The organism is Streptococcus orisratti DSM 15617 (genome assembly GCF_000380105.1).
Classification (GTDB): domain Bacteria; phylum Bacillota; class Bacilli; order Lactobacillales; family Streptococcaceae; genus Streptococcus; species Streptococcus orisratti.
The window spans coordinates 1-57,671 of record NZ_KB904482.1; the positions used below are offsets into that span (position 1 = coordinate 1).

45 protein-coding genes, 1 other RNA gene, 2 pseudogenes and 1 riboswitch (1 of these 49 running past the window's edge) are annotated in these 57,671 nt (G+C 38.1%); of the genes and pseudogenes, 35 read left to right on the forward strand and 13 right to left on the reverse strand.

Annotated elements, in window-relative coordinates:
• The coding region (locus A3I7_RS0107965; protein WP_018376260.1) for a tyrosine-type recombinase/integrase at nt 1–818 on the forward strand (818 nt) is incomplete at its 5' end.
• Nucleotides 819–1,036: 218 nt separating this feature from the next.
• On the opposite strand, the gene A3I7_RS14110 is transcribed toward A3I7_RS0107965, so the two are convergent.
• From A3I7_RS14110 to A3I7_RS0107980, 4 genes are all read right to left on the reverse strand, one after another.
• Nucleotides 1,037–1,186: a hypothetical protein gene (locus A3I7_RS14110; RefSeq protein WP_211207762.1), complete on the reverse strand. Its 150-nt coding sequence runs from the start codon at nt 1,184–1,186 to the stop codon at nt 1,037–1,039.
• Between the two features lie 245 nt (nt 1,187–1,431).
• Nucleotides 1,432–2,061 (reverse strand): DUF3862 domain-containing protein, encoded by a 630-nt coding sequence (locus A3I7_RS0107970; RefSeq protein WP_018376261.1) that lies wholly within the window; start codon nt 2,059–2,061, stop codon nt 1,432–1,434.
• Nucleotides 2,062–2,117: 56 nt separating this feature from the next.
• A complete protein-coding gene (locus tag A3I7_RS0107975; protein ID WP_018376262.1) occupies nt 2,118–2,813 on the reverse strand; it encodes an LrgB family protein in 696 nt (231 codons plus the stop codon).
• Nucleotides 2,806–3,186, reverse strand: coding sequence for a CidA/LrgA family protein (locus A3I7_RS0107980; protein ID WP_018376263.1), 381 nt, complete (start codon nt 3,184–3,186; stop codon nt 2,806–2,808). Before A3I7_RS0107980 ends, A3I7_RS0107975 begins: the two co-directional genes overlap by 8 nt.
• 495 nt (nt 3,187–3,681) lie before the next feature.
• Here A3I7_RS0107980 and A3I7_RS0107985 point away from each other — a divergent pair, with 495 nt between their 5' ends.
• Genes A3I7_RS0107985 through A3I7_RS0107995 form a run of 3 tightly spaced genes read left to right on the forward strand, consistent with a single transcriptional unit; the run spans nt 3,682 to nt 5,515 of the window.
• Nucleotides 3,682–4,050: a GntR family transcriptional regulator gene (locus A3I7_RS0107985; RefSeq protein WP_018376264.1), complete on the forward strand. Its 369-nt coding sequence runs from the start codon at nt 3,682–3,684 to the stop codon at nt 4,048–4,050.
• Nucleotide 4,051: 1 nt separating this feature from the next.
• A complete protein-coding gene (locus tag A3I7_RS0107990; protein WP_018376265.1) occupies nt 4,052–4,750 on the forward strand; it encodes an ABC transporter ATP-binding protein in 699 nt (232 codons plus the stop codon).
• A 9-nt stretch (nt 4,751–4,759) separates the two neighbouring features.
• Nucleotides 4,760–5,515 (forward strand): hypothetical protein, encoded by a 756-nt coding sequence (locus A3I7_RS0107995; RefSeq protein WP_018376266.1) that lies wholly within the window; start codon nt 4,760–4,762, stop codon nt 5,513–5,515.
• Nucleotides 5,516–5,557: 42 nt separating this feature from the next.
• On the opposite strand, the gene A3I7_RS0108000 is transcribed toward A3I7_RS0107995, so the two are convergent.
• Nucleotides 5,558–6,169, reverse strand: a complete 612-nt coding sequence (locus tag A3I7_RS0108000) for a TVP38/TMEM64 family protein (RefSeq protein ID WP_026217187.1) — start codon at nt 6,167–6,169, stop codon at nt 5,558–5,560.
• 89 nt (nt 6,170–6,258) lie between these two features.
• On the opposite strand from A3I7_RS0108000, the gene ssrA reads away from it, so the two are divergent.
• From ssrA to A3I7_RS0108045, 10 genes are all read left to right on the forward strand, one after another.
• Nucleotides 6,259–6,607: a transfer-messenger RNA gene (gene ssrA, locus A3I7_RS13700) on the forward strand.
• Nucleotides 6,608–7,401: 794 nt separating this feature from the next.
• Nucleotides 7,402–10,503 (forward strand): DNA polymerase III subunit alpha, encoded by a 3,102-nt coding sequence (locus A3I7_RS0108005; protein ID WP_018376268.1) that lies wholly within the window; start codon nt 7,402–7,404, stop codon nt 10,501–10,503.
• 71 nt (nt 10,504–10,574) lie between these two features.
• The gene (gene pfkA / locus A3I7_RS0108010) at nt 10,575–11,588 is read left to right on the forward strand and encodes a 6-phosphofructokinase (RefSeq protein ID WP_018376269.1); all 1,014 of its coding nucleotides are present in this window, start codon (nt 10,575–10,577) and stop codon (nt 11,586–11,588) included.
• Between the two features lie 76 nt (nt 11,589–11,664).
• Nucleotides 11,665–13,167: a pyruvate kinase gene (gene pyk / locus A3I7_RS0108015; RefSeq protein ID WP_018376270.1), complete on the forward strand. Its 1,503-nt coding sequence runs from the start codon at nt 11,665–11,667 to the stop codon at nt 13,165–13,167.
• A 272-nt stretch (nt 13,168–13,439) separates the two neighbouring features.
• The gene (gene lepB / locus A3I7_RS0108020) at nt 13,440–13,997 is read left to right on the forward strand and encodes a signal peptidase I (RefSeq protein WP_018376271.1); all 558 of its coding nucleotides are present in this window, start codon (nt 13,440–13,442) and stop codon (nt 13,995–13,997) included.
• 182 nt (nt 13,998–14,179) lie between these two features.
• Entirely contained in the window at nt 14,180–15,994 is a 1,815-nt protein-coding gene (gene glmS, locus A3I7_RS0108025) for a glutamine--fructose-6-phosphate transaminase (isomerizing) (RefSeq protein ID WP_018376272.1), read from the forward strand.
• A 416-nt stretch (nt 15,995–16,410) separates the two neighbouring features.
• Nucleotides 16,411–16,743: a zinc ribbon domain-containing protein YjdM gene (locus A3I7_RS0108030; RefSeq protein ID WP_002891088.1), complete on the forward strand. Its 333-nt coding sequence runs from the start codon at nt 16,411–16,413 to the stop codon at nt 16,741–16,743.
• A gap of 390 nt (nt 16,744–17,133) precedes the next feature.
• Nucleotides 17,134–17,775, forward strand: a complete 642-nt coding sequence (locus A3I7_RS0108035; RefSeq protein WP_018376273.1) for an amino acid ABC transporter permease — start codon at nt 17,134–17,136, stop codon at nt 17,773–17,775.
• Between the two features lie 11 nt (nt 17,776–17,786).
• A complete protein-coding gene (locus A3I7_RS0108040; RefSeq protein ID WP_018376274.1) occupies nt 17,787–18,416 on the forward strand; it encodes an amino acid ABC transporter ATP-binding protein in 630 nt (209 codons plus the stop codon).
• A gap of 19 nt (nt 18,417–18,435) precedes the next feature.
• Nucleotides 18,436–19,269, forward strand: a complete 834-nt coding sequence (locus A3I7_RS0108045; protein ID WP_018376275.1) for an amino acid ABC transporter substrate-binding protein — start codon at nt 18,436–18,438, stop codon at nt 19,267–19,269.
• A 220-nt stretch (nt 19,270–19,489) separates the two neighbouring features.
• Here the strand turns inward: A3I7_RS0108045 and A3I7_RS0108050 are convergent, their stop codons facing one another.
• Nucleotides 19,490–21,139 carry an Rqc2 family fibronectin-binding protein gene (locus A3I7_RS0108050; protein ID WP_018376276.1) on the reverse strand — a complete coding sequence of 550 codons (1,650 nt, stop codon included), beginning with the start codon at nt 21,137–21,139 and terminating at the stop codon, nt 19,490–19,492.
• Between the two features lie 136 nt (nt 21,140–21,275).
• Nucleotides 21,276–21,554, reverse strand: a complete 279-nt coding sequence (locus tag A3I7_RS0108055; protein WP_018376277.1) for a hypothetical protein — start codon at nt 21,552–21,554, stop codon at nt 21,276–21,278.
• Between the two features lie 317 nt (nt 21,555–21,871).
• Here A3I7_RS0108055 and trpX point away from each other — a divergent pair, with 317 nt between their 5' ends.
• From trpX to A3I7_RS0108090, 6 genes are all read left to right on the forward strand, one after another.
• Nucleotides 21,872–22,882: a tryptophan ABC transporter substrate-binding protein gene (trpX, locus tag A3I7_RS0108060; RefSeq protein WP_018376278.1), complete on the forward strand. Its 1,011-nt coding sequence runs from the start codon at nt 21,872–21,874 to the stop codon at nt 22,880–22,882.
• A 15-nt stretch (nt 22,883–22,897) separates the two neighbouring features.
• Nucleotides 22,898–23,767 (forward strand): ABC transporter permease, encoded by an 870-nt coding sequence (locus A3I7_RS0108065; protein WP_018376279.1) that lies wholly within the window; start codon nt 22,898–22,900, stop codon nt 23,765–23,767.
• Entirely contained in the window at nt 23,764–24,522 is a 759-nt protein-coding gene (locus A3I7_RS0108070) for an ABC transporter ATP-binding protein (protein WP_018376280.1), read from the forward strand. Before A3I7_RS0108065 ends, A3I7_RS0108070 begins: the two co-directional genes overlap by 4 nt.
• Nucleotides 24,523–24,826: 304 nt before the next feature.
• Nucleotides 24,827–26,485 (forward strand): ribonuclease J, encoded by a 1,659-nt coding sequence (locus tag A3I7_RS0108080; RefSeq protein WP_018376282.1) that lies wholly within the window; start codon nt 24,827–24,829, stop codon nt 26,483–26,485.
• Nucleotides 26,486–26,765: 280 nt separating this feature from the next.
• Entirely contained in the window at nt 26,766–27,557 is a 792-nt protein-coding gene (locus A3I7_RS0108085; RefSeq protein ID WP_018376283.1) for an alpha/beta hydrolase, read from the forward strand.
• Between the two features lie 288 nt (nt 27,558–27,845).
• Nucleotides 27,846–28,040, forward strand: a complete 195-nt coding sequence (locus tag A3I7_RS0108090) for a DUF3272 family protein (protein ID WP_018376284.1) — start codon at nt 27,846–27,848, stop codon at nt 28,038–28,040.
• Here A3I7_RS0108090 and birA read toward each other — a convergent pair.
• The gene (gene birA, locus A3I7_RS0108095; RefSeq protein WP_018376285.1) at nt 28,021–28,956 is read right to left on the reverse strand and encodes a bifunctional biotin--[acetyl-CoA-carboxylase] ligase/biotin operon repressor BirA; all 936 of its coding nucleotides are present in this window, start codon (nt 28,954–28,956) and stop codon (nt 28,021–28,023) included. The genes A3I7_RS0108090 and birA overlap by 20 nt on opposite strands.
• Nucleotides 28,957–29,476: 520 nt before the next feature.
• Between birA and metK the strand changes: the two genes are divergently transcribed.
• The 3 genes from metK (at nt 29,477) to A3I7_RS12705 (ending at nt 34,914) form a co-directional block, all read left to right on the forward strand.
• Nucleotides 29,477–30,667 (forward strand): methionine adenosyltransferase, encoded by a 1,191-nt coding sequence (metK, locus tag A3I7_RS0108100; RefSeq protein WP_018376286.1) that lies wholly within the window; start codon nt 29,477–29,479, stop codon nt 30,665–30,667.
• Nucleotides 30,668–30,924: 257 nt separating this feature from the next.
• Nucleotides 30,925–31,758: an AraC family transcriptional regulator gene (locus A3I7_RS0108105; protein WP_026217188.1), complete on the forward strand. Its 834-nt coding sequence runs from the start codon at nt 30,925–30,927 to the stop codon at nt 31,756–31,758.
• 366 nt (nt 31,759–32,124) lie between these two features.
• Nucleotides 32,125–34,914 carry a starch-binding protein gene (locus tag A3I7_RS12705; RefSeq protein ID WP_018376288.1) on the forward strand — a complete coding sequence of 930 codons (2,790 nt, stop codon included), beginning with the start codon at nt 32,125–32,127 and terminating at the stop codon, nt 34,912–34,914.
• Nucleotides 34,915–35,174: 260 nt separating this feature from the next.
• Here the strand turns inward: A3I7_RS12705 and A3I7_RS0108115 are convergent, their stop codons facing one another.
• Nucleotides 35,175–36,014 carry an alpha/beta hydrolase gene (locus A3I7_RS0108115; protein WP_018376289.1) on the reverse strand — a complete coding sequence of 280 codons (840 nt, stop codon included), beginning with the start codon at nt 36,012–36,014 and terminating at the stop codon, nt 35,175–35,177.
• Nucleotides 36,015–36,157: 143 nt separating this feature from the next.
• Here A3I7_RS0108115 and A3I7_RS0108120 point away from each other — a divergent pair, with 143 nt between their 5' ends.
• From A3I7_RS0108120 to asnS, 5 genes and pseudogenes are all read left to right on the forward strand, one after another.
• On the forward strand, nt 36,158–38,620 hold the full coding sequence (locus tag A3I7_RS0108120) for a bifunctional DnaQ family exonuclease/ATP-dependent helicase (RefSeq protein ID WP_026217189.1): 2,463 nt from the start codon (nt 36,158–36,160) through the stop codon (nt 38,618–38,620).
• Nucleotides 38,621–38,650: 30 nt separating this feature from the next.
• Nucleotides 38,651–39,121: a cell wall elongation regulator TseB-like domain-containing protein gene (locus A3I7_RS0108125; protein WP_018376291.1), complete on the forward strand. Its 471-nt coding sequence runs from the start codon at nt 38,651–38,653 to the stop codon at nt 39,119–39,121.
• Nucleotides 39,118–40,302, forward strand: coding sequence for a pyridoxal phosphate-dependent aminotransferase (locus A3I7_RS0108130; RefSeq protein ID WP_018376292.1), 1,185 nt, complete (start codon nt 39,118–39,120; stop codon nt 40,300–40,302). The genes A3I7_RS0108125 and A3I7_RS0108130 overlap by 4 nt, the downstream gene beginning before the upstream one ends.
• An 8-nt stretch (nt 40,303–40,310) precedes the next feature.
• A pseudogene (locus tag A3I7_RS14310) lies at nt 40,311–40,685 on the forward strand (VOC family protein).
• Between the two features lie 17 nt (nt 40,686–40,702).
• Nucleotides 40,703–42,049 (forward strand): asparagine--tRNA ligase, encoded by a 1,347-nt coding sequence (gene asnS / locus A3I7_RS0108135; RefSeq protein ID WP_018376293.1) that lies wholly within the window; start codon nt 40,703–40,705, stop codon nt 42,047–42,049.
• A gap of 61 nt (nt 42,050–42,110) precedes the next feature.
• Here asnS and A3I7_RS0108140 read toward each other — a convergent pair whose 3' ends face one another.
• From A3I7_RS0108140 to A3I7_RS13715, 4 genes are all read right to left on the reverse strand, one after another.
• On the reverse strand, nt 42,111–42,659 hold the full coding sequence (locus tag A3I7_RS0108140) for an ECF transporter S component (protein WP_018376294.1): 549 nt from the start codon (nt 42,657–42,659) through the stop codon (nt 42,111–42,113).
• A 5-nt stretch (nt 42,660–42,664) separates the two neighbouring features.
• The gene (locus tag A3I7_RS0108145; RefSeq protein ID WP_018376295.1) at nt 42,665–43,645 is read right to left on the reverse strand and encodes a nucleoside hydrolase; all 981 of its coding nucleotides are present in this window, start codon (nt 43,643–43,645) and stop codon (nt 42,665–42,667) included.
• Between the two features lie 91 nt (nt 43,646–43,736).
• A riboswitch (PreQ1 riboswitch) is annotated at nt 43,737–43,781 on the reverse strand.
• A gap of 430 nt (nt 43,782–44,211) precedes the next feature.
• Complete coding sequence (locus A3I7_RS13710; protein ID WP_083907234.1) at nt 44,212–46,797, reverse strand: acyl-CoA dehydratase activase-related protein; 2,586 nt, start codon at nt 46,795–46,797, stop codon at nt 44,212–44,214.
• Between the two features lie 10 nt (nt 46,798–46,807).
• Nucleotides 46,808–48,583, reverse strand: a complete 1,776-nt coding sequence (locus A3I7_RS13715) for an acyl-CoA dehydratase activase (protein ID WP_083907236.1) — start codon at nt 48,581–48,583, stop codon at nt 46,808–46,810.
• 186 nt (nt 48,584–48,769) lie between these two features.
• Between A3I7_RS13715 and A3I7_RS0108155 the strand changes: the two genes are divergently transcribed.
• The 7 genes and pseudogenes from A3I7_RS0108155 to pelF form a co-directional block, all read left to right on the forward strand.
• Entirely contained in the window at nt 48,770–49,378 is a 609-nt protein-coding gene (locus tag A3I7_RS0108155) for a TetR/AcrR family transcriptional regulator (RefSeq protein WP_018376296.1), read from the forward strand.
• A gap of 60 nt (nt 49,379–49,438) precedes the next feature.
• A complete protein-coding gene (locus tag A3I7_RS0108160) occupies nt 49,439–50,188 on the forward strand; it encodes a DUF1003 domain-containing protein (protein WP_018376297.1) in 750 nt (249 codons plus the stop codon).
• Nucleotides 50,189–50,243: 55 nt separating this feature from the next.
• Nucleotides 50,244–51,608, forward strand: coding sequence for a DUF4832 domain-containing protein (locus A3I7_RS0108165; protein WP_026217190.1), 1,365 nt, complete (start codon nt 50,244–50,246; stop codon nt 51,606–51,608).
• 237 nt (nt 51,609–51,845) lie between these two features.
• Nucleotides 51,846–53,894: a hypothetical protein gene (locus A3I7_RS0108170; RefSeq protein ID WP_018376299.1), complete on the forward strand. Its 2,049-nt coding sequence runs from the start codon at nt 51,846–51,848 to the stop codon at nt 53,892–53,894.
• Nucleotides 53,895–53,906: 12 nt separating this feature from the next.
• On the forward strand, nt 53,907–54,806 hold the full coding sequence (locus tag A3I7_RS0108175) for a hypothetical protein (RefSeq protein ID WP_018376300.1): 900 nt from the start codon (nt 53,907–53,909) through the stop codon (nt 54,804–54,806).
• A 6-nt stretch (nt 54,807–54,812) separates the two neighbouring features.
• Nucleotides 54,813–56,635, forward strand: a pseudogene (locus A3I7_RS13235) (DUF2194 domain-containing protein).
• A gap of 39 nt (nt 56,636–56,674) precedes the next feature.
• Nucleotides 56,675–57,671: the 5' portion of a GT4 family glycosyltransferase PelF gene (gene pelF / locus A3I7_RS0108185; protein ID WP_026217192.1), read on the forward strand. 407 nt of this gene lie beyond the right edge of the window; the window shows 997 of its 1,404 coding nt (coding positions 1–997); its start codon is at nt 56,675–56,677; the stop codon falls past the right edge of the window.

The window sequence follows — 57,671 nt, forward strand, 5'->3', positions numbered from 1 at the left end:
AACGAGCTCAAAAAGGAAGGGCAAAAGATTTTGGAGCTGTAGCTCATAAGTTAAGCGATATTTTTGACTTTGGGATAACAAACTATGGTTTGTTAAAGAATCCAGCATTGACTATCAAAATTCCTCCAAAGCCAAAGGCAAACAAGAAGCGAATTATGGTACTACATGATGAAGATNTATCACACTGGTTAAAATTTTTATCAGATTTACCAGATACACGAGCTAATCGTAGGTTCAAAGTCATTTGCAACACCCTACTTGCTTCAGCTTGCCGTATCAATGAATTGCTAGCATTGGAGATTCATGATTTAGATATAGAAACCAATGAAATTGTCGTAAATAAAACTCTAATGTGGAAAAGGGCAAATAAAAAGCTAGGTTTAAAGGGTGAGATGGTTTGTAAACCAACTCCAAAAACCGACGCTGGAAATAGGCGAATTCCTGTTCCTAATGAAATAATTGTTACTTTAGTTAATTTTCACAATGAGATGAATGCTTATTTTGAAAAACATGGCTTACCCAAATCTGATTTAATTTTCCCAACAATTTATGGAAACTATATGTGCGATAGAAATGAGCGTGCTACACTCAAGAAGCGCCTGTCCTCACTAGGATTGCCTGATTATGGTTTTCACTTATTCCGTCACACTCACGCTTCTTTGATGTTAAATGCTGGAGCAAACTGGAAAGAATTGCAAATCAGAATGGGACATAAGTCTATCACGACGACAATGGACACCTATGCTGAATTGGCACCTAAGCAAAAATTTAGAGCAGTGGATATTTATCTTGATAAAGTTTCAAAATTAACAGCTTGATTTATCTCTACATTTTTCTCTACACATTAGATACGACTCGTTCTCAAACCTTGATTTAACAGGGTTTACAACCGCTAAAATAGACATTATTAGACCTTTACTGATCTAACATGACTTTTCCCCTTTTATTTTTAGTGTACCATAGAAAAAAACTAACCTACCACAAAACGTGATAGGTTAGTTAACTTAATGACATTGGGCACAGATCCAGCCTTTTCTTAACTGTTGAGGTATTGTTGGTCACGTTCAGGGATATTTCTTGGTCGGAGCGGTAACGCTCGGCCCGAACCATCAAACCATATTTTTCCCTCAGGTCTAAGATGACCTGCATCATGGGGAGACATGGTGCAGGCTGTCCGCTTTGTCATACAATATCCTGATTGTAGGAACACTAGTTATCAACGCTAAAGATACCATTGTCTCTATTCTACAAAATATGACTAGGCCTATCAATTATAAGATCTAGCAAAATTGAAAATTACAGATGAACAATATGGGGAGACTTTACATCTATGGAAAAGAAGCCTCAATTATCCAAATTATTGTATTTGTAGGAGTTTGTCTACGTTCCAACATCTTCATACAAAGGTGTCTTTATCTAGCCCTAAAATGATTATTTGTTCAACCCAGTTTGACTTTTTTGAGTCAACGCATCGTTTTCAAAACTTAGTGTGATACTAGCTGAACGACTTTGGTCAGAATTTGATTCTGATTTAAATCCGCTAACCCACATTGCTTGTAGTTCTACCTTATCAGAAGAAGCTGCTTGAGAAAAATCATCAGGTTCTCCTAAAATCTCAATTGCTTGTTTAAAAGTCATTCCATTTTCAAGTTTGTCATACATTTTCTGATCAATAGTAGCTTTTCGCGAAAAAACAAAGTTTGAAATAGAGCGAGCAATAGAACTATTTTCAAATAATTGAACTGTTACCACAACAGAGTCAAAGTTCCATGTATAAGAATCCAATGTTACATCGCCAGCGGGAGTCTGACTTTGAGAAGTTGGCTCACCGTACATCGCTTTTAATTCTTCAAGGGTTGTACCTCCCTTAAATTCATTGGCAGCCTGAGCAAGAACAATTTTATTGAAATTAAGTCGAACATCCTCATGTTCAGTTTTTGAACTGGAAGTTAACAATTCAGTATCGGAGCTAGGTGAAGTAGCCTCCTTATTTTTGTTAGAGCAGGCGGTGAGACTAATTAGTAAGAGACTCAATGTCACGAGATAAAATCCTTTTTTCACTTGATTTTCCTTTTTAATCTTTTTTTTTATTGTATCATATTTGAAGAGTGACAGAGCTATTTTAGGATAATTTGTGCAACGATTGGGCTAACTAGGACATAAGTCATCCCCGTGATACCGATAGCTAACCCAGCCATTGCTCCCTCAACACGACCATATTTTAAAGCAGTTCCTGTTCCAATAGCATGCCCTGTTCCACCTAGGGCTAGTCCGATGGCAACAGGATCATCAATTTTTAATAGGGAGAGAAAGACTGGTCCCAAGACACTTGTTAGGATGCCAGTAATCACAACGACAACTAAGGTAATTGTTGTAATTCCTCCCATTTTATCGGTAATCCCAATTGCCATAGCTGTTGTCACCGACTTAGGGAAAAGAGAAATGGCAAGGAAATATTTCATCCCAAAGAGTTTGGCAATAAAAGCCGTAAAACTAGTGTTAATGACACAAGAGATAAGAATACCAAGTAAAATACTCCTAATATGATGTTTCATCAAATGAAAGGAGCGATAGAGAGGAATTCCGAGAGCAACTGTTGACGGTACAATTAACATATTGAGATAACTGCCACCAACATAATAATCCTTGTAAGAAATGCCAGTTGTTTTTAGAAAAATAATGATAAAAGCAGTGGCCAAGAGGAGTGGTGTTGTAATTGGATGAGGAAATCGTCGAAAAATTAGTATTCCAAATAGATAGGCTAAGATGGATAACATAATACCAAAAATAGGATTAGAAAAAAGTTCAGTCATGACGTGCTCCTTTGTCAATATAGTCTCCTTCGAAATTTTTCTTAATGATTTGAACAACGAAACCAATGACAGCAATATTGATGAAAATGGCTGCTAAAATTATCAATGAGATAGGAAGTAAGTAAGGTTTGATATCTGAAAATTTTTCCATAATACCTACCGCTGCAGGCAAGAAGAGAATGGTCATATTAGCCAATAAAAAATCACCAACTAGAGTAATATGTCTAAGACGAATGATTTTAAATTCTAAGGCTAGAAATAGCAAAGTTAGTCCAATAATACTTCCTGGCACAGGAAGGTGAAAAATGGATGAAATAGCTTCTCCAAGAAAGGAGAAGACAAGAATAATCATAAATTGAACGTATAATTTCATATAAAACTCCTTCGTTTATAAGTCTACTACTCTACTTATTTTTTTCAAGCACCTGAAACGTTTACATGAAAAACTTTCTGAAAAATTTGAAATAAACAGGCAATTTACAGAAAATATAACAGTATTCACCCAAAAAATAAAACGAATCTGTTCCTCAAAACCATCACCACGAAAATAGTAGTAGGAAGGTCGTAGTACTATCAAAAATGAAAGAGAAAGTCTGTTCATTTCACTGATTTAAACTTGCTAAAACCATATATCCTGTTCAATATGCCATTGTCACCGAATCTTAGAACCTGTATTCACAGTTCAGCACTCTCATCTCTTATATAAAAGCACTTCACTTGTAAATACAGGTTATTAGTGCATTAAGATAAGATTTACTTTTAAGTATAAAATAAATCAGCAAATGGCTTGACTTTTTGGTAACATTTTTGTATCGTTTAAATGGTACAAATGTTTTTACTTATTTAATATATCAGAAGGAGGCACCGTATGTCCTGGAAATTTGATGAAAAATCGCCGATTTATGCACAAATTGCGCAGCATGTTAAAATGCAAATTATCAGTCAAGAAATCAAAAGTGGCGAGCAACTTCCGACTGTTCGTGAGTTAGCAGAGATTGCCGGAGTTAACCCTAACACCATGCAACGTGCTTTCTCAGAACTAGAACGCGAAGGTATGGTCTATTCACAAAGAACGTCTGGTCGATTTGTAACAGATGATACAGAAATTATTGCACAAAAACGTAAAGAAGTAGCTGAATTAGAACTGAGAAATTTTGTTGACAATATGGCCAAGATTGGTTTTGACACTCAAGATATCCCCTCAATACTAGAAACTTATCTCAAGGAGGTTGACTAAGATGACCCAACTTTTGCAACTACATCATGTCACAAAATCATATAAAAAACAAGTTGTGATCGATGATTTGAGCCTTACTTTGCCAACTGGAAAGATTATAGGTTTGCTTGGTTCAAACGGTAGTGGTAAGACTACTTTGATAAAATTAATTAATGGCTTGCTACAACCGGATTCAGGGGATATTGTTATTGATGGTTACCGTCCTTCTATTGAAACAAAAAAGATTATTTCTTATCTCCCAGACACAACTTACTTTAGAGATTGGATGAAAATTAAAGATATTATTGACTATTTTGAGGATTTTTATGATGATTTCTCTCGTGAAAAAGCCAATTGTCTGTTGAAAGATTTAGATTTAGATCCTAATGCACAATTGAAAAATCTTTCTAAGGGAAATAAGGAAAAAGTTCAGCTCATCCTTGTCATGAGTCGTCAAGCAAAATTGTATATTCTAGATGAGCCGATTGGAGGAGTTGATCCTGCAGCGCGTGACTATATTTTGCGCACAATAATAAACAACTATTCTGAAGATGCATCAGTGATTATTTCAACTCATCTCATTGCAGATATTGAGTCAGTTCTTGATGAAGTCATCTTCCTTAAAGAAGGACGGATAATTTTGCAAGGAAATGCAGATGATATACGTGAAGAATATGGCGAGTCAATTGATTCGCTGTTTCGTGATAAGTACAGGGTATAGGAGGATAATATGTTTGCAAAACTCTTAAAATACGAATTCAAGTATGTGGGAAAGTGGTATTTTGCCTTAAATAGTGCAATCCTTGTTATTGCTCCCATTTTAGGATTTTTCTTAAAATCGCTGATGGAACGAACAGATAATTTGACTTCGTCTATTATTCCTTTCTCCTTATTTTTAATTTTAGGTGCTTTAATTGCAAGTTCGTGGGCGGCGACCATATTCATTATCATCAAACGCTTCTATAACAATATTTTTGGTAGAGAAGGTTACCTAACATTAACCCTACCAGCCTCGATTCACCAGATTATCTTATCTAAGTTAGTAGCATCAATAATTTGGAGTTTCTTCAATGCTCTGGTTATTATCATCGCAATTTTATTGGTTGTCATTCCTTCTGTAGGTGTTAAAGAACTGTTGATTGTCTTACCTTATATCCATGAAATATTTCCTGAAAGCAATACGTTTTTCTTCAGTTTATATGTGCTACTATCTGCTATTGCAGGAACCTTGATGATTTACCTAGCCATAGCTTTAGGACAATTATTTACTGATCGTCGTGTGTTAATGGGCTTTGTTTTCTATGTCGTCTTAGCCATTTTGCTTTCTATTCTGTCAGTGATGTTTGTTGATAATAATCTTCTCATCAATGACCAAATTTATTCTACACGATTTTATTATTACTACTTTGTGCAGTTTATCGTTGAGATTGCTATTTTTTACAGTGGCACATACTTTATTATCAAGAATAAATTAAATATTCAATAAAAAAAGCCATCAGATGTGTTAATCCATGTCTGATGGTGTTTTCTATTTTAAAAATATTTTAACTAAATCACCGCCGAAGATCCAAAGGTAACTATAACCAATGATAGATAGCGGTTTTGCAATGATGTTGATAATCATGAACTTTCGGAACGACATTTGTGTCAATCCAGTAATCATGACCATGACATCTGCTGGAGAAATAGGAGAAGCCATGCAAAAAATGAAGAATCGCTCATAACCAGGAGTTTCTAGTTTCGCTTCGTAGCGATAAAAAGTTTCTTCTGATACAAAAAGAAGAATGAACTTTCGGCCAAAGATACGAACCAATTGAAAAAGAATACCACTCCCCACTAGGATACCTATGTAGTTATAGATAAAACCCAAAACTGGACCAAAAATAAGAAAACCAGCGATGGTTGTAACTCCCCCAGGTATAACTGGAAAGACAACTTGTATAATCTGAATCAAGATAAAAACAAGTGGTCCCCAAAAACGATAGTGCTTAACAAGACTTTTCAATTCATTACTGTCATTAAGTATGCCCTGACGGTAGAGCCAGATAACAAAAACGCCTGAGGCAATGAGTGCTAATACTCCCAAAACTTTAATGACTTTTTGCCAAAATAGATAACGTTGTGACAATTTCATTTTCATGCTTCTATCATAACATATCTACTATTTTTTTGCTATTTGAAACATTATTTGCTATAATGTACAGGTGAGTGTATCACATTGTCTTGTCTGGGGTCGTTACGGATTCGACAGGCATTATGAGGCATATTTTGCGACTCGTGTGGCGACGTAAACGCTCAGTTAAATATAACTGCAAAAAATACAAACTCTTACGCTTTAGCTGCCTAAAAACCAGCGGGCGTGACTTCTGTTGACTTATCTGTGGTTAGCTAGAGGTCTTATTATTAGCAGATTACGTTTGGTTATTGCCTAGCTGACCAAAAAGAGATTGATAGGCTCGCTGTGACAAGGGTTGAGTTATGTGTCGTGTCTCAGTTAAATCAAATGCATAACCTATGGTTGTAGACAAATATGTTGGCAGGTGTTTGGACGTGGGTTCGACTCCCACCGGCTCCATTTAAGGTTTTTAAAACTTCTAAACCCTTTTAGTTAAAGGGTTTTTTGCTTATATTTGTTTTAGAACCTGTATTCACAGTTCATACTCTTCGAAAATCAAAATTATCCGTTGTCAACTTGCCTTGATGAACTCAAGTTCTATCGTCGGCTTCGTTTCCTAGGCTACTTTTGATTTTCATTGAGTATCAGCGCTTCTATCCAAGGCTAGTTTTGAGTTACTCATCCGTAGTTTTTTTCAAAATACAGTCAATATTCTCTCCAAAAACTGCCTTGATTAGCGAAAAACTATCTTTTATCTATAAGCACTTCGCTTGTTAGGTATCGGGTCTTAAAAATGGAAGTGGGAAAATGCGGAGTTTAGAGAAAGTTGATATTTTGTATTTTTTTCTAATCTTCTCAAAGTCTAGCGCTGTTAGATGACCTCTAATCAGTGGAAAATGATTTGCTTTTTCTACAATTTGGCACATTTCATAGTATAATAAAGATGTTGATATACAAAAAGAGTAGAAGATAGTACTTGTTACTTTCTTAATGTCATACAATTAAAAGCAGTCTTCACATTTAATGAAAATTAAATCAAGTTAACAGGGTCTGAATTTGGTTTTTGAAGAGTATCAGTTGAAATGCTATTACCCTTCACCTAGGCTCAAGTAAAATTTGTGAGTGAATTCTTTTATTTTTGTTAAAGGATGAAATAGCCTACTTGTGTGCGAATACAATCAAGATTGACCAGTGTACAAGGAAATGATTTTCAGATATTGAACTAAATAGATATAACTAATCGAGAAGGAGAAATTATGTTTGCCCAATTAGATACCAAAACGGTTTATTCATTTATGGATAGTCTAGTTGATTTGAAAACTTACATTGCTACGGCAAAGACTTTGGGATATAAGACCATTGGTATTATGGACAAAGATAATTTGTATGTGGCTTATCATTTTATCAAAGAAGCTCAAGCGAGTGGTTTGCAACCTGTTCTTGGTTTAGAGTTAAAAATCCTATTAGAGACGACAGAGTTATCTCTTTATTTGATTGCCTTAAATACAAACGGTTATCAAAATTTGATGAAAATCTCGACCAGACAAATGACCGAGAGAATTTCGTTGGAAGAATTACCGACCTATCTGTTAGATATTGCCGTTATCCTTCCAGAGGATTTAGAAGCTGATAATCTAAACTTGCCATTTCAATACTACATTGGTGTGTGGGAAGACTCACCTCAAAAGAATTACACAAAACCGATTCTTCCCTTACAACCTGTTCGCTATTTTAACAGTGATGATGTTGAGACGCTACACATGCTACATGCCATTCGGGATAATCTTCCCCTGAAAGATGTTCCGCCAGCACCGAATAATCAAAACCTGAAAGATTGTGCTATAGTTACCCAAGTTTTTCAGGAGAAATTTCCAGAAGCCTTGATAAATTTAGAAAAATTGGTTGCAGAAATTTCTTATGAGTTTAACACTGAATTAAAATTGCCACGTTTCAATCGTCAAAAATTGGCAGTAGATGAGTTGGCAGAGTTAACTGAACAGGGCTTGAAAAAGAAAAACCTTTGGTTACCTGCTTATCAGGAAAGGCTGAAGCATGAACTGACTGTTATTCACAAAATGGGCTTTGATGATTATTTTCTTATCGTTTGGGATTTACTGCGTTTTGGTCGTAGCCGCGGTTACTATATGGGAATGGGCCGTGGTTCTGCTGCTGGAAGTCTAGTTTCCTTTGCATTAGATATCACGGGTATTGACCCCGTCAAAAATAATCTACTTTTTGAACGTTTTCTAAACGAAGAGCGTTACAGCATGCCTGATATTGATATTGATTTGCCAGATATTTATCGTAGTGAATTTTTACACTATGTTCGCAATCGTTATGGTAGCTTGCATTCTGCGCAGATTGTGACTTTTTCTACATTTGGTGCCAAACAAGCTATTCGTGATGTTTTTAAACGTTTTGGCGCCCCCGAATATGAATTGACCAATATCACTAAAAAAATAGGTTTTCGAGATAATTTGACGAGTGTTTATGAAAACAATCTAGCTTTTCGCCAAATTATCAACAGTAAAATGGAATACCAGCGTGCCTTTGCTATCGCCAAGCGAATTGAAGGCAATCCACGACAGACCTCCATTCATGCAGCAGGCGTTGTGATGAGTGATGACAATTTGACTGATCACATTCCGCTTAAAGCAGGCGAGGATATGATGATTACACAATATGATGCCAGCGCTGTTGAAGCAAATGGTTTGCTAAAAATGGACTTTTTAGGATTACGTAATCTGACCTTTGTTCAAAAAATGCAGGAAAAACTTGCCAAAGAATACGGTCAAGTCATTGATATTAAGTCTATCAATTTAGAAGATGAGGCAACAATGGCCCTTTTTGCTTCAGGGAAAACTAAGGGAATTTTCCAGTTTGAGCAAAGCGGAGCAATCAATCTTTTAAAACGAATCAAACCTAGGAAATTCGAAGATATTGTTGCAACAACGAGTCTTAATCGTCCAGGAGCCAGTGATTACACAGAAAATTTTATTCGGCGTCGTTTTGGTCAGGAAGCGGTTGATTTGATTGACCCGGCCATCTCATCTATCCTTGAACCAACTTATGGCATCATGCTTTACCAAGAGCAGGTTATGCAAATTGCGCAGATTTATGCTGGATTTACACTTGGAAAGGCCGATTTACTTCGTCGTGCAATGTCAAAGAAAAATTTGACAGAGATGAAGAAAATGGAAGCTGAATTTTTGAGCGGTGCCCAACAACTAGGTCATCCTTTGGAGACTGCTCAAAATTTATTTGAACGCATGGCTAAATTTGCTGGTTATGGTTTTAATCGAAGTCATGCTTTTGCATACTCGGCCTTAGCTTTTCAGCTTGCTTACTTCAAAACACACTACCCAAGTGTTTTCTTTGATGTTATGTTGAATTATTCCAGTGCTGATTACATCACTGACGCTATGGACTTGGGATTTACTCTAGATGGATTTGACATCAATAACGTTCCTTACTCTGATAAAATTTCCAATGGTCGTATATCTTTGGGGTTACGGAACATTAAAGCGATTTCTCGCGACATGGCATACTGGATCATTGAAAACCGCCCATTTAGTAATGTTGAAGATTTTCTAACACGTTTGCCTGCGAATTATCAAAAGAACGAATACATCTTACCTTTGATTAGAGTAGGAGCCTTTGATAAGTTTGATGGAAACAGACACAAAATAGAGGAAAATCTCGAAAATCTTTTTGTGTTTGTTAATGAATTGGGGAGTCTTTTTGCGGATACATCCTATAATTGGATTGAACTTGATGATTATTCTTTGGCAGAAAAGTACCAGATGGAGCAGGAGATTCTTGGTGTAGGACTTAGTCCCCATCCACTTGCGGAGATTGCCAAACGTTCTAGTCAGAAATTTACAGCCTTAGCTGATTTACAAGAAAATACCCAGACAACTGTTTTAGTTGAGTTGATTGACAATCATGTAATTCGTACTAAATCGGGTCAACAAATGGCTTTTCTCAAAGTAACAGATACCCATAAAAAGACAGATGTTACCCTATTTCCAGAAACATTTGCACAATACAGGGATCAGTTGAGGGTGGGAGCGTATTACTACTTGACTGGGAAAATTCAGAAGCGTGATGGTCGTCTACAAATGGTGATGACACGGGCACAAGAAGTTAGTTCGGAACGGCTATGGCTACTATTAGAAAATCATCAAAATGACCAAGTAATCTCTGAGTTGTTGGAAGAATACCCAGGAAGCTACAACGTTGTTCTTCACTATCAAGATAGTAAGCAAACCTTGCAATTACAGAATATTTCAGTAAAAAAATCGCAAGAACTGCTTGAAAAGCTAAACCCCTATGTTATGAAAACGATTTTTCGGTGAAAAAAATAAAGCTTTTTGTTAACGAATGTGCTATAATAGGGACGTTAGATTAATAATAAGGAGTATAGGAAATGAAACGTATTGCTGTTTTGACTAGTGGCGGTGACGCTCCTGGTATGAACGCTGCTGTTCGTGCAGTTGTTCGTAAAGCAATTTCAGAAGGAATGGAAGCCTATGGTATCAACCGTGGATACGCGGGAATGGTGGAAGGTGATATCTTCCCATTGGATGCTCAAAGTGTTTCAAATACTTTGTCACACGGTGGAACATTCCTCCAATCAGCTCGTTACCCTGAGTTTGCAACACTTGAAGGGCAACTAAAAGGTATTGAACAGCTTAAAAAACACGGCATCGAAGGTGTTGTCGTTGTTGGTGGAGATGGTTCATATCATGGTGCTATGCGTTTGACTGAGCATGGTTTCCCAGCAGTTGGTGTTCCTGGAACAATTGATAATGACATCGCTGGAACTGACTATACAATTGGTTTTGATACAGCTATCAACACAGCGACAGAAGCTTTGGATAAAATTCGTGATACTTCATTTAGTCACGGTCGTACTTTTGTTGTTGAAGTCATGGGTCGTAATGCCGGAGACATCGCTCTTTGGGCGGGTATTGCAGCAGGTGCCGACCAAATTATCATCCCAGAAGAAGCCTATGATATCAACGAAGTTGTTCGTAAAGTTCGTGAAGGCTATGAAGAAAAAGGAAAACATCGCCACATTATCGTTCTTGCTGAAGGTGTGATGCATGCAGAAAAATTTGCTCAGTTGATGAAAGAAGCTGGTGATACAAGTGACCTTCGTGCAACGAACTTAGGTCATATCCTTCGTGGTGGTGCACCAACTCCACGTGATCGTGTTCTCGCATCATGGATGGGGGCACATGCGGTTACACTTCTTAAAGAAGGACGCGGCGGTCTTGCTGTCGGTGTGCACAACGAACAACTTGTAGAAAGTCCAATCCTTGGAACAGCAGAAGAAGGTGCTTTGTTCACATTGACAGAAGACGGTAAGATTATTGTTAATAATCCACACAAAGCACGTCTTGACTTGGCTCAATTGAACCGTGACATCGCTCACTAAGAAGTCTGTTTTACCTATTCATTTTAGTTATCAATGTCGTAAATCGACAAAAAAATAAAGGGAGTTTCATATTATCATGCATAAACGTGTAAAAATTGTTGCTACACTCGGACCTGCGGTAGAAATCCGCGGCGGTAAAAAATTTGGTGATGATGGTTATTGGGGTGAAAAACTCGATCATCAAGCATCAGCTGAAAAAATCGCTGAATTGATTAAAGAAGGAGCTAATGTTTTCCGTTTCAACTTCTCACACGGGGACCATGCTGAACAAGGTGAACGTATGGAAGTCGTTCGTAAAGCAGAAGAAATCGCTGGTCAAAAAGTTGGTTTCCTTCTTGATACTAAAGGACCTGAAATTCGTACAGAATTGTTCGAAGGTGATGCTAAAGAGTACTCATACAAAACTGGTGAAGTGATTCGTGTTGCTACAAAACAAGGTATCAAATCAACTCGTGAAGTTATCGCTTTGAACGTTGCAGGTGCACTTGATATCTTTGACGATGTTGAAGTTGGTAAACAAGTTCTTGTTGATGATGGTAAACTTGGACTTAAAGTTATCGAAAAAGATGCTGACAAACGTGAATTTGTCGTTGAAGTTGAAAATGATGGTATCATTGCTAAACAAAAAGGTGTAAACATTCCTTACACTAAAATTCCTTTCCCAGCACTTGCTGAACGTGATAACGCTGATATCCGTTTTGGTCTTGAACAAGGTCTTAACTTCATCGCTATCTCATTTGTACGTACTGCAAAAGACGTTAACGAAGTTCGTGCAATCTGTGAAGAAACTGGTAACGGACACGTTCGTTTGTTCGCAAAAATTGAAAACCAACAAGGTATCGACAACATCGATGAAATCATCGAAGCAGCTGATGGTATCATGATTGCTCGTGGTGACATGGGTATTGAAGTACCATTTGAAATGGTGCCAGTTTACCAAAAAATGATCATTACTAAAGTTAATGCAGCTGGTAAAGCAGTTATCACAGCAACAAACATGCTTGAAACAATGACTGATAAACCACGTGCAACTCGTTCAGAAGTATCTGACGTCTTCAACGCTGTTATCGACGGTACAGATGCAACAATGCTTTCTGGTGAGTCAGCTAACGGTAAATACCCAGTTGAATCAGTTCGTACAATGGCTACAATTGATAAAAATGCTCAAACTCTTCTTAAAGAGTATGGACGTCTTGATTCATCTAAATTCCCACGTGAAACTAAAACAGAAGTTGTTGCGTCAGCAGTTAAAGATGCTACAAATTCAATGAACATCAAACTTGTTGTTGCCCTTACAGAATCTGGTTCAACAGCACGTGCTATTTCTAAGTACCGTCCAGAAGCTGATATCTTGGCAGTAACATTTGATGAGAAAACTCAAAAATCACTTATGATTAACTGGGGTGTTATTCCAGTTGTTACTGAAAAACCAGCTTCAACAGATGATATGTTTGAAGTAGCTGAAAAAGTTGCTCTTGAATCAGGCCTTGTTGAATCAGGTGACAACATCATCATCGTGGCAGGTGTTCCAGTAGGATCAGGTGGAACTAATACAATGCGTATCCGTACAGTAAAATAAGGCGGTAAGTCAGAAATCTTTGATTTTGTTGACGTATCCCTGTCAGTAGTGCTAGGATACTTACAATTCAGAAAATGAAGAGTATCCAGCCGTTTACGACGAAAAAAGTCTATCATATCAAGCGTTTAGAGCTTGTTTGATAGGCTTTTTTGCTTTGAAGAGTAAACTAGAGTTTGGATGATAAGTTTTATTGCAAAGTTTCAATTAGAATTGAGGGCTTTTTTTATTGTCTAAAAAATGATATACTATTCAAGTATAGAATTGGAGTTGTTATGGTTAAACGTGATTTTATTAGAAATATTATCCTAGTTTTATTAGCGATATTAGTTTTTATTTTGATGAGAATTTTTATTTTCTCCACCTTTCGTGTTCATGAAGATGCTGCGAATCAATATCTGAAAAATGGCGATGTGGTTTTAGTGAACCGCAACAAGCAGCCCCAGTACAAAGACTTTATTGTTTACGAAGAGGATGGTATTTTCTATATTAGCCGAGTCATTGCTACACAAGGGCAATCGGTGACTTACATGGATGATATTTTTTATTTGGATAATGCCATTGAAACTCAGGATTACATAGAGTCGTTGAAGAGTAGTTACCTTTCCCAAGCACCAGCGGGTTCCCTCTTTACCGATGATTTCACAGTTGAGACAATTACTGGCAAGACTGGTAATGTTGTTCCAAAAGGGAAATATTTGGTTCTGAATGACGATCGACAAAATACGAATGATAGTCGGAAATTTGGTCTGATTAGTAAATCACAAATCAGAGGTGTAGTAACCTTTAGGTTGCTTCCGTTGGGTAATTTTGGTTTTATTGATGTGGAGTAGTTTTTGACTACTCTTTTTTAATTTGATAAACTGACTATACCAATTCTTTAGTTGACAAAAAAAAAATAAAGTTATATACTGATTTCATCAAGTTTTGGTGGTGGATTATTAGACTGTACCAATTCTTAAATTTAACTTAAGGAGAAAGTAGTGGGCATATTTGCCGACTATCAGTAAAAAATATGTGTGGTATTGTAGGTGTCGTTGGAAGTCGTAACGCGACAGATATTTTAATGCAAGGTCTTGAAAAACTGGAGTATCGTGGCTATGATTCGGCAGGGATTTATGTTCTAAATGGTGCTGCTAATGGTCGTTTAATCAAGTCGGTTGGTCGTATCGCTGATCTTCGATCGAAAATTGGGATTGACGTTGCAGGTTCTACTGGTATCGGGCATACACGTTGGGCGACACACGGACCTGCATCAGAAGAGAATGCTCACCCACACACTTCAGAAACAGGACGTTTTGTCCTGGTTCATAATGGTGTGATTGAAAATTACCTTCAAATCAAAGATGATTATCTTTCAAATCACACCTTGAAAGGACAAACAGACACTGAAATTGCTGTTCACCTTGTTGGTCAATTTGTAACAGATGGTTTGTCTGTCTTGGAAGCTTTCAAAAAAGCTTTGCATATCATCGAAGGATCATACGCTTTTGCCCTTGTTGATGCAGAAGATGCAGATACGATTTATGTTGCTAAAAATAAATCACCACTTTTGATTGGTTTAGGTGATGGTTACAACATGGTATGTTCAGATGCGATGGCAATGATTCGCGAAACCAGCGAATTTATGGAAATTCATGACAAAGAACTAGTTGTCTTAACTAAAGATAGCGCGATAGTAACAGATTATGATGGTAATGCGATTGAACGTGGTAGTTACACGGCAGAACTTGATTTGTCTGATATCGGTAAAGGAACTTATCCTTACTACATGCTCAAAGAAATCGATGAACAACCTACTGTAATGCGTAAATTGACCAAGGCTTATACAGATGACGATGATAAGATTATTGTTGATCAAGAAATTATTGATGCTGTCAAAGAAGCAGACCGTCTCTATATTATTGCAGCAGGGACTTCTTATCATGCTGGTTTTGCAGCTAAAACCATGCTCGAAACTTTAACAGAAACACCAGTTGAATTAGGAATTTCGTCAGAATGGGGTTATAATCAACCACTGCTCAGCAAAAAGCCTTTGTTTATCTTCATTAGTCAGTCGGGTGAAACTGCTGATAGCCGTCAGGTTTTGGTACGTGCCAATGAACTAGGTATTCCAAGCTTAACAGTGACCAATGTTCCAGGTTCAACGCTTTCTCGTGAAGCGACCTATACTATGCTTCTTCATGCTGGTCCAGAGATTGCTGTTGCTTCAACCAAAGCCTATACAGCTCAAATTGCAACTCTTGCTGTACTGGCTAAGGCAGTAGGTGAGGCTATTGGTAATCAAGCTGCTAAAGATTTTGATTTAGTACATGAATTTGCCATTGCAGCACAATCAATTGAAGCGACCTTAACCGAAAAAGATCTGATTGCTGAAAAAGTTGAAAAACTTCTCAGTACTACTCGCAATGCTTTCTACATTGGTCGTGGGAATGATTACTATGTTGCAATGGAAGCATCTTTGAAATTAAAGGAAATTTCTTACATTCAGTGTGAAGGTTTTGCAGCGGGGGAATTGAAACACGGTACTATTTCATTGATTGAAGATGGCGTGCCTGTGTTAGCACTTATTTCAGGCTCAGAACGTATTGCAGCACATACTCGCGGAAATATCCAAGAAGTTGTAGCACGCGGTGCTAATGTGTTAACGATTGTTGAAGAAGATTTGGCAAAAGAAGGTGATGATATCATTATAAACAAAGTCCACCCATTCTTGACAGCGATTTCGATGGTTGTGCCAACACAGTTAATCGCATACTTTGCAACCCTACAACGTGGTCTTGATGTTGATAAACCACGTAATCTAGCCAAATCAGTTACAGTTGAATAAAGATTAACAACATAAAAGTTAGGTAGAAGTACCTAGCTTTTATATTGTCTCCTTAGAACTTTTAAATAAGAGATCGTTTTTCGCTAATCAAGCCATTTTTTTGAGAGAATACTGACTGTATTTTGAAAAAAAGTTCTTGAGTCTTTGGAAATCAGAATCAGTCAACAAAGTCTAAAAAATGATGAAATGCAAACCAAAAGACTAGCTCGGTTCTTCCAATCGTGTAGATACAGGAGTAATATGTTTAGTTGGTTATAAGAAATTGTGATTTACTCAGATACCGAAGGTCTGAGAGTTAACCATTTTTACTTCGCTTTTATCTTTTTGATGTTTGAAAACAATTTCAGAAACCTGTTGTCTTGCTAAATACTCATGAGTACAGTAGAATAAAGGTATATCGTTTTAAAGGAGAATTTATGTCGTTACCAAATTGCCCAAAATGTAATTCTGAATATGTTTATGAGGACGGCATCTTGCTGGTTTGTCCAGAATGTGCTTATGAATGGGATCCAAATGAAGTCGCAGAAGAAGAGGGACTTGTTGTCCTTGATAGCAACGGAACTCGCTTAGCTGACGGTGATACTGTAACAGTTATCAAAGATTTGAAAGTAAAAGGTGCTCCCAAAGACATCAAGCAAGGCACTCGTGTTAAGAATATCCGTCTTGTTGAAGGTGATCATAATATTGATTGTAAAATTGATGGTTTTGGTGCCATGAAACTCAAATCAGAATTTGTTAAAAAAATTTAGAACCTGTATTCACAAGTAAAGTGCTTTTAGATAAGAGATAGTTTTTAATACTCAATGAAAATCAAAAGTAGCCTAGGAAACGAAGCCGACGATAGAACTTGAGTTCATCAAGGCAAGTTGACAACGGATAATTTTGATTTTCGAAGAGTATAACTAATCAAGGCAGTTTTTGAGAGAATACTGACAGTATTTTAAAAAAACTAACAATGAGTAGCTGAAAACCTAGCCTTAGATGGAAGGGTTGAACTGTGAATACAAGGTCTAAGTGAGACAGCAGCTATTTCATTTTAAGTGAAGTAGCTGTATTTTTATAAGCTTTTTTTCTTTACGACTCTTCTAAATCGTCTGAAAATTTGCTATAATGTCATTATATCGAAAATAGGAGAGGCTATGTCATATATATTACAAGTTTTGCCTAGCTTGTTGAACGGCGCTGTGGTGACTTTACAGGTTTTCTTTATTGTCATTGTTTTGTCTATTCCGCTAGGTGCGATTCTTGCTTTTTTGATGCAAGTAAAATTTAAACCTTTGCAGTGGTTATTGACCCTCTATGTCTGGGTCATGCGTGGAACTCCTCTGCTCTTGCAGTTAATCTTCTTTTATTACGTTTTACCTAGCGTTGGTATTACTTTTGACCGTATGCCAGCTGCAATTTTAGCCTTTGTGATGAATTATGCAGCCTACTTTGCTGAGATTTTCCGCGGCGGTATCGAGGCTATCCCTAAAGGGCAGTATGAAGCGGCAAAGGTTTTGAAATTTACCCAGTTACAAACGATCCGTTTCATCATCTTGCCTCAAGTGATTAAGATAGTTTTACCAAGTGTTTTCAATGAAGTCATTAACCTTGTCAAAGATTCTTCATTGGTTTATGTTCTTGGTGTTGGTGATCTTCTTTTGGCAAGTAAGACTGCGGCAAATCGTGATGCAACTTTGGCGCCAATGTTTATCGCAGGAGCTATTTACCTCATCTTGATTGGTGTGGTGACAATCTTGTCTAAGCGTGTCGAAAAGAAGTTTAGTTTTTACAAATAAGAGGTGACCAGATGTTAGAATTAAAAAATATTTCAAAACAATTTGGTCAGAAACAGATTTTTGACCACTTTAATCTCATCATTGAGGACGGTAAGGTTTTATCACTTGTCGGCCCTTCAGGTGGAGGTAAGACAACCCTTCTGCGTATGCTTGCTGGTTTGGAAAAGATTGACTCTGGAGAAATTATTCATAACGGCAAAGAGGTTCCAATCAATCATTTGGAAAATCTCAATTTGCTTGGTTTTGTTTTTCAAGATTTCCAGCTTTTCCCTCATTTGACTGTTTTAGATAATTTGACACTTTCACCAGTTAAAACAATGAACATGGACAAAGAAACTGCCAAGAAAAAAGCTATGGATTTACTTGAACGCTTAGGTCTTGGAGAACATGCTGACGTCTATCCGTATTCGCTCTCTGGTGGGCAAAAACAACGTGTTGCCTTGGCGCGTGCTATGATGATTGACCCACAAATTATCGGCTATGATGAGCCGACCAGTGCTCTGGATCCTGAGTTACGTCAGGAAGTTGAAAAGTTAATCTTGCAAAATCGTCAAGCTGGCATCACTCAGATTGTTGTCACACACGATTTGCAATTTGCAGAAAACATTTCAGATAATATTTTAAAAATCAATCCAAAATAAGAAAGTTCTAGGTGTGTTTATGAAGTTGAAAAAAGTTTTATTAGGTGCAGTAACCTTGTTTGCGGCAGTTTCTCTAGCAGCCTGCGGGTCAAAAAGTTCGACAAGTAAGGATAATTGGGAAACCTACACGTCTAAAAAATCAATCACGATTGGTTTTGACAATACCTTTGTGCCAATGGGGTACGAAGATGACAAGGGCAATAATGTCGGCTTTGACATTGATTTGGCAAATGCAGTCTTCAAAGAATATGGCATCAAAGTTAAATGGCAACCAATCAATTGGGATTTGAAAGAGACTGAATTGAAAAATGGCAAAATCGACTTGATTTGGAATGGCTATTCTATCACAAAAGAGCGTCAAGCCAAAGTAGCTTTCACAAATCCTTACATGAAAAATGAACAAGTTCTTGTGACCAAAAAATCATCAGGCATTGATAGTTTTGAGGGTATGAAGGACAAGGTTCTTGGGGCTCAGTCTGGTTCATCTGGATATGATGCTTTTACATCTAAGCCTGAAGTTTTGAAAGACCTTGTAAAGGATAATGACGCGACACAATATGAAACGTTCACGCAGGCACTTATTGACCTTAAAAATGATCGTATTGACGGACTTTTGATTGACCGTGTGTATGCAAATTACTACCTCGCTCAGGAAGGTGAACTCGACCAATACAATATCATTGAAAGCAAATTTGACGGTGAAGACTTTGCCGCAGGTGTACGCAAAGAGGATAAGACGTTAGTAAAAAAAGTTAATGCTGCCTTCAAGAAACTATATGAGACTGGAAAATTCCAAGAAATCTCTAAAAAATGGTTTGGCGAAGACGTTGCAACGGATGAGGTTAGCAAATAAGTGTCTTCTATGGACGAAGCATACCTTAATTGTTAGATAAAAATCAGCTATTCACGATTATTGAACAGCTGATTTTTTGTTAAGTAAGAGTTTTTGTTCCAGATTCTGACATTTTGAACATCCTCTTATCAAAATGACTTGTTAGGCAGATGGTTGTGTTTCGGTATTAGATTAGAGGCATTTAGATTAATCTATAAAAGAAATGAATATTTTTGCGTCATCACTGCTTCATAGATTGAATTTTTTCTTCGGTAGGGGTAACGCGTAATGTTTTTTGACCAGTATAGGTTACAAAGCCTGGTTTGCCACCAGTTGGTTTGTTGAGTTTTTTAGCTTCAATCATATCAACTTGAACAAGGTTTGATAAGCGAGCCTTGGAGTAGTAGGCAGCTAGTTCAGCCGCATCTGTTTTGACTTCATCACTTGGGTTGAGGTTATCCTTAATAAGGACATGGCTACCTGGAATATCTTTGGCATGGAACCAAAGTTCCCCTTTTTTTGCCATTTTAAAAGTTAATTCATCATTTTGCAGGTTGTTACGCCCAACCATGATAATGGTCTTGCCATCTGAAGCCAGATACTGTTCTGGTTTTTTACGTTTGTGACGTTTGTCTGTTGACCGTCTCTTCATAAAGCCTGCTTGAACGAGTTCTTCTCGGATATCCTCAATTTCATCCATATTGGCCTGAGAAAGGCTATACTCGACACTTTCAAAATAATGGATGCTTTGTTTGGTTTCCTCAATTAACCCAGTTAAATGCTTCACAGCTTCTTTTAACTTTTGATATTTTTTAAAATAACGCTGGGCATTTTGATTAGGTGTCAAAGCTTTATCTAGTGCAATCGTAATTTTTTGACCAGTATAGTAGTTGTCTAGTTCAACGCTATCTTGATTGTTTGGAACTAAACTTAAAAAAGTGGTTAACAGCTCCCCTTTTTGTCGAAATTCTTCGGCATTGTCTGTGTCTGATAATTCTTTTTCTTGCTTGGCAAGTTTTTTCCGATTTTTATCTAGTTCGTTTTGTACTCGGTGAATCAAATCACTGGCTTGCTGAGCGATGCGATCGCGTTCGGCTTTTTCTTGGTAGAAGTAGTCCATTACTTCAGATAAGGTGTGGAAGTTTTGGAGACTATCAGAAAATAGCACAGCAGCAAAGCTATTTTCAGTCAGGTTAGGCTGACAACTTTGAGCAAAAAAAGTCCTAAACTGTTTTAGTTTGTTATCAGTTAGCTGCGCAGCTAATTGACTGGCGGTATCGCGTCCAAGTCCTTGAAAGAGCCTTTGAAGGTTTTTAGGTGACAAGTCCTCTGTCTGTAAGATTTCAAAGAGTTTCTCATCAACGATGGTAAAGGGATTTCTCGCGTCAGTTTGAGGTGGCGCGATGTAGGTAGAGCCAGGCAAGATAGTACGGTAGCTATTTTGTGAGAAACCGATGTGTTTGATTGACTCGATAATTTTATTTTCAGACTTATCAATCAAAATGATATTGCTATGTTTGCCCATGATTTCGATAATCAAAGTGACTTTAATGTGATCACCAATCTCGTTTTTATTAGAAAATGCGATTTCTAAAATACGGTCATTTTCAATCTGCGTAATGTTTTCAATGACTGCCCCTTGAAGGTATTTTCGCATAATCATGGTAAACGTATTTGGTATCTGGGGATTAGGCAGATCTGCTTTTGTAGTTTGAATACGTCCAAAAACAGGGTGAGCAGAAATGAGAAGTTTGTAATTTTGGTAATTGTTACGAATAGTTAAAACCAACTCACGCTCAAAAGGCTGATTGACCTTTTGAATGCGTCCGTAAAGTAGCTCTTCTTGTAATTCTTTTGTTAAATGGTGTAGAAAAAAACCATCAAATGACATGATTAAAGTTGCCGCAAGTTTAGTTTGTAAAGAATATCAAAATATTAACTAATCTGGCGACGTCTCCTTTCTAATCTCATGTATTCAATTCCTTTATTATACCATATCCTTTCAAGAATCTGTCATTTAGAATAAGCTATGATTTTAATTTTTGGATGATAGAAATGAGTTCTTGGTAATGAGGATTATCCATTTTGATGATGGCATAGGTTTTAGTAGAGATATCTTTAAACTTTTGAGAACTAGTAACGATATCTTTGTTTGCTAAGATACGTTCGGCGATAACTTGACTAACAATCGTAATTCCGGTACCTGATAAGACCTCGTGTTCAATGAGTGATAAATTGTCAATGGAAAGGTGATGTTGTGTGGGGAGGTGGTTGATTTCTCTGTGTGACTTAACAAGTGGGGACAAGAAATAAAATTAAGAAAATTTCGAAAAGTGCTTGCAATTTTCAGAATATAGTGTATAATTATAGAAAAACACAGGAGGAAGCTAAGATGAACATGACACAAACTCTTACGAATTGGCAAAGCTGGCGTATGTAAAGGTTGTGTTTATGTGTGTGCATAGATACGACTTTTGGAGTACTTCTAAAAAGTATCTGTGCGCTAGGTCTTAGTTCAAGGTAAAAGGCGCGTAGTAAGGGTTACTAGGCGTTTTTCTTTTTAGTAGGCTCAATTGATTGATAAAAAGAATATTATGAAATGTTTTACGAGAGGAGAAAGTTTATGAAAAATAAAGCACTTATTGGAACACTTATTGCCCTTGGACTTGTCGTTGTTGGCTCTTTTGCTTATAATAATTTGTCAAAAAGCAACTCACAAGCAGGTGATACAAAAGATGTTGTAAAAGTTGGTATTTTACAATACGTTACACACGATGCCCTTGATCAGATTGAAAAAGGAATTGAAGATGGACTGGCCGATGCAGGTTATGATGGGGATAATATTGATTTGACAGTCTTAAATTCTGAGGGCGATCAAAGTAAAATTCAAACCATGAGTAAAAAGTTAGTCAATGATAAAAATGATGTTTTGATTGGTATTGCAACCCCAGCTGCTCAAGGTTTGGCAGGTGCTACAAAGGATATTCCAGTGGTTATGGGAGCTATCTCAGACCCAGTTGGAGCCAAACTAGTGAAGAATTTGAAAAAACCAGAAGGAAACGTTACTGGGACGTCTAATCATGTACCACTGAAGCAAACGGTTGAACTTATTCAGGATATTACCCCAAATGCTAAGACCATAGGTATTTTATACGCTAGTAGTGAGGATAACTCCGTTTCACAGGTAGCAGAATTTAAAAAATACGCTCAAGCATCTGGTCTCAGTGTTATTGAATATGCTGTACCATCAACCAATGAAATTACAACTACAATGTCAGTCATGACAGGAAAGGTTGATGCTATCTTCGTACCACAGGATAATACTATTGCCTCAGCCTTTCCAACAGTTGTTTCTTCAGCAAATGCTGCTAAAATACCTGTCTATTCAAGCGTGGATACTATGGTAGAACAAGGCTCCATCGCTTCTGTTGCTCAGAGTCAATATGATCTTGGTGTTGAAACAGCCAAAATTGCTGTCAAACTTCTAAACGGTAAATCTGTTAAGGAGGTTCCAGTTAATGTCATTGATACAGGAACACCAACAGTTAATCTAAAGGCTGCTAAAGAGCTTGGTATCACTATTCCAGACAGCGTTTTAGAAGAGGCTGATATTGCAGTCAAAGAAAATGAATAGAAAGAAGCAACACTTATGATTATCTCATCAGTATCACAAGGATTACTTTGGGGCGTACTCGGGTTGGGAATTTACCTTACCTTTAGAATTTTAAATTTTCCAGATATGACAACAGAAGGCTCTTTTCCATTAGGCGGAGCAGTGGCAGTGACTTTGATGAACAACGGTACTCATCCATTGTTTGCGACATTAGCAGGAACATTAGCTGGATGTTTGGCAGGACTTGTGACAGGTCTCCTCTACACCAAAGGAAAAATCCCAACCTTACTGGCAGGAATATTGGTTATGACATCTTGTAATTCCATCATGCTCATGGTTATGGGGCGAGCTAATCTTGGACTACTTGATATTAAAACCTTACAAGATTTATTTCCCTTTACAAAGGAAAGTAATCTATTGATTTTAGGTTTAATTGTGGTGATTTTGGTCATTGCTACACTGATATATTTCTTGTACACCCGACTTGGCCAAGCCTATATTGCTACGGGAGATAATCGTGAAATGGCAAAGAGTTTTGGGATAAACACTGATCGCATGGAAGTGATGGGCTTGGTAGTATCAAATGGTTTGATTGCTCTTTCAGGTGCCTTGGTTAGTCAACAAGATGGCTATGCCGATGTTTCTAAAGGGATTGGTGTTATTGTTATCGGACTAGCCAGTATTATCATTGGTGAGGTTCTCTATTCCACAGGATTGACGTTGTTAGAGCGCCTGATAGCTATTGTCATTGGTTCGATTTTCTATCAATTTTTAATAGCAGCTGTCATTGCGCTTGGCTTTAATACGAATTATCTAAAACTTTTTAGTGCTCTTGTCTTAGCCATCTGTCTAATGATTCCTGTTTTGAGGCAAAAATTCTTTAAAGGAGTGACCTTATCACGATGAAAAAAATCATTGAACTAAAAAATGCAACTGTGCAAGTTAATAATGGTTTTGATGAGGTCAAAACAATACTTGACCATGTTAATTTGGACATTTATGAACATGACTTTTTAACGATCCTTGGTGGAAATGGTGCGGGGAAATCTACTCTATTCAACGTCATTGCCGGAACCCTCATGTTAACCAGTGGCAGTGTTGTCATTTTAGGAGAAGATGTGACAGCTCTTCCAGCTGAAAAAAGAGCCAAATATTTATCCCGCGTTTTTCAGGATCCCAAAATGGGGACGGCACCTCGTATGACAGTTGCGGAAAATCTCCTAATTGCTAAGTATCGTGGCGAGAAGCGCAGCTTTTCTCCACGAAAAATTCACGCTTTTACCGAAGAATTTACCCATCTGATTAGCAAGACGGGCAATGGTTTGGAAAAACATTTAGAGACTCCAACAGGGCTACTATCAGGTGGTCAACGTCAGGCGTTGAGTTTACTGATGGCAACGCTCAAACGCCCAGAACTCTTGCTCTTGGATGAACATACAGCAGCTTTGGATCCAAAAACTAGCGTGTCTCTTATGCAGTTAACAGATGATTTTGTGAAACAGGATAAGCTAACTGCTCTGATGATTACTCATCATATGGAAGACGCTCTTAAGTATGGTAACCGCCTCATTGTAATGAAGGATGGAAAAATTATCCAAGACCTCAAGCAAGCTGAAAAAGAAAAAATGAGTATTTCTGACTATTACCAACTATTTGAGTAGGTTAGATTTAGTGGGATTTACAATGGTGAATAAGGCTAGAACATTAGTTCTGGTCTTTTTACGTGCTTTTTTAGAAATATGTATTAAAAAATGTGAGTAGTAAAAGAAGTAACCTATTTTGATTAGTATGATTAATAGTCAACTTGCCTCTGATTTTAGGAATTCTGAGAAAAATATGGTACAATAAAAGTGCTGTAATTCGACTTGCTCACTCTGGACACAAATTCTTTGGAGCAAGGACCGTTTGTATGAAAAAGGAGCTAAAAAGCTCTGTTATTAAAAAAACACAGAAAAAGGAGAAAAAATGAGCGATATCAAAATTATCGCCCTTGGAGGTGTCCGTGAAAACGGAAAAAACCTCTATGTGGTTGAAATTAATGAGTCTATTTTTGTGCTTGATGCCGGTCTTAAATACCCTGAAAATGAACAATTGGGTGTTGATGTGGTCATTCCAAGTCTTGATTATCTCATTGAGAATAAAAAACGTGTACAAGGGATTTTTCTAACACATGGTCACGCGGATGCCATTGGAGCTCTACCTTACTTGATTTCAGAAGTGAAAGCACCTGTTTTTGGATCACCTCTGACTATTGAGTTGGCTAAGCTTTTTGTGAAAAATAATGGTCCTAAGAAATTTAACAATTTTCATGTGGTTGATGCGGAAACCGAAATTGAGTTTGAAGATGCTGTAATTTCATTTTTCAAAACAACACACTCAATTCCTGAGAGCTTAGGGATTGTCGTAGGGACGGACGAAGGAAATATTGTCTATACTGGTGATTTCAAATTTGACCAAGCTGCTCGTCCTTACTACAAGACAGATTTGGCTCGTCTGGCTGAAATTGGCCGTGAAGGTGTTTTGGCTTTAATGTCTGATTCTGCTAATGCCACCAGCACAGTACAGACTGCTAGTGAATCAGAAGTCGGCGTAGAAATCGACCATATTATCGCGGATGCTGAAGGTCGCGTCATTATTGCAGCAGTAGCTAGCAATCTAGTGCGTATCCAACAAGTCTTTGATTCAGCAGCTGATCATGGTCGACGTGTCGTCTTGACGGGTCTGGATGTTGAAAATATTGTCCGTACAGCTATTCGCATGAAACGTTTGCGTATTGCTGATGAAAAGCTGATTATCAAACCAAAAGAAATGGATAAATTTGAGGATCATGAACTTATTATTTTAGATGCTGGGCGAATGGGTGAGCCTATTAACAGCCTCCAAAAAATGGCTCTTGGTCGTCACCGTCATGTCCAAATTAAAGAAGGAGACCTTGTGTATATTGTGACAACGCCAAGTATTGCGAAGGAAGCTGTCGTTGCGCGTGTTGAAAACCTTATTTACAAGGCAGGTGGATCAGTTAAACTAATTACCCAAAATCTCCGAGTGTCTGGACATGCGAATGGACGTGACTTGCAACTCATGCTAAATCTTTTGCGTCCTAAATATCTCTTTCCTGTACAAGGAGAATATCGTGACTTAGCAGCACATGCGGAATTGGCTCAAGAGGTTGGTATGTATCCTGAAACTATCTACATCGTCAAACGTGGAGATATCATGGTTTACAGCAAGGATGGTTTTCTTCATGAAGGGGGCGTTCCAGCTGGTGATGTGATGATTGATGGAAACGCCATTGGTGATGTGGGAAATATTGTTCTTCGTGACCGAAAAGTTTTATCTGAGGATGGAATTTTTATCGTGGCTATTACCGTTAATAAAAAGGAAAAGAAAATTATCGCCAAAGCTAAAATTCACACCAGAGGTTTTGTTTATGTGAAGAAAAGCCGTGACATTTTACGTGAGGCAGCGGATTTAGTCAATACGACTGTTGAGAATTACCTAGCTCAAGATACTTTTGATTGGGGAGAACTCAAAGGTGCTGTTCGTGACGACCTCTCTAAATTCCTCTTTGATCAAACGAAACGACGTCCAGCAGTCCTACCAGTTGTCATGGAAGTTCGCTAAGATAGACTTTTAGTGTATCTTTTATGACTGTGACAGCTGAGAAAATATGATTTCCTAATTTCTCATTTCCAATAATTCACCTTATTATTGGAACTCTCTTTGTCATAATGTAATATAGCTTACGGACATTGTTTCGTGCCAAAGATTGCGTAAAGAATGGTGTACGCCAATTGTTCTCGTTTTGATGAATGATTGAGCTGTAGGTGTGACAGTGAGTAAAATATTGACAGAATAGAAAAAGACTGGGAAACTAGTCTTTTCTCGTAAATTGGAGGTTAAAATGGCTTTTTTTAAAATTGAGTACAATTCTAAAGTTTTAGGCATGGAAAGACAGGTGAATGTTATCTATCCTGATGCTTCTGAACTAACTGCGGCTGAAGTAGATGATAATGATATTCCAGTCTTGTATTTGTTGCATGGAATGGGAGGTAATGAAAATTCTTGGCAAAAACGCACCAATATTGAACGCCTGCTGCGGCACACTAACCTAATCGTGGTCATGCCATCTACAGATTTGGGGTGGTACACTAATACCGCATCAGGACTACCTTATTATGATGCCATCGCAATAGAACTACCGAGGGTTCTCAAGCGTTTCTTTCCCAATATGACCAATAAGCGTGAAAAGACTTTCATTGCTGGACTTTCAATGGGAGGTTATGGGGCTTATAAAATCGCTTTAAGCACAGACAAGTTTTCTCATGCCGCTTCTTTTTCGGGAGCATTAGCCATGGGGATGGATGGGCAAGATCCAGCGGCAGTCGTTGGTGAAAGTGTTGCTTATTGGCAAGGTGTTTTTGGTGACTTATCTAAAAATGTTGCGCGTCAGCACGCCTTATCCACCCTTGCGGAATCTTCAGATAAGAAAACAAAATTTTACGCTTGGTGTGGCTATGAAGATTTTCTTTATCAGGCCAACGAATTTGCCATCAAGGAATTAAAGGCTTTAGGTCTGGACATTACTTATTGTAATGATCGTGGTAAACATGAATGGTACTATTGGAATCAGCAGTTGGAATCTTTACTGGAGTGGCTTCCTATTAACTATGTTAAGGAGGAACGCCTGTCCTAAATAGCAAGCCAATATTTTGATTGATACTCAATGAAAATCAAAATCAGACTAGGCGATGCAGATAGAACTGAACTTCATCAAATCAAGTCAACGATGTCTGAGCGGTTTTTCATTTCTTTTGACTAATAAAAAACACTTGGAACGGCTAGGGCTAGCTAGCATGTTTCCAAGTGTTTGATGCTCTATTTTCTTGGTTTTGACAGACTATCAACAGATTGTATGTTAATGATTAAGTTTCTGAGTATCTTTTGATTTGCTGAGAATTTTACTTTTTTGTATAATGACACTATGAGTATTTTACAATTTTTAGTGATGGCCGTTGTCTGTGCCTTTGAAACTTATTTTTTTAATGAAGCTGTCTTTAATGGTGATTATTTATTAGCTATCTTGTGGGGAATCTTTTTGGTGCGTGACTTGCAACGTGTTTACCGTGTGACAAAGTTTACCAAATCACTTTTAGCTGCTACCAAGAAGAAAGACTAATTTCACCACTTTTTAGTGTCTGCTTGCTACCATCTGGGAGACTAACAATTAGATGTCCCTTATTGGTGATATCTTCCACGAAAGCTGATTTTATCTGCTCATTTTCAATAAAGGTCACTTGCTTATCTAGGACAAGTGATTTTTCTTTGTAAACTTTGACTAAGTCATGTTCTGGGATAGTAAAAAACAACTGCCAGATTTCAGTAATAAGCTGATTGCGACTAATACTAGGTTGTTCTTTGAAAAGACTAGTTGCCTTGTTCTGCAATTCTTCAGGGAAGGATGTGATATTAACATTGATACCGACGCCGATGATGATATCTGTCACCAAACCTGTTTCGACAGAGGAGATGGCTTCAGTTAAGATACCGGCAACCTTTTTGCCATCAAGGTAAATGTCATTAACCCATTTGATATCTGTCTCGATACCAGTCAGGCGTGAAACGGCCTTAACGATACTGGAGGCAACCATGAGTGTATAAGGTGGAACTTGGTCAAAAGGGCAGTTTGGACTTAGATGGAGAGACATATAAATACCTCCTTGATTAGAAGTATAAAAATCTCTCCCAAACCGCCCTTTAGCTTTTTTCTGATCGGTGGCTAGATAGAGGTGGGGGGCTGGATAAGCTTTTTGGATACCCAATTTGGCATCAATTTGAGTTGATTCACTTTTTTCATTGAGACTGACAGTGATGCCAAGTTTGCTACCAATCTCCTCTGGAAGCAGTAAATCACCGGACAAAATTTTGTAGCCACGATTTTTAATGGATTCAATGTTAATTCCCTTGCTTTCAAGGGTCTGGATGGCCTTCCAAATAGCAGTTCTGGATACTTGAAATTGTTGCGCTAATTTTTCGCCACTGCAAAAATCGTCCTGTTGGCTGAGGTAATCATAGAGTTTTTCATAGGTTTTCATAAGATTAGTATAGCATAAAAGTAGATAATTTCTTTTAAAAAAGGTGATAAGGAAATTTTGTTAGTGCGATTATAAAAAAATATCACCAAGCTGATGGAAAACGTGGTATAATGATTGAGTTATTAAGTCCCGATAAGACAATCTGGCTTCTTACTATCTTGGTAGCTTTTGTTAGCTAACCTTGGGACACTTCAGTTTTACCTGTGGTTTTGCTACCTTGGCTGAGAAGATATTCGCTGTTTCATCTTCTGAACGGAAGATAGTGGTTAGGTTGGTACTTTGTAACTCACTGGAAAACCTGTTCAATTGGACTAATAGAACTTTAATACTCTTTGAAAATCTAAACGATAGACCAAGTTTAACCTTGATTCACGGTTGTTTAAGTCGGTATTTCGTCTGATTTTCTTCAAGTATAAGATATTAGTTTAGTTGTTAGGGTATTTCATGGAAATCACTTTCCAACTTTTTAGTGCAGTGGTGTGCTAAAAATAATCTTTAATGAAAATGGGGGGACATTTTTATGTCAGAACGTAAACTTTTCACGTCTGAATCTGTATCTGAGGGGCACCCAGATAAGATTGCAGACCAAATTTCCGATGCGATTTTAGATGCGGTTTTAAGTCAAGATCCAGACGCACACGTTGCTGCTGAGACAGCAGTCTATACTGGGACAGTTCATGTCTTTGGTGAAATTTCCACAACGGCCTATGTTGATATTAATCGTGTGGTTCGTGATACAATTGCTGAGATTGGTTATACTAATGCTGATTATGGCTTTTCAGCTGAGTCAGTTGGTGTGCATCCTTCGCTTGTTGAGCAGTCTCCAGACATTGCTCAAGGAGTTAATGAAGCGTTGGAGGTCCGTGGTGCTAGTGATCAGGATCCGCTTGATTTAATTGGTGCGGGTGACCAAGGACTCATGTTTGGCTTTGCGGTTGATGAAACGCCAGAACTCATGCCACTACCAATTTCATTGTCTCATAAATTGGTCAAAAAATTGGCAGATCTTCGCAAATCGGGTGAGATTGCTTATCTGAGACCAGATGCCAAGTCGCAGGTCACGGTTGAATACGATGAAAATGATAGACCTGTTCGTGTGGATACGGTTGTTATTTCTACCCAACACGATCCAGACGTTAGTAATGACCAAATCCATGATGATGTCATCGAGAAGGTGATTAAGGCGGTTATTCCAGCAACATACTTGGATGATAAGACCAAATTCTTTATCAATCCAACGGGGCGTTTCGTGATTGGCGGTCCTCAAGGAGATTCTGGTTTAACAGGACGTAAGATTATTGTGGACACTTATGGTGGTTACGCTCGCCACGGTGGTGGTGCTTTTTCTGGTAAGGATGCGACCAAGGTTGACCGTTCAGCCTCCTATGCAGCTCGCTATATTGCTAAAAATATCGTAGCAGCAGGTCTAGCCAGCAAGGCGGAGGTGCAGTTAGCCTATGCCATCGGCGTAGCTCATCCTGTTTCAGTCCGTGTGGATACTTTTGGAACAAATGTTATCGCTGAAAGCACGATCGAGGCAGCAGTTCGTCACATTTTTGATCTACGTCCGGCAGGCATTATCAAGATGCTTGACCTTAAACGTCCAATTTATCGTCAAACAGCGGCCTATGGACATATGGGTCGGACCGATATTGATCTACCTTGGGAAAAATTAGACAAGGTAGAAGCTTTAAAAGCAGCTGTCAAATAATACATACAGAACATCGCCACATCCTTTGATGGGACGGTGTTTTTTGCAGTGATAAAACTAGTAAGAATCCCATAATCTTTGTTCAAAAAATCTGGGGCAAGCCCATCTGATTTTTGTTATACTGTTTATGAGAGGTGAAGAAAGGAATCGATCCCTAAAGGAAAGCAAGGAATTTAGATAACTCGCCGTTGAAATCAGGATTTCGCGTCGCGTTCCTAAAATTACTTTCACTTTCACATCGGTACTGGTATTTGAAAATGATGCATCACTTTAACCAAACCATGAAATATTTGGAGACTATCTTGGATTCGGAAATTGATCCCAAGAAAGTCCATCAACTGTCGGGCTATCCTTATGCTATGTTCAGCAGGCTTTTCTCCATTTTGGCAGATATGACCTTGGCAGAATACCTAAGAAATCGCAGGCTTTCGCAAGCTGTTCATGATTTGACCCAAACATCTGCCAAGATAATCGAGATTGCTTTCAAATACGGCTATGATTCGGCTGATGCCTTTAGTGCGGCCTTCAAAAAATTTCATGGGGTGACACCTTCTCAGGTTAGGGGCGGAAGTGCCTATAAAGTGTTCCCGCCCCTGCAACTCTCTTTGAAAATCACAGGAGGAAAAAATATGGATATCAAAATTGAACAAAAACCAGCCTTTGCTGTAGCTGGTGTCTTGCTAGAAGCTATTGATAATAGTCTCTGTCCCTCTGCTTGGGATCAGCTTTATAAAAATCAGTCTTTTGAAAGTCTTGAAGCGCTTGGAAATGGTCAGTCTTATGGTGTCTGCACAGATGTCAAAGAAGGGGGAATTATCAACTACATGGCTGGCTATGATGTGACCGATCAGAGAAAAGCCAAAGCATTGGGTCTGACTATCATGGAAATTGAGGCAGCAGAATATGCTGTTATTCCAGTTAAAGGTCCAATCCCAGGCTCCATTCATCGAGCTTGGAAGTATGTCTTGGAAGTTTTCTTTCCTGAAACGGGTTATCGTCATTCCGGAACTCCGGACTTTGAAGTCTATGCAGAAGGAGATATGTATAGCCCTGACTACGAAATGGAACTCTGGATTCCGATTAGTAAATAACAAATGATGTAAAGTTTATTTACGATATTTCTTACTCTAAACAGTCAATTGGACTGTTTGAGACATTTGGGCTCCATTTTTGGAGCTTTTTTGGGTCTGACTACCTTTTTAAGATTACTATATGATGAATATTTATTTTCAATTATATAAAATTTTATTTTTTCTGTTATATTTTAGGATATCTGTGCTATAATATAACAGGATGCAACCGATTGCGAAAAATATTTTTGGAGAAGGAGGATGAAGGGTATAAGTTTAAATGTGATAAATGAAAGGAAGATATAGCCAAAATTATTTGGTGTTTTATTTTACATAATCAAGAAAGCGGTTGCATTATAAAAAGGATTTTTATTAAGGAGATTCTTCATGCTTAAGAAAGGCAAGAAAAAGTCATTTAAGAAATTATTACTAAAATCGGCAGTAGTTATTTCTTTGTTCGGAACAGGTATTTTTGTTCAGGATAGTACAGTTTTTAGTGAGTCAAATGCAGTTACTTCGCAGTCTCAAGTCTCCATGAAAGATGGAACAATTCTTCATGCGTGGTGCTGGTCTTTTAACACCATAAGAGATAATATGAAAGCCATCAAGGATGCTGGTTACACAAGTGTCCAAACATCACCTATCAACGCAGTAGTAGCGGGAAAAGGTGGTGATAAGAGCTTGTCAAATTGGTATTATCATTACCAGCCAACACTTTATACCATTGGTAATTATCAGCTGGGTACTGAGGCTGAGTTTATTGAAATGAACAAGGTGGCTGAAGAGTATGGTATTAAGATTATTGTCGATGCTGTATTGAATCATACCACCTCAGACTACAATCAAGTTGATAGTTATATCAAATCAATTCCTAATTGGACCCACGGCAATGTAAAATTAAAAAATGGGAATGATCGATACGAAGTCACTCAGAAAGCTTTATTGGGACTGTATGATTGGAATACACAAAGTTCAGATGTTCAACAATACCTATTGCAATTCTTGAAAAAAGCAGTTGCTGACGGTGCAGACGGTTTCCGTTACGATGCAGCAAAACATATTGAACTTCCAGGGGAATACGGTAGTAATTTCTGGAATGTTATCTTAAACAACGGATCAGAGTTTCAATATGGTGAAGTTTTACAAGATGGCATTTCAAATGATGCTGGTTATGCCAATTTAATGAGTATCACAGCTTCTAATTACGGGCAACAAATCCGAAATGCTCTGCGTGATCGTCGAATGAATTCAGGTAACTTAGTAAACTATCAAGCCTCTGTTGATCCTTCTAAATTGATTTTATGGGTTGAATCGCATGATAACTATGCTAATGATGATAAAGAATCTACTTGGATGAACGATGAAGATATTAAACTTGGTTGGGCAATGATTACAGCTCGTGCAAAAGGAACACCGCTCTTCTTCTCACGTCCAGTTGGTGGAGGAAATGGTAATCGCTTCCCAGGTCAAAGTAAGATTGGTGATGCAGGAAGTAACTTGTATAAAGACACTTCCGTTGCAGCAGTTAATAAATTCCACAATGCTATGGTTGGCGAATCTGAATATATTCGCAATCCAAATGGCGATGAACAAGTGGTCATGATTGAAAGAGGAACAAAAGGAGCTGTCTTAGTTAATCTTGTTAATAATGATAAAAATCTAAATTCAGAGACAAAACTTGCTAATGGTACTTACACTGACAAGATTTCAGGAAAAACATTTACGGTATCTAATAACCGTATCACTGGTAACATTCCATCTCGCTCAGTTGTGGTTTTATATCAAGGTGAGGATACTCCTTATACAACAAGTTCAGTTTCCATTAGTGGGTATAAAGAAGGTGTCAATCGTATCTCTGAACCAAAAGAAGTTACATTAAAAAGCTCTAATGTGAAGTCTGCAACTTATAAGATTAACGATGGTTCTGAAGTTGATTTCAAAGATGGCACGAAATTAACTGTTGGTCAAGATTTGAAAATTGGAGAAAGTGTTACAATTACTTTGACCATGACAGATGCAAGCGGAAAAGTAAGCAGTAAGAAATACACATTTACAAAAGAAGATCCTAACGCTCAAACAACAATTTATTTTGACAATCCAGATAATTGGTCAACTGTCTATGCTTATATGTATAGTTCCAAAGATACCAAGCTTCTAGGTGCATGGCCAGGAACACAAATGACCAAAGATAATTCAGGACGTTATAGCATTTCTGTTCCTAAATCATATGAATCAGATGGTGTTAAGGTTCTCTTCACAAATAATCAAGGTGCTCAGTACCCACAAAATGTTGGCTTTGATTTGAAGGTTAATGGCATTTATTCTAAAGCTGGTCTAAGTGGAACAGCTTCTGAAGTAGAGTATAAGGAAGAAGTCGTAAAAGAAAATATTCCATTTGAAACACAAACGAAGGAAAACCCAGAGTTGACCAAGGGTGAAACTAAGACAATCTCTGAAGGAAAAGAGGGTGTTAAAGAAGTCATTTACAAAGTTGAATACACAGACGGTGTTGAAACTGCACGTGAAAAAATTTCTGAAAAAACAGTAACCGAAGCAACTCCAAAAGTTGTTGAAGTAGGAACTAAAGAAAAAGAAGCAGACGAAGCAATTGCTAGCCGAGTTTACTTTAACAATTCCCAAAATTGGAATAAAGTCTATGCCTATGTCTATGACAGCCAAGGTAAGCCAGTTGTAGGCACATGGCCAGGTAAAGAAATGTCCAAAGATGAGTATGGATATTATATTGAGTTATCAAAAGACTTGTCTGGCGGGAAAATCATTTTCAACAATCCAGACACTAAGGTTCAATATCCAGCCCAAAACAAAGCAGGCTATGATATAGAATTAGGTCACATCTATGACATTGATGGGAAACACCAAGCAGTTTTACCAGAGGAAGGAGTGACACGAATTACATTTGACAACCCAGGAGGTTGGGATGCGGCGAATGTCTATGCTTATTATGGCAATCCAATCCAGATGCCACTTGGTGCGTGGCCAGGTAAAGCTATGACCAAAGATAGCCAAGGCAACTTCTACATTGATTTGCCAAAGACATACGCAGATTCAGATGTTAAGCTCATTTTTAACAAGCCAAATAGTAATATTCAATTCCCATCAGCGGTCGGATTTGAATTCTCACTTGATGGAGACTATACAAAGGATGGGTTGAAATAGGACTGCTATTGGAAAAGTCTAAGATGAATCAAATAAACATCTGTAGAAGAAAGTTAAAACTCAAAGAAAATCAAAGCACAATAACTGCAACCAGTGCTGATATTAGCAAGGCGAAGCCAACAATAACATTTTGATTTTCAAAAAGCATAACTAAAAAGTCCTCACTAAGAATAAAAATTAGCGAGGACTTTTTGTCTTACTTTGATAGTTTTCTTTTTATTAATTCCTTATTTTCAGATTATTCGATGACTTAAATTAGGCTATTTTTGATTTTCATCTAGTACAAACTGCAGAAATTCAACAAAATGGTCTGCCCAATATTTTTCATGATGGATTTCATTGGCCATGATGAGCAATTTAATACTATTCATAGGAAGTCCAGTTTTGAGCAATGATTGGTAATAGTGTAAGGTACAATCAATGTAGGCTTGATTCATGTTAGGAGCAAATTGTTCATCCGCTTCATCACCTTCCTTGGTGCCGACTTGGATAAAGACTTTACTGTCATTGTTAAGAGGGTGACTGTCGCAAAAGCGCAAAAAATCACGCTCACTAAACCAAGATGCTAACGAAAAGACACCTAGATTTCCAAAAATGTCAGGGTAGGCCGCTCCCATATAAGCGGTGATAACCCCTCCCATAGATGAACCTGCAAGAATAGTATTCTTGCGATCTGGTTTAGTTCGATAGGTTTCATCGATAAAAGGTTTAACCGTATGAACAACCCAGTCACCATAAACCATACCATCGCCACCAACACTTGCTGTTTCAGGAGTTGACCCTACATCAGTCATCCACGGAGCATATTCATTGAGACGATTATCCTCAGCGTTATCAATGCCAACAACGATAATTTTTGGAAATTCTTTATGGTTTTTAAGGGTAGGAATAATCTTCCAAGAATAGCCAGAAAAAGACTCTTTACTGTAGAAAATATTTTGACCATCGTGCATGTAAAGCACAGGATAGCTAGCCCACTCTTCCTTATCATAATCTTTTGGAAGTAGCACGCGAATACGGCGTTCTTCATTGTAATAAGGAACTGTCAGGTAATGTTCCTTCATCTCAAGATAGTAGTTATTGAGTTTTGTTTTTCTCATAAGCGCTCCTAAAGGGTAGTTGCCTTTATTATATCACAATGCAAATGATTTTTTAGAATTTTCAGTTCATTTTTGAAAAATAGCTGCCCTCGTTAGCAAATACATTAAGAAAACGACTGGGAATGTGATATAATTTAGATGTTATGATGGAAAACACACCACGAAAATATGCTATTGTTGATTTGGAGGCGACGGGTGCCCATGCTTCGGCAAGTATTATTCAAATCGGAATAGTTATCATTCAAGATAATCAGATTGTCCATACTTATCAGACAGATATCAACCCACATCAGAAATTGTCTGAGCATATCATTCATCTCACAGGAATAACAGATGCCCAGCTAGGTAAAGCTCCAGAGTTTTCTCAAGTAGCCAAAGACATTTATGAGCTGATTGCAGACTGCACCTTTGTGGCACACAATGTCAAATTTGATGCAAATTTGTTGGCAGAGCAGCTTTTTCTTGAAGGCTTTGAGTTAAGAACGCCTCGTGTGGATACGGTGGAATTGGCTCAGGTTTTTTATCCGACTTTTGAAAAGTACTCTCTAACAGATTTGTCTAAACTGCTTGATTTGGAGCTTTCTGATGCTCATACAGCTATTGCAGATGCCATGGCAACCGCTCAGCTATTTTTAAAATTAAAGAAAAAAATAGCAAGCCTGCCTAAAGAAACCTTAGAAAAAATTTTGTCTTTAGCTGACAATCTTTTATTTGAGACACGTCTAGTAATTGAAGAGGGCTTTGAAGAGGCTCAATTATTGTCAAATCAAACCCATCATCTAGTCGGTGGTTTAGTATTGAAACAAGAGGAAGAACAGGCTTTTGAACGGCACTTATCAAACCATTTTGAAGTCAATATGGGACTGCTGGGACTGGATGCTAGAGAAAAACAGATTGTTTTTGCAGAGATGGTTGAGAAGTCTTTTGAACAATCTCTACCAACTTTTCTGGAAGCTCAAGCAGGTCTCGGAAAAACCTACGGCTATCTTTTGCCTCTCTTGAAACAAGCTCACAATGAGCAAGTCATTGTTTCTGTGCCTACCAAGGTTCTTCAAGATCAAATTTCATCAAATGAAATGAAGAAAATCAGAGAGGTTTTTCAAATTTCTTGCCACAGTCTCAAAGGTCCTCGAAATTATATTAAATTAGATTCTTTTTATGATAATTTGGCATCAGAAGGAGATAATCATCTGGTCAACCGATATAAAATGCAGATTCTAGTCTGGCTGACGGAAACAGATACGGGTGACCTGGATGAAATCAAGCAAAAACAGCGCTTTGAAGCCTATTTTGATCGGATTAAACATGATGGAAAATTGAGTAAAAAATCACTTTTTTATGATGTTGATTTTTGGCAACGTTCTTATGAAAAGGCGCGACATAGTCGCCTCTTGCTGACTAATCACGCTTATTTTTTGGAACGTGTTCAAGATGATAAAGCATTTGCTCAAGGGAAAATTCTTGTCTTTGACGAGGCACAGAGATTATTTTTGAATTTAGAAAATTTCTCACGCAAACAGGTCAATCTGACGCAAATTTTGTCAAAATTGGAAAAACAACTAGTAGAAACGCACTCTTTGCTAGAACAGAGATTATTAGAAAGTTTAAGTTTTGACTTGTCGCAAGCTATCCTATCCTTTCACCGTAATCAGAAGTTTCAATTGTCAGATAAGCAGATAGCATCAATTAAACAAGCGTTGTCTGAACTTACTCTACCAGAGTTAGCCGAATTACAAGATTGTTTTCAAGATTATTTTAGCGACTTTTGGCTAGAAAGCCGATTTGAAAATGAAAAACGCACCGTCTATCTGAATGCTGCCAGTCAGGCTTTTCTAAATTTCAAAGACTTTCTTCCAGAGACGCGCAAAACTTATCTGATTTCAGCAACACTCCAAATCAGCCCACGAGTAAGCGTGGCAGAGTTGCTAGGTTTTGAGAATTATGAGTTTCTTAGCATTCCTAAAGAAAAAAATCCAGATCAAAAAATCTGGATTGACGATACCATGCCAAGCATAGATGAAGTGGCAGAAGAAGAATATGCCAGAGAAATCGTCAATCGCCTGCTTACTATGAGAGAGATTGGCCAGCCTATTTTGGTACTTTTTAATGCAAAAAAAATGATGTTACAAGTATCAGAGATATTAGATGGTAAAGAAATACGCCATTTAACTCAGGAAAAAAATGGCTCTGCTTATAATGTTAAACGACGATTTGACCGTGGAGAAACTTCTATATTGCTTGGTACAGGCTCATTTTGGGAAGGTGTAGATTTTGTACATGCAGACAAAATAATAGAAGTGATTGTTCGCTTGCCCTTTGATAATCCAGGGGATATGTTTATGAAAAAAATGAGTGATCACTTACTTGCCCAATGCAAAAGCCCTTTCTACGACTACTCTCTACCATTAGCTATTCTCAGAATCAAGCAGGCTGTCGGTCGAACCATGCGTAGAAAAGGTCAGAAGTCAGCAGTATTGATTTTAGATAAACGCATTTTTACCAAGACGTATGGACAAATCATTCACAAGGCTTTAAATGAAGAATTTTACTTGTCTAATCAAAAAAGTCAGAACTGCATGCTTGAAATAGCAAATTTTTTGGTATAATGGTATAGATAATGTTTAGAGGAGTGCTCAATGAAAAAATTAACACCAGTAAAGCAATATTTACTGGGCTTTAGCTTTGTCTTTATCGCTCTTCTGATTGCAACAGTTGTCATGTTTTATTCAGCCATAAAACCTCGTAAAGATGCGGAGAGAGAGGCTGTCAGCGTAGCTCAAAATTATGCTAAGTTGACTAAGGTAACCTCTGTCGATGTTTACAATGGTAGCAGTGCTTATTATAGTGTCCATGGTAGTGATACCAAAGGAAAGAGCAAGGTTGTTGTTATTTCCAAGAAAAATCAGAAAATTTATATTTTTGATTTGTCATCTGGCATTACCCAGAAACAAGCCAAAGCATCCGCTAAGAAAGAAGGTGCTAAGACAATCTCACGAGTGGTTTTTGGTCTTCGTGATGGAAAGCCGATTTGGGAAGTTAAGGCAGAAAATGGCTATTATCTTATTGATTTTGAAACAGGTGAACTCGTTAAAAGGGAGGGTATATGACGAAACTATCAAACCGTGTTTTGGAAATGGAAGAAAGTGTGACCTTGGCAGCCAGTGCGCGTGCGAAAGCATTGAAAGCGCAAGGACGTGATATTTTATCTTTAACTCTGGGGGAGCCAGATTTTGTAACACCAAAAAACATCCAAGATGCTGCGATTAAGTCAATTCAAAATGGACAGGCAAGTTTTTATACTGTAGCTTCAGGTCTACCAGAATTAAAAGATGCTATCGGAACCTACATGGAAAACTTTTATGGTTACACTGTTCCACGAAATCAAATAGTGGTAGGAACAGGGGCAAAATATATCTTGTATGCCTTGTTTGCCACAGTCTTAAATCCAGGTGATGAAGTCATTATTCCAACTCCTTGCTGGGTTTCTTATGTTGATCAAGTGAAGATGGTTGATGGCGTACCTGTAACAGTCCAAACAAAGGAAGCCAATCATTTTAAGGCAACAGTTGAACAATTAGAAAATGCACGAACTGATAAATCTAAGGTCCTTTTGCTCAATTCACCATCTAATCCGACAGGTATGATTTACAGCAGAGAAGAACTACAGGCCATCGGTGACTGGGCTGTAAAACATGACATCCTTATTTTGGCTGATGATATTTACGGGCGTCTCGTTTATAATGGCAATGAATTTACAGCGATTTCAAGCTTGTCTGAGGCCATTCGGAAACAGACTATTGTTGTTAATGGGGTGTCCAAGACCTATGCTATGACCGGTTGGCGTGTTGGTTTTGCAGTTGGTGATTCAGAAATTATCTCTGGCATGGCTAAAGTTATCAGCCAAACAACCTCAAATCTTACGGCTGTTTCACAGTATGCTGCCATTGAAGCTTTAACTGGTGATCAATCGTCCATTGAAACCATGCGTCAAGCTTTTGAAGAACGCCTAAATACTATTTATCCTCTATTAGCTGAGATTCCTGGCTTTGAGGTGATTAAGCCACAAGGTGCCTTTTACCTTTTCCCAAATGTCAAAAAAGCTATGGAGATGAAAGGTTATACAGACGTGACAGCATTTACGAATGCTATTTTAGAAGAAGCAGAAGTTGCCTTGGTAACAGGTGCAGGGTTTGGTGCCCCTGAGAATGTTCGTTTGAGCTATGCAACTGACCTTGATACCCTTAAAGAAGCTGTTCGCCGTATTAAAGAGTTCATGGAAAAGAACTAGGGTGTTTTATGATTGACCACTTTAGCATTTGTTTTAAAAATCTACAGTCTCAACAGCCTTCTATCGAAAAACTCTAGAGCCACATGGTTATAAATTAAGATTCGACAATGAATATGCTGTTAGCTTTGGTTAGCTTAGAGGAAGTGCTCCTGCTGGAGATTTTTGGTTGGAGAGTGGTCAAGCAAATCCCCGTCACTTTGCTTTTAATACAAAGATGCATAAGAAGTTGAAACCTTTTACCATACAGGTTTAGCTGCTGGTGACAAAGATAATGGCGCTCCTTAGGAACGTCACCATTATCATGAGGGGATGACGCAGCTTTTATCATTGATCCAGACAGTAATAATATCGAGGCTGTTTGTCACAAAGAGGAATACAATTAGAAAAGAGAAAAAAATTAATGTCTAGAAAATTAGTAACGATTATTGATGTGCCTAAGCATGTAGGAGAAGAAGTGACTATTGGTGCTTGGGTTGCCAACAAATCTGGGAAAGGTAAGATCGCCTTTCTTCAACTCCGAGATGGCTCTGCTTTTTTCCAAGCAGTTGCTTTTAAACCAAATTTCCTTGAAAAATTTGGTGAAGAAGAAGGAGCTGCTAAGTTTGATACCATCAAACGTTTGAGCCAAGAAACGTCTGTTTATGTGACTGGTATCGTCAAAGAAGACGAACGTTCAAAATTTGGTTATGAACTTGATGTGACTGATCTTGAAGTGATTGGCGAATCGGTTGATTACCCTATCACACCAAAAGAACACGGTACAGACTTCTTGATGGACAATCGTCATCTCTGGTTGCGTTCACGTAAGCAGGTTGCCATTCAGCAAGTTCGTAATGCGATTATCTATGCCACTTATGAATTTTTCGAGAAAAATGGCTTTATCAAGTTCGATAGCCCAATCCTTTCTGGAAATGCTGCTGAAGATTCAACAGAGCTTTTTGAAACAGATTATTTTGGAAGCCCAGCCTACCTCAGTCAATCAGGTCAGCTTTACCTAGAAGCTGGTGCTATGGCACTTGGTCGTGTCTTTGACTTTGGTCCTGTTTTCCGTGCGGAAAAATCTAAAACTCGCCGTCACTTGACAGAGTTCTGGATGATGGATGCCGAGTATTCCTTCCTCTCACATGAGGAGTCGCTTGATTTGCAAGAAGCATATGTTAAAGCTTTGATGCAAGGTGTTATCGACCGTGCTCCACAAGCACTTGAAACTCTTGAGCGTGATGTTGATGCTCTTAAACGCTACATTGCAGAGCCATTTAAGCGCGTGTCTTATGATGATGCCATTAGCCTTCTTCAAGAGCATGAGGCAGATGAAGATACAGATTATGAACATTTGGAGTATGGGGATGACTTTGGATCACCTCATGAAACATGGATTTCAAATTACTTTGGTGTCCCAACCTTTGTGGTTAACTATCCAGCAAGTTTCAAAGCTTTCTACATGAAACCAGTTCCTGGTAATCCAGAACGCGTGCTTTGTGCGGACCTTTTAGCCCCTGAAGGTTACGGTGAAATCATTGGTGGTTCTATGCGTGAGGATGATTATGATGCCCTTGTTGCTAAGATGGATGAGCTTGGTATGGACAAGTCAGAGTACGAGTTCTACCTTGACCTTCGTAAGTACGGATCAGTGCCACACGGCGGCTTTGGTATCGGAATCGAGCGAATGGTGACCTTTGTTGCTGGTACAAAACACATCCGCGAAGCCATCCCATTCCCACGTATGTTGCACCGCCTCAAACCTTAACAGTCTGGTAAGACAGACAATAATAAAAATCCTTTGGTATTGAAACCAGAGGATTTTTTGACTAATCAAGCAGACTAGGGGTATATTTTTTCAATGATTTGACAACTGCGATGACGATGATGAGGCTAAGTAGTCGGTCAATGTAGTCGGTACTTGCCTGTACCAAAACAAGGCTAGTTGTCATGTCAACCCCCATGCTGTGCAGAAATTGGGCAAGTAGGCTCGACCCGCTTGATGTGATTCCATGAAAAAGAATAACAGTGATGGCTGATGACACAATGGTTCCTGGTAGGGAAACGAGTAAGCTTTTCCAAATCAAGCTCGTAACTTTGCTATTTTTCTTAACCAAAAAACCAGCAATGACAGCCACAATGATGGCAACTGGAGAAAAATAGAGGGAGAAGATATCCATCGTCATCCAGCTCAGCAAAGCGCTGATGATAGCAGCGGCAGCTCCAAGCCAAGGACCGAAGACAACTGCAACGAGTAGCGTGCCGATGGTGTCAAGGTAGAGGGGCAGGCGCAGGAAAAGCGCGATATTGGCTCCAACATAATTGATGGCAATGGCGATAGCCATAAAGGCAATCAGGCGGGCGTGTGATTTTTTCATGTATTTTATCCTAACTGTAAATTATTTAGGTCATGTGCGATGACCTCTTTTTGTGCATTGAGAATGACAGTTAGAAAATCCGTCCAGAATAAGTGGGTATTGACTGAGGTTAAAATGGTGCTATTACTAGGTTTGTGGTGGAAGTGATACTGATCAACCACGGTTTGGCCTATGGCAAGACCATCCGTTACGACATCAGTGTAGCTATCAAAACCAGTGCAAATATCGTCATTGATAAAATGGGCAATTGCTAAAGGATCATTGATGACACAACCAATGATATGCTCGTACTCCCAGTGAAAATCAAAGTAAAAGCGGGTAATTTTGGCAATGAAGTCAACTATTCTAGAATTGAGGTGGCTCATGTACTCTAGGTGATTAGGGGTTAGGACAATGCTGCGCGTGACATCAAGTCCTACCATTTCCACCTGACGACCGAGCATTTGGAAAACTTGCTGGGCAGCATGGGGATCACACCAATAGTTGTATTCCGCAACAGGTGAACAGTTACCATGGGATTTGAAGCTACCGCCCATACTGATGAAGCGGCTGCAGTGCTGACCCAAGTTTGGGTTACGCTCAATGGCCTTAGCGATATTTGTTAGTGGTCCAAGAGCAATGATGGCCGTGTCTTGCTCACTAGCGAAATAGTCCGCTAAGAAAGCATCAGCTGATTGCTCCTGAACCCGATAACTAGTCTTAAGCTGGAAATCATTTTCTCCTAGACCATCCATGCCATGGGTGTCCTGTGCAGACACATAGTTACGAACTAGTGGTGTAGCTGCTCCCTTATAAACAGGTATGTCCAAGCGGTTCAGCAATTCCAAACTGACAAAGGCATTTTTGACACCAAGTTCAATAGGGCTATTGCCAGCCACAATGGTCACAGCCACCACCTCAAGCTCTGGGTGCTGCAAAGCATAGAGCAGAGCCAAAGTGTCATCAATGCCTGGATCGCAGTCAATGATAATTTTTTTCTTGGTCATTGTATTCTCCTTTCCTTTCAAATTAAAAGAGCCTTGTTAAAAACAAAGCTCCTCAAAAACGGCCTTACACGAGACCTTTTATGTTTTTTGCAGTCACTTAGTTTTTTATTCTGGGAAGTTTTCGAACCAGTCCAGAAGCGAACTTCTGATTTATGCACGGTTATTATTATAATACGGATTGGTAGATTTGTAAACTAAGCGTGAAAAAGAAGTGTCACCTTTCAAAAAATCCTACTCATATTGACTTCAACAGTGGGGAGGCATTAGAAAATTGGAAATGAAGATAAAAATCGAGGCTGGGACAAAAAGATTTTGATGTTTGAAATTCTTTATCGCCCACTCTTCAAATTGATAAATTAGCTATAAAAAGCGAACAAGATAGAATTCTGAGTGTCAGAAAACTAATTTTGTTCGCTTTTTATAGTCTTTTAGTTTGCTTTTAGTACAAGGCAAGGAGCTGCAGGCAGTACTGGAGTACGGCAAGGCGAGTTAACGAAGTAATAAAAGATAAACTAGTTGACTATATATTTAGGATTGGACTTTTGTTCCAGCCTCGAAGTTAGCTTTTATGCTTGAGTTTTGTTCATTTTCTTAGCAGTAGTCATCATGAGACGAATACGATTGAGTTGGTTGACTTCTGATGATCCTGGATCGTAATCGATTGGAGCGATGTTTGCGCCCTTGTATTGACGGCGCAATTCTTTGACCATCCCTTTTCCGACGATATGGTTAGGCAGGCAACCAAATGGTTGTAGGCAGACGATGTTCTTGACATCGTTATTGAGCAGTTCAATCATTTCACCGGTCAGGAACCAACCTTCACCAGTGTGGTTACCAATTGAGATAATCTTAGAAGCACCTTCTGCGATGTCATAAATAGACTCAATACCTTCAAAGCGTTCAGATTTTTCTAAAGCCTTGTTCATTGGTTTTTCAAGGAGCTTGATGACATCAATACCTAGTTTGGCAAAGCGGCGAGCCTTTTGACTCATGTTAAGTTCGTCAGCTTTCCAGATTTGGTTAAAGAGTGAGTAATTCATAAATCCAATTAGGTCAGGGACAACAGCTTCGCCTCCTTCACGTTCGATAATCCCCACGATATCATTGTTAGCCGTTGGGGCGTATTTGACGAGGATTTCACCGACGACACCAACCCGCGGTTTGCTGTCAAAGTCGATAGTTTCAAGAGTGTCAAATTCTTTAATAATACGTTTCATGTTGCGGTTGAACTCAAAGTATGAGCCTGTCTTGATGTTGTGTTTGGCGGTGCTCAGCCATTTATCATAAAGGGCATTGGCAGAGCCAGGGACAGCCTCGTAAGGGCGGACACGGTAAAGGACACGCTCAAAGAGGTCACCATAGAGGACGCTGATGAGTAGGCGCTTAACAAAGGGAAGGGTGAGGTTCCAACCTGGAGTTTCCTCAGTCCCTTGGTTACCCATAGAGATGGAAACAACGGGAATTTGTGGGAAGCCAGCATCTTTAAGCCCTTTGCGAAGGAGTGGGATATAGTTGGTAGCACGACAGCCACCACCAGTTTGCGTCATCATGACACTGGTATTGTCAAGGTCGTACTTGCCAGATTGAAGGGCTTCAAGGATTTGTCCGATAGAGATGATAGCAGGATAGCAGGCATCGTTGTGGACAAATTTGAGGCCGACCTCAACGGCTTGACGATCCATTGCTGGCAGAATTACGACATTGTAACCGGCTTGCTTGAAGGCTTCTTCGATAAGACCGTTTTGGTGGATAGGCGAGAGCATTGGCATAAGCAGCGTGTGGGTCTTCTTCATTTCCTTAGTGAAGGCTGGCTCTGGCTTGTGTTCTTCCTCCTCTAGTTTTTTTGAAAATTGCGGAGCTTGATTGAAGATGTGGTCTAGGTTGCCTTTTTTCAACTTGGCATCTCGTTCTTCCACGGCAGCCTTGAGCGAACGTAGGCGAATGCGGATGGCCCCCATATTGCTGCCTTCATCAATTTTTAAGACAGTATAGAGTTTGTTGTGACCACGCATGATTTCTTCAACTTGATCAGTGGTAACGGCATCCAATCCGCAGCCGAAACTGTTAAGTTGAACCAATTCCAGATTAGGATTTTTTGCAACAACTCTAGCTGCTGCATAAAGACGCGAATGATAGACCCATTGATTGACAACACGCAAGCCATTGACTTCCTCTAAGCCTGAGACCATGTCTTCGGTAAGCACATGAAAGCCCTCTTGGGTGATGATGTTGGCAATTCCATGATTGATTTCAGGGTCGAGGTGATAAGGGCGGCCAGATAGGACAATGGCTTTTTCGTTTTTCATGGCAAGACTGGTTAGCAATTCGTCTGCTTTATCTTGAAGGTCTTTTTTGAAGTCATCAAGAGCCTTATAACCATTATTAACAGCTGTACGAATTTGTTCGATGGTGATGTCCTTGTAGGTGGCAAAAGCTTTTGATAAAGAATGCACCAAGGTTTCAGGGTCAGCCAGATTGACGAAAGGATGGTAGAAAGTCACTTCACCATCACGGATAGGATCCATATTCTTTTCAATAACTTCTGGATAGCCTTGAACAATAGGGCAATTATAGTGGTTAGGGGCCTTGCTATTTTCGATGCGTTCGTAGATAACACTAGGATAAAAGATGGCATCTACTTGCTTGTCAATCAAGGCTTGGATGTGACCGTGAACCAGCTTAGCAGGGTAGCAGACTGTATCAGATGGGATGGTCTCAATTCCTTTTTCGAATAAAGTTTTGTCTGATTTGGGTGAAATCTGTACACGAAAGCCAAGGTCAGTCAGGATAGTATGCCAAAGTGGATAGTTTTCATACATGTTCAGCACACGTGGAATACCAATTGTGCCATGAACTGCGTCACGTTTTGATAAGGTTTTGAATTTAAAGAGTTTCTTGTATTTGTAATCAACGAGATTTTCTTTGGCATTGCTACGGTCAAATTTGATTTTGGTGACTTTTTCAGCACCGCGTTCGCAGCGGTTTCCTGTAACGAATTTTGAACCATCAGGAAAAATGGTGACTGTTAGTGCACAGTTGTTTTCGCAGAGACCGCAGCGGGTGAATTCTTTCTCAGATGTGAAGCTATCTAGTTCGTCCAAGCCCATCAGGCTAGAACCAGCTCTGCTATTTTTAAATTTATCTTCAACCATTTAATTCTCCTTATGTCATGGCAACTGCTTCATGAGCTTGTGCATGGATCTCATCTTCGTATTTTTCTTGAGCAATGAGAGCGCAGCCATAAGCTCCCATGAGTCCGGCAATACTTGGGCGGACAACTTCGCGGCCAGAGACAAGTTCAAAGGCACGCAGAACGGCTTCGTTATAAAAGGTACCGCCTTGCACAACAATTTTTTCACCGAGGTCTTCGGGGCGTTTGAGTTTGATAACTTTGTAGAGAGCATTTTTGATGACTGAGTAGGAAAGCCCTGCAGAAATGTCAGCAACGGTTGCCCCTTCTTTTTGGACTTGTTTAACTTTAGAGTTCATGAAGACCGTACATTTAGAACCGAGGTCAACAGGGTGCTCCGCTAGCAAGGCAACCTGAGCAAAGTCTTTAACATCGTATTTAAGCGATTTTGCAAAGGTTTCAATAAAGGAGCCGCAGCCAGACGAGCAAGCCTCGTTGAGTTGGATACTTGAGAGGGCTCCGTCTTGGACAGACATGGCTTTCATGTCTTGTCCACCGATGTCAAGGATAAAGTCAACGCCGGGATTGAAGTAGTTGGCAGCCTTGAAGTGTGCTACCGTTTCAACTTCACCGTAATCTACACGAAGCGCAGCCTTAATCAGATTTTCACCGTAGCCCGTCACACAAGAACGAGCAATATAGGCTTCTTCTGGCAACTGATGATAGATTTCCTTGATAACGGCAATGACAGATTCCAGAGGTTGTCCCTTGTTGCTGCCGTAGTGTTGGAAAAGAATATTGCCATCTGAGTCGGTCAGGATGAGCTTAGAAGTGGTGGATCCTGCATCAATTCCGAGAAAGACTGGACCAGAAGCATTAGCGATATCTTTATATTGAGCGCTAGCTTCATTATGGCGTTGGCGCCAAATATCTAACTCATTTTGATCTTTGAAAAGGACATCCAAAGTATTTTTAGGCACCAGTGATTCCGAGGTATTGTGATTGAGGTTATCAATAATTTGTGATATTTTGAGCACCGTTTGGTCTTCGTCAAAGGCTGCCCCCATGGCAACGAAGAGTTGTGGATTTTCTGGGAAAATCACATTTTCAGGTGCGATATTGAGCGTTTCAATGAAACGTTGGCGCAATTCACTCATGAAGTAGAGTGGTCCACCTAAAAAAGCAATATTTCCGGTAATTTTACGTCCTGATGCTAGACCTGCTATGGTTTGATTGACTACCGCTTGGAAAATGGAAGCAGCGATGTCTTCCTTGCGGGCTCCTTCATTGATAAGGGGTTGTACGTCAGTTTTGGCGAAAACCCCGCAGCGACTGGCGATAGGATAGATAGTTTCATAACCCTTAGCTAATTCGTTAACGCCATTAGCATCTGTTTTGAGTAGTTCTGCCATTTGATCAATGAAGGCACCTGTCCCACCAGCACAAGTTCCGTTCATGCGTTGCTCAAGTGCGTCACCAAAGAAAGTCATCTTAGCATCTTCACCACCCAACTCAATAACGACATCAGTTTGTGGGATAAGCTTCTCAACAGTAGTTGTAGCCGCAATAACTTCTTGAACAAAAGGAATTTCAGCAGCGTCAGACAAACCCATACCACCTGAACCTGTAATGGCAATGGAGACCACTTGGTCACCAATTTCTGAGATAGCTTCTTGCAAAACTTTAATGGTTGCCATCTTGACATCTGAGTAATGACGTTCATAGCGAGCAAAAAGTAGATTATTATCTTCATCGAAAACAACGACTTTGACCGTTGTTGACCCAACATCTATACCAGTTTTGTACATTTATCTTTCCTCATTTTCTAGGCGACAATTTGTCAGTCTATCAACATTCTGTTGCTTATTCAACAGAGTGTTTGCTATAATATTATTATAAAACTATGCTTGTCAAATACAATCGTTGATTTTGGGGAATCTGTTGTTTAAACAACACCTAACTAACAATTTGTTGTTTATCTTAGAGGAAAATCTATGAAATTTACTGATATTCGCTATTTAAGAACTGAAAAGTTAATTTTTGATGCATTTACAAAATTGCTGAGTCAGAAAGATTATGAAAAAATTACGGTTCAGGATATTGCTGATGAAGCTATGATTAACCGTGCCACCTTTTATGCCCATTACGCCGATAAAGAAGCCCTTCAGCAAGGTATTCAGCAGCAAATGTTGCAGCAAATGTCTGACATGATTGATGCTGCTCAGATTGCGACAGAAGATACGGTTATGGTAAAAAAGGCAGAGCAACTTTTGACTGACTATTATCGAACACTTGAAAAAAATAGTTCTTTGGCTCAAATTGCTCTAAAGAGTATTTCACAAGAAATTATGCAAAAAGGATTCGGGGACTTAGTTAGGGAAAAGTATGCCCATATCTTAAGCAGGCTTAATGTGACAGAGTCAGGCCAGCCAGTCCCGACTGATTTTATCGTTGCCTATCTAACTAGTATTTTTACAGGAACTTTATCGTGGTGGATAAAATCTGGTTTTGACATGCCAGCTAAGGAACTAGCTCGTTTGGTGATTACTTTAATTAGCAATGGTCATCTGACTGTTCTTGGTATTAGCATCAATAGAAACTAAATAGTGCTGAGAATTCAGTGATTTTTTGCTATAATAAGTCATGGAAAGAAGGTGGATCCTATGTTAGAGGAAGAGTGGATTATTGATGGAATTGATCATCTTAACTACCGTGCAGTTGAGGGTGTTTACTTATCTGAATTAAATGTCGGACTTAAAAAGCTGATTTTACATGATTATCCGGAGTTATCTGATAGTAGTTTTGTGAGTAATGTTCATTTGGTGAAGTATCGTTTGATATTTATGAAAAACGTTATTGATAAAGCTAATAAAAAGAACGACTATGTTCGTGAGACTGTTTATGAAGTTACAAAAAATCAAGCCTATGAAACAATGGATGTGCAGGAAGAGTGGGACAATACGATTACTTTTGGTCAGAAAATAGCTGACATTGTCGCACGTTTTGGAGGTTCTTGGACATTTATTATCTCCTTTGTTTTTTTAATGGCGGTTTGGATGGCGTTCAATGTTTTGAAACCGTTTGGTCTTGTTTTTGATGCTTATCCCTTCATTTTATTGAATTTGGCTCTGTCAACACTAGCTGCCATTCAGGCTCCTTTAATTATGATGAGTCAGAATCGTTCTTCTGATTATGATCGTTTGCAGGCTAAAAATGACTATAGGGTTAATCAGAAATCAGAGCAAGGTATCCGACTTTTGCACACCAAGATTGACCACCTTGTGCAGCAAGATCAGTCAGATTTGTTGGAAATTCAGAAGTTACAAACAGAAATGCTCGCTTCCATGACCCAGCAAATAGCTGATTTGCAGGCTAGTAATCAAGAATTACTTGGGAAAATTAATCAACTATAAAAATATCAGGTTAGACTATATTGTTGCTTAGAATAAGTTGTTTGAAAGGTATGGGATGAAGAAGAAGGTTATTATAGCCGTGATATTAGTGTTAATTATGGTTTTTGCGACAATATTTTGTACTTATTTGTTTAAAGTTGCTTATTATCAAAGAAATTTTTCTTATTCGGAAAAAACTTTCGGTAATGCTTTGATAGGATATGCCCCCTCGGCATTGGAACAAACTGTTTCAGATGATATTAACCTTCTTTATGTGGATGTTACATGGAAAGAATTGGAACCAGAAAAAGGCTGTTATCAATGGGAAGATATAGAGAAGGAGAACCAATTTGATAGATGGCGAAGTGAGGGAAAACATATTGTTCTGCGCTTTATATTAGACTATCCTAGCACAGAAAAACATCTAGATATTCCTAACTGGTTGTATGAATCTTTAGAAGATCCAGGAGACTGGTACAACTCTTCCTCAGGAAAAGGATTTTCACCCAATTATGCTAACTCCAAGTTACTTACCTATTATCAAAAAGCAATTGAAGCTATGGGAGATCGTTGGGGGCATGATAGTTTAATCAGTTATATTGAACTTGGAAGCCTTGGACATTGGGGGGAATGGCATGTTGAACAGGAAGCAGGTATTCGAGCGCTTCCTAAGAATACTGTTCGTGAGAAGTATGTTGAACCATGGTTATCAGCATTTCCACAGGCTTCTATTTTGATGAGACGTCCCTTTACAACTGCCAAAAAACACCACTTAGGTCTCTATAATGATATGACTGGAAATGTAGAGAGCACAAATGAGTGGTTAGATTGGATAGAATCAGGAGGCGCTTATGATCAAACTGGGGAACAAGATTTAACTGCTATGCCGGATGGATGGAAGACTTCACCAATAGGTGGGGAATTTACGAGTGCCAATTCAATGTGGGTACTTATGGGAAGAGATTTACAGCAAACTATAAGCCTTGTCAAAAAATCACATACAACTTTTTTAGGACCTAAAATTGCTGAAGATATTAATGATGAAAAATCGGGATATAACCAAATTTTAAACAATATGGGTTACCGTATTTGGATTTCTTCGGCAAAAATGACGAAGTTTGGGAAAAAAACAAGATTAACCATGACTTGGAAAAACTCAGGAGTTGCTCCTTTTTACAAAGATTGGAAGGCCTATGTTTATGTCAAAAACTGGGCAGGTATAATCGTAGAAAAAGTTGAAGTTCCGATTAATATCAAAAAAATACTTCCTAACGAGTCGGTAACAGTGTCGGTTTACCTAACCTCAAAAAATGTGGCTGAAGCAACTAAAAACTATTATCAAATTTCGTTGGGAATTGTCGACCCAATGACTAAAAAAAACGCAGTGAATTTTGCTGTTAAAGGACAAGAAAATCAAAAAGAGCTAACTTTATTTGAGTGATAATATTTACCTATTCTAAATAATAAGCATACCATATGGTGAAAAATTAGCATATGGTATGCTTATTACTTTTTGTTTGAAAAAACAAAAAAATATCATTTCGATGTCGAAAGTTACAAAACAGATATTCCGAGAGTATTTATTTTGATAGATGACATTCCTTTGTTACAATAATATGTTAGAATGCTTTTGTATATAAAATAATTTGATTAAAAGAATTAATATGGAGTTAAAAAGATGACAGTTTTACTAGTAGGAGAAGTTAATAATTTTTCAGCGGATAATCTAATTTCCTCTTTTCCTGATGAAAAGTTAATTGTTTTAGGAAAATTGGAAAAGTCGTCTAAAAAAATCAGAGAAATAGATATTAACACTTTTTCTAGCTTTGAGTGGTTATGTAAAACATATAATATCCGAGAAGTTGTATACTGCTCAGATACTCTCAATGAATTTAATCAGGGAGAGGATGAGATTAAGAAATTAAGAGTATTTTTAGAAGGTATCAAAAAAATACGCAGGATTAAGATGATTTATCTAACTGGTCCTGATGTTAATTTTAGAAATGAGACGAGTCGGAGTATTGTGATGAAAAGCGCCGAGGAGTTATGCTATTTTTATGCTGAACAATGTCAGTTTTCTTTAAAGATTTTGCGCTCTTTGTACACTTACAATATTTCCCAAACTACAAGTCGTTTGGGGCAGTTGATTGCCAAAGATCAATTTGGAGAAGAGATAGATTTTGTCTTAAACCCAGAACAATTAGCTTACTATATCTATCCTAATGATCTGTTTAGTTTATGTTATCGCATCTTTGATAATTGGGATTATCAGTTTGAATGTCTCTCTGTTCCTGATGTCTTTCATATTAGGTACAGTGACATTCTTGAAAAATTAAATTTATCAAAACGGTCATTATTTTTTATAGAGTATCCTCTTTTTGAATTAGGTGATGTTAGCGCTAGTCAGTTAAAGGATCAGTATGGTTGGTTTCCTAAAGTATCAGTTTTAGATGAGTTGCAAAATAATGTTACTCCGAAAAGTAGGCGACAGACAGGGCGAAAAGAATATTTGTTGCATGTTTACCAGAAACTTGGTTTGCAGAAAAATTATGTAAAAATTGTAGAATTGATATTACTGTTTTTTATCAGTGAAGCGCTATCTCATATTTTAAGTCAGCAGGTTTATTTCAAAGTAGTTGATTTTCGTCTTTTCTTTATTTTAGTTATTGGGCTTAATTTTGGAATAGCCTATGGGTTGCTAGCAGCATTATTAGCTAGCTCAGGTTTAGTTTTTCAAAATGTTAGTGCCGGAAATAATATTATGACGCTCTTCTTTGAGCCTTTGAATTGGATTTCTTATATAATTTACATTGTCTCTGGTTTGGTGAGTGGCGCCGTAAAAGAAAACAAACTTGAAGAGCTAACTACTCTAAAATTAGATAATGCAAATCTAGAGGGACAGTTAAATGTTGAACGTCAATTTATTGAAGACTTACTAGTTGAAAAAACAGAATTGACTCATCAAATTTTGGGTAGAGACGATAGTTATGGAAAAATTTATCAATTTCTCAAGCAATTGGATGTACCTTATTTAGATGTTTTTACGATTAATTTGCTTCATTATTTGTCAGAAGTTTTTGGAACAGATGCAATTTTCGTCTATTCCGTTGAAAAGGGAGAACTAGGAAAACGTCAGCTAGGTATTGAAGTTAATACTGACTATTTTACAAAAGGTTCTCAACAATTTGATTTATTACAAGCACAGATAGCCGAAAATCAGATATGGGTAAATCATCGCTTGAAGGAGAATCTTCCCGCATACATGTCTTCCTTAACATATAAAGGCCATAATGAATTTTATATTATTATTCAGGAGGTTTCATTGGAAAAAATGAATCTTTACCATCAAAATTTATTTAAAGTTTTAACTAATTTGGCTAACATGTCCTATCAACGTATAAATTCCAAGCAGTCGTTTTTAGAGGGGGAGCATCTTATTCAAAAATTGGAAACGTTGAGAAGTTTAGGTGAGCATCGTTTTGCAGGAGAGGTACTTACCTTACATCTTACGCGACCAGAGTCTTTGAATCATATACATTCAAAAATGACTATTTTTGATACCTTTGGTCAGGTTGGCGGAAAATTTTATCTCGTAATCAATACTCGCTATGGTTTTTCAATTCAAGAATGGACGGAGTATTTGATGAAGAGTGATATTCAAATTCAAATGGCGGAAAGTATTGAAGATGCCATTGAAAATATCCAGTTTGATCAGATGGTTTCATAAGAAAGGAAAAATGTGTTAATTATTTTGTTTTTTGCTCTCCACTTTGTTGTTGTCATTTATTTTTTACTTGCCGAGAAAAATAATAAAGTGAATCTGGACGTTTACCTAAGGTTTCTGTTGCTCTTTCTTCCTTTTGTAGGAGCAATTGCGGTTTATAATATCGATAAAGATAGAAAAGGAAAAGCAGGTCATTCTCGTCTAAGCTTTAAAGATGCTATCCCTTGGATGGCAGAGGATGAATTTGAAGATGATGAGGTGACACAATTCAATAATATTTCAAAAATTAACAATATTGTTCCTTTTCAAGAAGCACTGATTTTAAACAATGCAGGAATTAAGCGTGAACTTATTATTGATGTCATTTTTGAATACCCTGATCAGTTTGTACCATTGCTTCATCAAGCTCGTCTTAATGAAGATGTAGAGGTTGTTCATTATGCTACAACGATCTTATCGGAACTTGTTGCAAAATATGATAGTCAACTTCATGCATTAGAAGAGAAAATAATGGATAATCCAAATAACACGGAATTACAAATGGAGTACATTTCTTTCTTGAAAAGATATATAGAAAGTGAAATTGCAGAGGGGTTTTATGGTAGCACCTTAAAGAAACACTACATAGGACACCTTCAAAGGCTATTAAATCAAGGCATTGTTCCGGAAAAAGAGTTTTGTTTGGAACTTGCCAAAATTCATCTTGAAAATAAAGATGAGCGAGTTCTTAGTCAGTTGTTAAATTTACTTTTTCAATTGTTTCCTAATGATGAAGATATCTGGATGTTGAAATTAGAAGTAATTGTTTCAAAAAAATCTAGTCAGGAATTAGAAGACTTTTTAACAGAAATAAAGAATAAAAGTGTATACTTCTCAGCTAAAAATCGGGAAGTACTTGCTTTTTTCCAACAGTAAGGAATTATGATAAAAAAAAGAAAATATAAGTTTACAAGTTTGCTGTTTGCTTTTGGAATTCTTGTGGTATTAGCTATTGGTCTGTTTATTGAGCGTAATGGCATAAATTACACTAGCAAACAATCTTCTTATTATTTGAATGTCTCGCAGGTAAAGACAAAATCGGAGGCACTTTCAGCTATACCAGTTAACAATTTAGTAATTTTTAATTCTAGTAACGAAACTTCTGCCAGTGCTATTAATAATTTTAAGCAGATTTTTGAAGATATGAAAGTTAGTACGGCCTATGTTGATGTTGCTACAGAAGCGATCCCAGATTTTACGAGCTACAAATCAGTAGTTGTTTTGACTCCCGATATTGAGCCACTTGGGGTAAAGGCAATTGAGCTAATGGACTGGGTTGAAGCCGGTGGTAATGTCATGTTTGCCATGACAATCCAAAAGATAATATGAGTTCAATTATTGAACATAAGTTAGGAGTTGTCACCTCTGCCTATGAGTATGCCTTAGTAAATAAGGTTCATATCAAAGATGGCTTTATGCTCGGTGGCGGAAAAGATTATAAGATTGATGAAGCTTTTGAATCTGCTTGGGGAGTTGAATTAGATAGTTCAGCTCATGTTCACATGACTACTGCTGATGACAATAAAACTCCGCTTATTTGGGATTATCAATTAGGAAGTGGTCGAGTTGTTGTTGACAATTTTGGTATTTATGTCAAAGCAATGCGTGGTTTTTATTCAGCTTCTTATTCACTTTTAGATGATGTAGGAGTTTATCCAGTAATCAACTCAGCAGCTTTTACATTGGATGATTTCCCATCGCCAGTTCCTAACGGTGATGGGAAATATATTAAACATGATTATCATATGAATATTTCAGAATTCTATACTAATGTTTGGTGGCCAAATATGATTAGTTTATCTGAAAAATATGGTATTAAATACACCGGTGTCGTTATTGAAAATTATGAGAATGATACCTCTGGTAAGATAAAACGTCAATCTGATTCATCACGTTTTACTTATTTTGGGAACATGCTTTTGCAAATGGGTGGGGAAATTGGCTATCATGGATATAACCACCAACCATTTAGTTTGTCTAATGTTGATTATGGTGATGCTTTTGAGTATCATACATGGCCAAATACTAAGGCAATTGGTAATTCTCTGAATGAACTAATTCGATTTACAAATAGTTTATTTCCAACAGAAGAAAAATCTGTCTATGTTCCACCGTCAAATATTTTATCAGTAGAAGCGCGTGATTTTATTGTTAAAAAGTACCCCCAAATTAAGGTTATCGCAAGTAGCTATTTTTCAAAAACATTTGAATATGAACAAGAATTTGCTGTTGCAAACGATGGGATGATTGAGGAACCACGTATTAGTTCTGGGACTATCATTGATGACTACATCAAATTAACCATGGTTTCTGAGTTAAACATGCACTATGTCAGCCACCATTTTGTTCATCCAGATGATCCACTTGATGTTGATCGCGGTGCTAAATTGGGTTGGGATAGGATGTTTGAAAACCTTTCTAAGCAAATGGACTGGCTTTATAAGGCAGCTCCCAACATTCGGAATCAAACTGAATCGCAGATGGGTGGTGCTATTCAACGTTTTTCTAGTATTACTGTTACAAAAGAAGTTACAGATGCAGCATTTACATTTAAACTAGGTAATTTTGTTGATGAGGCTTATCTCATGGTTCGTATCAATAAAGGGGAAATAGGGAAAGTGAGTGGAGGAGAGTTAGAACATTTAACGGGAAATCTTTATCTCCTTCACGCCACCAACAATACCGTGACTATTCAAAGAAAATAGAAATTCTGTAACTTTAAGGAATTTTAGAAAGGAAAAATCGTGAGGATTTGCTTAATCTTAGAAGGATGTTACCCTTACGTTAATGGTGGGGTATCTTCTTGGATGCACAATTATATTAATGAGATGACAGAACATGAGTTTGTTCTAGTTACCATTGGTGCTAATGCTAAAAGTAAAGGGAAGTTTAAATATCAACTAGCTGACAATGTGGTGGAAATTAAAGAAATTTTTCTTGATGATGCTTTTTCTTTAACTACAAAAAAAGATAAGCTAACGTGTGATTTTACGTCAGAAGAACGTCAGGCCTTAAAACATTTGATTGCCTGTAAAAATCCCAATTGGGAAATACTTTTCAATATTTTTAACGCTCATCATCTATCACCAATTGATTTTTTAGAAAGTCCGATTTTTTTAGAACTTCTGATAGAAGTTATGGAAAAAGAACATAGTAATCAGGCTTTTTCAGATGTGTTTCATTCAACCCGATCGATGCTTTTACCTGTTTTGTATTTGATGGGAACTGAAATGCCTAAGGCAGATATTTATCATTCCATTGCAACAGGCTATGCAGGGTTGATTGCTAGTTTAGGAAGCTTCCAGCACCATGCTCCTCTCCTATTGACAGAACATGGTATTTATACGCGTGAACGTGAGGAAGAGATTCTTCGGTCAGATTGGGTTTTGCCAAGCATGAAGCGACAGTGGATTCGATTTTTCTATATGTTGTCAAACTTAATCTATTCTCGTGCTAATCGTGTGACTAGCCTCTATACAAAAGCGAAATTTATCCAAGAGGAAGTAGGGTGTGATATTGAGAAATGTCAAGTGATTTCGAATGGTATTCACTACGAACGTTTTTCAAAAATTCCTTTAAAGGAAGAAGATGGCTGGGTTGATATTGGGGCAATTGTCCGAATTGCACCTATTAAGGATATTAAGACGATGATTTATGTTTTTTACGAATTATCTCAGCGTTATCCTAAAACACGATTACATATTTTAGGCGGTGTTGATGATAAGGACTACAATAAAGAGT

Bases quoted from the DNA above. Each gene is read 5' to 3' on its own strand.
- A3I7_RS14110 (WP_211207762.1), bottom strand. From the start codon at position 1,186: ATGACAAAGCGGACAGCCTGCACCATGTCTCCCCATGATGCAGGTCAT.
- A3I7_RS0107975 (WP_018376262.1), bottom strand. From the start codon at position 2,813: ATGACTGAACTTTTTTCTAATCCTATTTTTGGTATTATGTTATCCATC.
- A3I7_RS0107980 (WP_018376263.1), bottom strand. From the start codon at position 3,186: ATGAAATTATACGTTCAATTTATGATTATTCTTGTCTTCTCCTTTCTT.
- A3I7_RS0107985 (WP_018376264.1), top strand. From the start codon at position 3,682: ATGTCCTGGAAATTTGATGAAAAATCGCCGATTTATGCACAAATTGCG.
- A3I7_RS0107990 (WP_018376265.1), top strand. From the start codon at position 4,052: ATGACCCAACTTTTGCAACTACATCATGTCACAAAATCATATAAAAAA.
- A3I7_RS0107995 (WP_018376266.1), top strand. From the start codon at position 4,760: ATGTTTGCAAAACTCTTAAAATACGAATTCAAGTATGTGGGAAAGTGG.
- A3I7_RS0108000 (WP_026217187.1), bottom strand. From the start codon at position 6,169: ATGAAAATGAAATTGTCACAACGTTATCTATTTTGGCAAAAAGTCATT.
- A3I7_RS0108005 (WP_018376268.1), top strand. From the start codon at position 7,402: ATGTTTGCCCAATTAGATACCAAAACGGTTTATTCATTTATGGATAGT.
- pfkA (WP_018376269.1), top strand. From the start codon at position 10,575: ATGAAACGTATTGCTGTTTTGACTAGTGGCGGTGACGCTCCTGGTATG.
- pyk (WP_018376270.1), top strand. From the start codon at position 11,665: ATGCATAAACGTGTAAAAATTGTTGCTACACTCGGACCTGCGGTAGAA.
- lepB (WP_018376271.1), top strand. From the start codon at position 13,440: ATGGTTAAACGTGATTTTATTAGAAATATTATCCTAGTTTTATTAGCG.
- glmS (WP_018376272.1), top strand. From the start codon at position 14,180: ATGTGTGGTATTGTAGGTGTCGTTGGAAGTCGTAACGCGACAGATATT.
- A3I7_RS0108030 (WP_002891088.1), top strand. From the start codon at position 16,411: ATGTCGTTACCAAATTGCCCAAAATGTAATTCTGAATATGTTTATGAG.
- A3I7_RS0108035 (WP_018376273.1), top strand. From the start codon at position 17,134: ATGTCATATATATTACAAGTTTTGCCTAGCTTGTTGAACGGCGCTGTG.
- A3I7_RS0108040 (WP_018376274.1), top strand. From the start codon at position 17,787: ATGTTAGAATTAAAAAATATTTCAAAACAATTTGGTCAGAAACAGATT.
- A3I7_RS0108045 (WP_018376275.1), top strand. From the start codon at position 18,436: ATGAAGTTGAAAAAAGTTTTATTAGGTGCAGTAACCTTGTTTGCGGCA.
- A3I7_RS0108050 (WP_018376276.1), bottom strand. From the start codon at position 21,139: ATGTCATTTGATGGTTTTTTTCTACACCATTTAACAAAAGAATTACAA.
- trpX (WP_018376278.1), top strand. From the start codon at position 21,872: ATGAAAAATAAAGCACTTATTGGAACACTTATTGCCCTTGGACTTGTC.
- A3I7_RS0108065 (WP_018376279.1), top strand. From the start codon at position 22,898: ATGATTATCTCATCAGTATCACAAGGATTACTTTGGGGCGTACTCGGG.
- A3I7_RS0108070 (WP_018376280.1), top strand. From the start codon at position 23,764: ATGAAAAAAATCATTGAACTAAAAAATGCAACTGTGCAAGTTAATAAT.
- A3I7_RS0108080 (WP_018376282.1), top strand. From the start codon at position 24,827: ATGAGCGATATCAAAATTATCGCCCTTGGAGGTGTCCGTGAAAACGGA.
- A3I7_RS0108085 (WP_018376283.1), top strand. From the start codon at position 26,766: ATGGCTTTTTTTAAAATTGAGTACAATTCTAAAGTTTTAGGCATGGAA.
- A3I7_RS0108090 (WP_018376284.1), top strand. From the start codon at position 27,846: ATGAGTATTTTACAATTTTTAGTGATGGCCGTTGTCTGTGCCTTTGAA.
- birA (WP_018376285.1), bottom strand. From the start codon at position 28,956: ATGAAAACCTATGAAAAACTCTATGATTACCTCAGCCAACAGGACGAT.
- metK (WP_018376286.1), top strand. From the start codon at position 29,477: ATGTCAGAACGTAAACTTTTCACGTCTGAATCTGTATCTGAGGGGCAC.
- A3I7_RS0108105 (WP_026217188.1), top strand. From the start codon at position 30,925: ATGATGCATCACTTTAACCAAACCATGAAATATTTGGAGACTATCTTG.
- A3I7_RS12705 (WP_018376288.1), top strand. From the start codon at position 32,125: ATGCTTAAGAAAGGCAAGAAAAAGTCATTTAAGAAATTATTACTAAAA.
- A3I7_RS0108115 (WP_018376289.1), bottom strand. From the start codon at position 36,014: ATGAGAAAAACAAAACTCAATAACTACTATCTTGAGATGAAGGAACAT.
- A3I7_RS0108120 (WP_026217189.1), top strand. From the start codon at position 36,158: ATGATGGAAAACACACCACGAAAATATGCTATTGTTGATTTGGAGGCG.
- A3I7_RS0108125 (WP_018376291.1), top strand. From the start codon at position 38,651: ATGAAAAAATTAACACCAGTAAAGCAATATTTACTGGGCTTTAGCTTT.
- A3I7_RS0108130 (WP_018376292.1), top strand. From the start codon at position 39,118: ATGACGAAACTATCAAACCGTGTTTTGGAAATGGAAGAAAGTGTGACC.
- asnS (WP_018376293.1), top strand. From the start codon at position 40,703: ATGTCTAGAAAATTAGTAACGATTATTGATGTGCCTAAGCATGTAGGA.
- A3I7_RS0108140 (WP_018376294.1), bottom strand. From the start codon at position 42,659: ATGAAAAAATCACACGCCCGCCTGATTGCCTTTATGGCTATCGCCATT.
- A3I7_RS0108145 (WP_018376295.1), bottom strand. From the start codon at position 43,645: ATGACCAAGAAAAAAATTATCATTGACTGCGATCCAGGCATTGATGAC.
- A3I7_RS13710 (WP_083907234.1), bottom strand. From the start codon at position 46,797: ATGGTTGAAGATAAATTTAAAAATAGCAGAGCTGGTTCTAGCCTGATG.
- A3I7_RS13715 (WP_083907236.1), bottom strand. From the start codon at position 48,583: ATGTACAAAACTGGTATAGATGTTGGGTCAACAACGGTCAAAGTCGTT.
- A3I7_RS0108155 (WP_018376296.1), top strand. From the start codon at position 48,770: ATGAAATTTACTGATATTCGCTATTTAAGAACTGAAAAGTTAATTTTT.
- A3I7_RS0108160 (WP_018376297.1), top strand. From the start codon at position 49,439: ATGTTAGAGGAAGAGTGGATTATTGATGGAATTGATCATCTTAACTAC.
- A3I7_RS0108165 (WP_026217190.1), top strand. From the start codon at position 50,244: ATGAAGAAGAAGGTTATTATAGCCGTGATATTAGTGTTAATTATGGTT.
- A3I7_RS0108170 (WP_018376299.1), top strand. From the start codon at position 51,846: ATGACAGTTTTACTAGTAGGAGAAGTTAATAATTTTTCAGCGGATAAT.